At 68.2% G+C, this 55683-nt stretch carries 57 protein-coding genes, 3 pseudogenes and 1 riboswitch (1 of these 61 cut by a window edge); of the genes and pseudogenes, 40 read left to right on the top strand and 20 right to left on the bottom strand.

Going from position 1 to position 55683, the window contains the following annotated elements; all coding sequences use genetic code 11:
* Positions 1-263, bottom strand: the beginning of a protein-coding gene (locus IG75_RS0104000; RefSeq protein ID WP_030519768.1) for an aminotransferase class V-fold PLP-dependent enzyme. 1051 nt of this gene lie to the left of the window's left edge; the window shows 263 of its 1314 coding nt (coding positions 1-263); the start codon lies at positions 261-263; its stop codon lies off the left edge, out of view.
* A 45-nt stretch (positions 264-308) separates the two neighbouring features.
* Positions 309-422, bottom strand: a riboswitch (SAM riboswitch).
* A gap of 288 nt (positions 423-710) precedes the next feature.
* Here IG75_RS0104000 and IG75_RS0103995 point away from each other — a divergent pair.
* Positions 711-1790, top strand: a complete 1080-nt coding sequence (locus IG75_RS0103995) for an LLM class flavin-dependent oxidoreductase (RefSeq protein ID WP_030519767.1) — start codon at positions 711-713, stop codon at positions 1788-1790.
* A 16-nt stretch (positions 1791-1806) separates the two neighbouring features.
* Here IG75_RS0103995 and IG75_RS0103990 read toward each other — a convergent pair whose 3' ends face one another.
* The 5 genes from IG75_RS0103990 to IG75_RS0103970 form a co-directional block, all read right to left on the bottom strand.
* Entirely contained in the window at positions 1807-2838 is a 1032-nt protein-coding gene (locus tag IG75_RS0103990; protein ID WP_030519766.1) for an aldo/keto reductase, read from the bottom strand.
* Positions 2839-2935: 97 nt separating this feature from the next.
* On the bottom strand, positions 2936-3673 hold the full coding sequence (locus tag IG75_RS0103985; RefSeq protein ID WP_030519765.1) for an SDR family oxidoreductase: 738 nt from the start codon (positions 3671-3673) through the stop codon (positions 2936-2938).
* Positions 3674-3950: 277 nt separating this feature from the next.
* Positions 3951-4775 carry an NADPH-dependent oxidoreductase gene (locus IG75_RS0103980; RefSeq protein ID WP_030519764.1) on the bottom strand — a complete coding sequence of 275 codons (825 nt, stop codon included), beginning with the start codon at positions 4773-4775 and terminating at the stop codon, positions 3951-3953.
* 86 nt (positions 4776-4861) lie between these two features.
* On the bottom strand, positions 4862-5500 hold the full coding sequence (locus IG75_RS0103975) for a carboxymuconolactone decarboxylase family protein (protein WP_030519763.1): 639 nt from the start codon (positions 5498-5500) through the stop codon (positions 4862-4864).
* Positions 5501-5518: 18 nt separating this feature from the next.
* Positions 5519-6085 (bottom strand): VOC family protein, encoded by a 567-nt coding sequence (locus IG75_RS0103970; RefSeq protein ID WP_030519762.1) that lies wholly within the window; start codon positions 6083-6085, stop codon positions 5519-5521.
* Between the two features lie 109 nt (positions 6086-6194).
* On the opposite strand from IG75_RS0103970, the gene IG75_RS0103965 reads away from it, so the two are divergent.
* Positions 6195-6827, top strand: coding sequence for a TetR/AcrR family transcriptional regulator (locus IG75_RS0103965; RefSeq protein ID WP_030519761.1), 633 nt, complete (start codon positions 6195-6197; stop codon positions 6825-6827).
* 117 nt (positions 6828-6944) lie between these two features.
* On the opposite strand, the gene IG75_RS38055 is transcribed toward IG75_RS0103965, so the two are convergent.
* Positions 6945-8138, bottom strand: coding sequence for an RNA-guided endonuclease InsQ/TnpB family protein (locus IG75_RS38055; RefSeq protein ID WP_081876614.1), 1194 nt, complete (start codon positions 8136-8138; stop codon positions 6945-6947).
* 36 nt (positions 8139-8174) lie between these two features.
* Here IG75_RS38055 and tnpA point away from each other — a divergent pair.
* The 6 genes and pseudogenes from tnpA to IG75_RS0103930 form a co-directional block, all read left to right on the top strand.
* A pseudogene (tnpA, locus tag IG75_RS38915) lies at positions 8175-8568 on the top strand (IS200/IS605 family transposase); the annotation flags it as partial.
* A 54-nt stretch (positions 8569-8622) separates the two neighbouring features.
* A complete protein-coding gene (locus IG75_RS0103950) occupies positions 8623-9882 on the top strand; it encodes a CaiB/BaiF CoA transferase family protein (RefSeq protein WP_030519759.1) in 1260 nt (419 codons plus the stop codon).
* Positions 9879-10799 (top strand): hydroxymethylglutaryl-CoA lyase, encoded by a 921-nt coding sequence (locus IG75_RS0103945; RefSeq protein ID WP_030519758.1) that lies wholly within the window; start codon positions 9879-9881, stop codon positions 10797-10799. Before IG75_RS0103950 ends, IG75_RS0103945 begins: the two co-directional genes overlap by 4 nt.
* Before the next feature lie 50 nt (positions 10800-10849).
* Entirely contained in the window at positions 10850-11233 is a 384-nt protein-coding gene (locus tag IG75_RS0103940) for a nuclear transport factor 2 family protein (protein WP_030519757.1), read from the top strand.
* A 5-nt stretch (positions 11234-11238) separates the two neighbouring features.
* Positions 11239-12408 (top strand): acyl-CoA dehydrogenase family protein, encoded by a 1170-nt coding sequence (locus IG75_RS0103935; protein WP_373863720.1) that lies wholly within the window; start codon positions 11239-11241, stop codon positions 12406-12408.
* The gene (locus tag IG75_RS0103930) at positions 12399-13769 is read left to right on the top strand and encodes a phosphotransferase family protein (RefSeq protein WP_307686890.1); all 1371 of its coding nucleotides are present in this window, start codon (positions 12399-12401) and stop codon (positions 13767-13769) included. Before IG75_RS0103935 ends, IG75_RS0103930 begins: the two co-directional genes overlap by 10 nt.
* Before the next feature lie 202 nt (positions 13770-13971).
* Here IG75_RS0103930 and IG75_RS0103925 read toward each other — a convergent pair whose 3' ends face one another.
* The 3 genes from IG75_RS0103925 to IG75_RS0103915 form a co-directional block, all read right to left on the bottom strand.
* The gene (locus IG75_RS0103925; protein WP_030519754.1) at positions 13972-15504 is read right to left on the bottom strand and encodes a long-chain-fatty-acid--CoA ligase; all 1533 of its coding nucleotides are present in this window, start codon (positions 15502-15504) and stop codon (positions 13972-13974) included.
* A 51-nt stretch (positions 15505-15555) separates the two neighbouring features.
* Positions 15556-16461, bottom strand: a complete 906-nt coding sequence (locus IG75_RS0103920) for a cyclase family protein (protein WP_030519753.1) — start codon at positions 16459-16461, stop codon at positions 15556-15558.
* A 328-nt stretch (positions 16462-16789) separates the two neighbouring features.
* Positions 16790-17440 (bottom strand): nitroreductase family protein, encoded by a 651-nt coding sequence (locus IG75_RS0103915; protein WP_030519752.1) that lies wholly within the window; start codon positions 17438-17440, stop codon positions 16790-16792.
* A 200-nt stretch (positions 17441-17640) separates the two neighbouring features.
* On the opposite strand from IG75_RS0103915, the gene IG75_RS0103910 reads away from it, so the two are divergent.
* The 5 genes and pseudogenes from IG75_RS0103910 to IG75_RS39675 all read left to right on the top strand — a co-directional run bounded on the left by IG75_RS0103910 (position 17641) and on the right by IG75_RS39675 (position 21391).
* Positions 17641-18132 (top strand): MarR family winged helix-turn-helix transcriptional regulator, encoded by a 492-nt coding sequence (locus IG75_RS0103910; RefSeq protein ID WP_156058617.1) that lies wholly within the window; start codon positions 17641-17643, stop codon positions 18130-18132.
* Positions 18125-19661 (top strand): annotated as a pseudogene (locus IG75_RS40100) (MFS transporter); the annotation flags it as partial. The gene IG75_RS0103910 and the pseudogene IG75_RS40100, both read left to right, overlap by 8 nt.
* A gap of 32 nt (positions 19662-19693) precedes the next feature.
* Positions 19694-20716, top strand: coding sequence for an MSCRAMM family protein (locus IG75_RS40095; protein ID WP_345703656.1), 1023 nt, complete (start codon positions 19694-19696; stop codon positions 20714-20716).
* A 148-nt stretch (positions 20717-20864) separates the two neighbouring features.
* Positions 20865-21242, top strand: a complete 378-nt coding sequence (locus IG75_RS40855; protein ID WP_162183773.1) for a winged helix-turn-helix transcriptional regulator — start codon at positions 20865-20867, stop codon at positions 21240-21242.
* Positions 21227-21391 carry a hypothetical protein gene (locus tag IG75_RS39675; protein WP_168165607.1) on the top strand — a complete coding sequence of 55 codons (165 nt, stop codon included), beginning with the start codon at positions 21227-21229 and terminating at the stop codon, positions 21389-21391. Before IG75_RS40855 ends, IG75_RS39675 begins: the two co-directional genes overlap by 16 nt.
* 532 nt (positions 21392-21923) lie before the next feature.
* Here IG75_RS39675 and IG75_RS36010 read toward each other — a convergent pair.
* Positions 21924-22624, bottom strand: a pseudogene (locus tag IG75_RS36010) (dienelactone hydrolase family protein).
* A 170-nt stretch (positions 22625-22794) separates the two neighbouring features.
* The gene (locus IG75_RS0103885) at positions 22795-23172 is read right to left on the bottom strand and encodes a PepSY domain-containing protein (RefSeq protein WP_063045227.1); all 378 of its coding nucleotides are present in this window, start codon (positions 23170-23172) and stop codon (positions 22795-22797) included.
* A 120-nt stretch (positions 23173-23292) separates the two neighbouring features.
* On the opposite strand from IG75_RS0103885, the gene IG75_RS0103880 reads away from it, so the two are divergent.
* From IG75_RS0103880 to IG75_RS0103870, 3 genes are all read left to right on the top strand, one after another.
* Complete coding sequence (locus IG75_RS0103880) at positions 23293-23970, top strand: response regulator (protein WP_030519747.1); 678 nt, start codon at positions 23293-23295, stop codon at positions 23968-23970.
* Positions 23936-25534, top strand: coding sequence for a sensor histidine kinase (locus tag IG75_RS0103875; RefSeq protein ID WP_245713096.1), 1599 nt, complete (start codon positions 23936-23938; stop codon positions 25532-25534). Before IG75_RS0103880 ends, IG75_RS0103875 begins: the two co-directional genes overlap by 35 nt.
* An 88-nt stretch (positions 25535-25622) precedes the next feature.
* Positions 25623-26756, top strand: coding sequence for an NAD(P)-binding domain-containing protein (locus IG75_RS0103870; RefSeq protein ID WP_030519745.1), 1134 nt, complete (start codon positions 25623-25625; stop codon positions 26754-26756).
* Between the two features lie 43 nt (positions 26757-26799).
* Here the strand turns inward: IG75_RS0103870 and IG75_RS0103865 are convergent, their stop codons facing one another.
* On the bottom strand, positions 26800-27408 hold the full coding sequence (locus IG75_RS0103865) for a TetR/AcrR family transcriptional regulator (RefSeq protein WP_030519744.1): 609 nt from the start codon (positions 27406-27408) through the stop codon (positions 26800-26802).
* A gap of 92 nt (positions 27409-27500) precedes the next feature.
* Between IG75_RS0103865 and IG75_RS0103860 the strand changes: the two genes are divergently transcribed.
* The 17 genes from IG75_RS0103860 (at position 27501) to IG75_RS0103780 (ending at position 42945) form a co-directional block, all read left to right on the top strand.
* Positions 27501-28904: an MFS transporter gene (locus tag IG75_RS0103860; RefSeq protein ID WP_030519743.1), complete on the top strand. Its 1404-nt coding sequence runs from the start codon at positions 27501-27503 to the stop codon at positions 28902-28904.
* A complete protein-coding gene (locus tag IG75_RS0103855; RefSeq protein WP_030519742.1) occupies positions 28901-29593 on the top strand; it encodes an SGNH/GDSL hydrolase family protein in 693 nt (230 codons plus the stop codon). The genes IG75_RS0103860 and IG75_RS0103855 overlap by 4 nt, the downstream gene beginning before the upstream one ends.
* Before the next feature lie 562 nt (positions 29594-30155).
* A complete protein-coding gene (gene lppU, locus IG75_RS0103850) occupies positions 30156-30746 on the top strand; it encodes an LppU family putative lipoprotein (protein WP_030519741.1) in 591 nt (196 codons plus the stop codon).
* 191 nt (positions 30747-30937) lie between these two features.
* Positions 30938-31654, top strand: coding sequence for an MBL fold metallo-hydrolase (locus IG75_RS0103845; RefSeq protein ID WP_030519740.1), 717 nt, complete (start codon positions 30938-30940; stop codon positions 31652-31654).
* A gap of 60 nt (positions 31655-31714) precedes the next feature.
* Entirely contained in the window at positions 31715-32344 is a 630-nt protein-coding gene (locus tag IG75_RS0103840; RefSeq protein WP_030519739.1) for a class I SAM-dependent methyltransferase, read from the top strand.
* Positions 32345-32488: 144 nt separating this feature from the next.
* Positions 32489-33418: an ABC transporter ATP-binding protein gene (locus IG75_RS0103835; RefSeq protein ID WP_030519738.1), complete on the top strand. Its 930-nt coding sequence runs from the start codon at positions 32489-32491 to the stop codon at positions 33416-33418.
* Positions 33415-34266, top strand: coding sequence for an ABC transporter permease (locus IG75_RS0103830; protein WP_030519737.1), 852 nt, complete (start codon positions 33415-33417; stop codon positions 34264-34266). The genes IG75_RS0103835 and IG75_RS0103830 overlap by 4 nt, the downstream gene beginning before the upstream one ends.
* Positions 34256-34498 carry a helix-turn-helix transcriptional regulator gene (locus IG75_RS0103825; RefSeq protein ID WP_030519736.1) on the top strand — a complete coding sequence of 81 codons (243 nt, stop codon included), beginning with the start codon at positions 34256-34258 and terminating at the stop codon, positions 34496-34498. Before IG75_RS0103830 ends, IG75_RS0103825 begins: the two co-directional genes overlap by 11 nt.
* A gap of 172 nt (positions 34499-34670) precedes the next feature.
* On the top strand, positions 34671-35549 hold the full coding sequence (locus tag IG75_RS0103820; protein ID WP_051714377.1) for an oxygenase MpaB family protein: 879 nt from the start codon (positions 34671-34673) through the stop codon (positions 35547-35549).
* Between the two features lie 58 nt (positions 35550-35607).
* On the top strand, positions 35608-36195 hold the full coding sequence (locus IG75_RS0103815) for a TetR/AcrR family transcriptional regulator (RefSeq protein WP_030519734.1): 588 nt from the start codon (positions 35608-35610) through the stop codon (positions 36193-36195).
* A 168-nt stretch (positions 36196-36363) separates the two neighbouring features.
* The gene (locus tag IG75_RS0103810) at positions 36364-37134 is read left to right on the top strand and encodes an SDR family NAD(P)-dependent oxidoreductase (RefSeq protein ID WP_030519733.1); all 771 of its coding nucleotides are present in this window, start codon (positions 36364-36366) and stop codon (positions 37132-37134) included.
* A 30-nt stretch (positions 37135-37164) separates the two neighbouring features.
* Positions 37165-37992, top strand: coding sequence for an enoyl-CoA hydratase/isomerase family protein (locus tag IG75_RS0103805; RefSeq protein WP_030519732.1), 828 nt, complete (start codon positions 37165-37167; stop codon positions 37990-37992).
* Positions 37993-38180: 188 nt separating this feature from the next.
* Positions 38181-39470 (top strand): hypothetical protein, encoded by a 1290-nt coding sequence (locus tag IG75_RS0103800; protein WP_036512130.1) that lies wholly within the window; start codon positions 38181-38183, stop codon positions 39468-39470.
* Positions 39467-40390 carry a hypothetical protein gene (locus IG75_RS0103795; protein WP_030519730.1) on the top strand — a complete coding sequence of 308 codons (924 nt, stop codon included), beginning with the start codon at positions 39467-39469 and terminating at the stop codon, positions 40388-40390. The genes IG75_RS0103800 and IG75_RS0103795 overlap by 4 nt, the downstream gene beginning before the upstream one ends.
* A 229-nt stretch (positions 40391-40619) precedes the next feature.
* Complete coding sequence (locus IG75_RS0103790; RefSeq protein ID WP_030519729.1) at positions 40620-41360, top strand: SDR family oxidoreductase; 741 nt, start codon at positions 40620-40622, stop codon at positions 41358-41360.
* A 99-nt stretch (positions 41361-41459) separates the two neighbouring features.
* Complete coding sequence (locus tag IG75_RS0103785; protein WP_156058610.1) at positions 41460-41693, top strand: hypothetical protein; 234 nt, start codon at positions 41460-41462, stop codon at positions 41691-41693.
* A gap of 466 nt (positions 41694-42159) precedes the next feature.
* On the top strand, positions 42160-42945 hold the full coding sequence (locus tag IG75_RS0103780) for an MHYT domain-containing protein (protein ID WP_245713097.1): 786 nt from the start codon (positions 42160-42162) through the stop codon (positions 42943-42945).
* Positions 42946-43062: 117 nt separating this feature from the next.
* On the opposite strand, the gene IG75_RS39670 is transcribed toward IG75_RS0103780, so the two are convergent.
* From IG75_RS39670 to IG75_RS0103755, 5 genes are all read right to left on the bottom strand, one after another.
* The gene (locus IG75_RS39670; protein ID WP_168165606.1) at positions 43063-43218 is read right to left on the bottom strand and encodes a DUF6131 family protein; all 156 of its coding nucleotides are present in this window, start codon (positions 43216-43218) and stop codon (positions 43063-43065) included.
* A gap of 49 nt (positions 43219-43267) precedes the next feature.
* Complete coding sequence (locus IG75_RS36005; protein ID WP_051714185.1) at positions 43268-43678, bottom strand: hypothetical protein; 411 nt, start codon at positions 43676-43678, stop codon at positions 43268-43270.
* A 131-nt stretch (positions 43679-43809) separates the two neighbouring features.
* Entirely contained in the window at positions 43810-44949 is a 1140-nt protein-coding gene (locus IG75_RS0103765) for a lipase family protein (RefSeq protein WP_030519725.1), read from the bottom strand.
* A 458-nt stretch (positions 44950-45407) separates the two neighbouring features.
* Complete coding sequence (locus IG75_RS0103760; RefSeq protein ID WP_051714184.1) at positions 45408-47771, bottom strand: heavy metal translocating P-type ATPase; 2364 nt, start codon at positions 47769-47771, stop codon at positions 45408-45410.
* Between the two features lie 52 nt (positions 47772-47823).
* Positions 47824-48084, bottom strand: coding sequence for an SHOCT domain-containing protein (locus IG75_RS0103755; RefSeq protein WP_245713098.1), 261 nt, complete (start codon positions 48082-48084; stop codon positions 47824-47826).
* A 351-nt stretch (positions 48085-48435) separates the two neighbouring features.
* Between IG75_RS0103755 and IG75_RS0103745 the strand changes: the two genes are divergently transcribed.
* Both IG75_RS0103745 and IG75_RS0103740 read left to right on the top strand, forming a co-directional pair.
* The gene (locus IG75_RS0103745; protein ID WP_030519722.1) at positions 48436-49686 is read left to right on the top strand and encodes an Nramp family divalent metal transporter; all 1251 of its coding nucleotides are present in this window, start codon (positions 48436-48438) and stop codon (positions 49684-49686) included.
* Between the two features lie 174 nt (positions 49687-49860).
* Complete coding sequence (locus IG75_RS0103740) at positions 49861-50445, top strand: GNAT family N-acetyltransferase (RefSeq protein ID WP_036512638.1); 585 nt, start codon at positions 49861-49863, stop codon at positions 50443-50445.
* A 108-nt stretch (positions 50446-50553) separates the two neighbouring features.
* Here IG75_RS0103740 and IG75_RS0103735 read toward each other — a convergent pair whose 3' ends face one another.
* Entirely contained in the window at positions 50554-50970 is a 417-nt protein-coding gene (locus IG75_RS0103735; RefSeq protein ID WP_030519720.1) for a DUF7144 family membrane protein, read from the bottom strand.
* Between the two features lie 278 nt (positions 50971-51248).
* On the opposite strand from IG75_RS0103735, the gene IG75_RS0103730 reads away from it, so the two are divergent.
* Entirely contained in the window at positions 51249-51926 is a 678-nt protein-coding gene (locus IG75_RS0103730) for a class I SAM-dependent methyltransferase (RefSeq protein WP_245713099.1), read from the top strand.
* Positions 51927-51937: 11 nt separating this feature from the next.
* Here IG75_RS0103730 and IG75_RS38905 read toward each other — a convergent pair whose 3' ends face one another.
* Entirely contained in the window at positions 51938-52204 is a 267-nt protein-coding gene (locus IG75_RS38905) for a hypothetical protein (protein ID WP_063045229.1), read from the bottom strand.
* A 575-nt stretch (positions 52205-52779) separates the two neighbouring features.
* Between IG75_RS38905 and IG75_RS0103725 the strand changes: the two genes are divergently transcribed.
* The 4 genes from IG75_RS0103725 (at position 52780) to IG75_RS0103710 (ending at position 55633) form a co-directional block, all read left to right on the top strand.
* On the top strand, positions 52780-53085 hold the full coding sequence (locus IG75_RS0103725) for a glycine zipper domain-containing protein (protein WP_030519718.1): 306 nt from the start codon (positions 52780-52782) through the stop codon (positions 53083-53085).
* A 270-nt stretch (positions 53086-53355) separates the two neighbouring features.
* On the top strand, positions 53356-53787 hold the full coding sequence (locus IG75_RS0103720; protein WP_030519717.1) for an Hsp20/alpha crystallin family protein: 432 nt from the start codon (positions 53356-53358) through the stop codon (positions 53785-53787).
* A 157-nt stretch (positions 53788-53944) separates the two neighbouring features.
* On the top strand, positions 53945-54832 hold the full coding sequence (locus IG75_RS0103715; RefSeq protein WP_030519716.1) for an ABC transporter ATP-binding protein: 888 nt from the start codon (positions 53945-53947) through the stop codon (positions 54830-54832).
* 6 nt (positions 54833-54838) lie between these two features.
* On the top strand, positions 54839-55633 hold the full coding sequence (locus tag IG75_RS0103710; protein ID WP_030519715.1) for an ABC transporter permease subunit: 795 nt from the start codon (positions 54839-54841) through the stop codon (positions 55631-55633).
* Positions 55634-55683: the final 50 nt, after the last annotated feature.

The following is a 55683-nucleotide window of genomic DNA, read 5'->3' as shown; positions in this document are numbered from 1 at the left end:
CAGGACAGGAACTCGCGGATCGTTTCGCGGGCCGACTCGTAGCAGCCGGTGGAGATACGCGAGGCATACCCGGCACCGCGGTGCACGCTCGCGTAGTAGGGCAGCAGATCGGCCACCCGTGCGGTGACCTGCGCGAGGGCCGGAGCGCTGGCCGCGTAGTCGAAGTTGGCGTAGGTGCAGGTGCCGCCCTGTACGAGCGGAACCCGCAGGTCGTCGCCGGAGACGCGGGCCGGGGCACGGGTGGGGTCGAGTACAGCGGTCATCACGCAATCCCTTCGATCGAGGGACTCCGGGCTTCGATTCGGCGGAGTCCGCGCTTGCCGCGCTCGGTCGAGCAGCGGCCAGGTCGTCACCCGGGGCACCCCACCGCGGAGGAGGGTTGCCGGCCAGCAAGCCGGGGCTTCACGCTGGCACTCGTGACCTGGTGTGAGGTTGGCAGACGGCCACCGGCTTGTCAACTCGACCCCGATCCACATCCGCCGGTCCGGGGCGCCTCTCCGCCCGGAAACCACCTGCGCTTCGCGATCCGCAGATTCGCCGTACTCCCGCTGATCTCGAATCGGAATACTGCTCCGGTCGGTGATTTCGAATCACCGTGATCCGGTCCGTAGCCCGGAAACGGATAGCGGCGCAATGTGTTTGTCCGGGTGATCCCCCGGCCCATCCGGTGCGCGCCTGTCCCGATCCCCCGGCCCGAACGGAGATCCGCGATGCCAGACCGAACAGGAGCCGCCCCGACGGCCGAATACCTCTGGTACATCCCCAACCAGGTGATTCCCGGGCATCGCGGTGACGCCGTCACCGCCGGCCACAACAGCCTGGAGACCCTGACCGCCCAGGCACGCGCGCTCGAGGAATACGGGTGGCAGGGGGCGCTGATCGGCACCGGCTGGGGTCGCCCGGATACGTTCACCGTCGCCACCGCGCTCGCGGCCCGGACCACGACCTTCGAACCGCTCGTCGCCGTCCGGCCCGGCTATTGGCGGCCCGCCCATTTCGCCTCCGCGGCGGCGAGCCTCGACCACCTGACCGGCGGCCGGCTGCGGATCAATATCGTGTCCGGCAAGGACGATCTCGCGGCCTACGGCGAGGCCGAGGAGGACCAGGCCGATCGGTACGCCCGCACCCGGGAGTTCCTCCGGCTGGTCCGCCGGCTGTGGACCGAGGAGAACGTCACCTACCGGGGTGAGCACTACCGGGTGACCGATTCCACCGTCACGCCGCGGATCGCGGTGCGCGAGGGCCGGCCGCATCCGAAGCTCTACTTCGGCGGTGCGTCCGCGGCCGCCGAACGAGTCGCCGCGACCGAGGCCGATGTGCAGCTCTTCTGGGGTGAGCCACTGGCGGGTGTCCGGGAGCGGATCGAACGACTGCGCGCGCTCGGCGACCAACTGGGCCGGGCACTGCCACCAGTGGAATTCGGCCTGCGGATCACCACCTTCGTGCGCGACACCACCGAGCAGGCGTGGGCCGATGCCGAGGCCAAGGTTGCCGAGATGGCGAAAACGCACGACCGGAGCGCACCCCGGCGTGCGGCGGTCGGGCAGCAGCGCCTGCTCGATCTCGCGGCGCGCGGCGAAGTGCTCGACGACAACCTCTACACCACCCCGGGCACCGTCGGCGGCGGCGGCGCGGGCACCACCTGGCTGGTCGGCTCCGCCGACGACGTGGCGAAATCACTGCGCCGATACCAGGATCTCGGCATCACCCACTTCGTGCTGTCCGATACTCCCTACCTGCCCGAGATCCGGCGCCAGGGCGCCCAGCTCCTGCCGCTGCTGCGCGACTGAGCCGGGCGCGCCGGAATCAGAGATTCAACCCGGTTCCGTGGATGCCGTGCTCGTCGATGAGGGCGAGCTCGTCATCGGTGAGTTCGGGAAACTCCAGCGCGGCGAGGTTGTGGTCGAGCTGTGCCGTGCTGCTCGCCCCGATCAGCGCCGAGGTGACCTCGGGCCGCCGCAGCACCCATTGCAACGCGAGCTGGGCCAGTGACTGGCCCCGGGCCGCGGCGATCTTGTTCAGTTCGGCGGTGCGCCGCCGATAGGTTTCGTCGATGGCATCCGGTGACAGGAAGGTGCTGTCGGCCGCCCGGGCACCCTCGGGGACGCGCTCCAGGTACTTGTCGGTCAGCAACCCCTGCGCCAGCGGTGAATAGACGATGGCGCCGAATCCGTCGCGCCGCGCGGTGTCCAGCAGACCGTTCTGTTCGGGACGGCGGTCGTAGATCGAATACCGCGCCTGATGAATGAGCAACGGCACGCCCGCGGCCCGGAGCAGTCCGGCGGCCTCGTGGGCGCGGTCGGGCAGATAGTTGGAGATGCCGATATAGAGCGCCTTGCCCTGCTGTACCGCGCTGACCAGCGCACCTACCGTTTCCTCCAGCGGAGTCCCGGGGTCGGGGCTGTGGTGGTAGAAGATATCGACGTAGTCGGTGCCGAGATCACGCAGACTGTGGTCGAGCGAGGTGAGCAGCGATTTGCGGGAGCCACCCCGCAGATACGGGCTCGGCCCGATCGGATTCCCGGCCTTGGTCGACAGGATGAGTTCGTCCCGGTAGGGCGCGAGATCCTTGGCGAGCACCCGGCCGAAGTTCTGCTGCGCGGCCCGATGCGGCGGACCGTAACGATCGGCATTGTCGAAGTGGGTGATACCCAGGTCGAAGGCGTGCAGGATGATTTCACGCTGGGTCGCGAAGGGGTAGTCGGTACCGAACTTCTGCCACAGTCCGAACGAGAACGCGGGCAGGTCGAGGCCGGAGGTGCCGCTGCGCCGGTACGGGACTCTCTCGTAACGCCGCTCGGCGGCGGTATAGGTCAGGTCGTAGGGGCCATAGCTCATCCGGACAGTTGACCACCCGCGCGGCACCGGGTGCGACGGGTCGGCTCACCCTGATCGAAATCTCCAGTCGAGCCGGCCGACGGCTCGCGGAAGCGGATCAGGCCAGGCCGCCGTTGACGTAGAGAACCTGTCCGTCGACCCAGCGGGCCGGACCCGCCAGGAAAGCCACCGTTTCGGCGATATCGGCCGGTTCGCCGAGGCGTTCCAGGGGTGACAGCTGCGCGAGCCGTTCGATATCGGCATCGTCCTTGCCGTCGAGGAACAGCGGAGTCGCGGTGGGGCCCGGCGCGACCACATTGACCGTCACATCGCGTCCGCGCAACTCCCGCGCCAGGACCAGGGTCATCGCTTCCACCGCCCCCTTGCTGGCCGCATAGGCGGCGTAGCCGGGTTGCTGGAGCCGGATCACCGAACTCGAGAAATTGATCAGCGCGCCGCCGGGGTTCAGTGTGCGGGCGGCGAGTTGCGAGACGACGAAGGTGCCGCGGACATTGGTGCGGTGCATCCGGTCGAATGCGTCGAGATCGAATTCGGCCACCGGTCCGAGCAGCATGATGCCCGCGGTATTGACCACGACGTCGATCCCGCCGAAACGATCGGTGATCTCGGTGAACAGCTGCTGCATCCGGGCGGGGTCGGCCACATCCCCGCCCATCGCGACCGCGGTCCCGCCGCCACCGGTGATGGCGGAGACGACCTCCTCGGCCCGGGCGGCGTTTCCGGCGTAGTGGACCACCACCGTCGTCCCGGCTGCGGCGAGGCGCTCGGCCACGGCCCGGCCGATACCACCGGAGCCGCCGGTAACCAGGGCGATGCGATCGGACGACGCGGGCACGAGGACCTCCTGGGACGACACCGGAGTGCGGCACCGGGGCGGCGGCCCGCACGAGTTCCGCGTCGATCCTCGCACCGGCCGCCGCGATCGACCTCCGACACGCGGGCCGGGCGCCCCGCGTTCACTGTGCTGTCCGATCCGGCCACCCAGGGTGTGCCGGGCCCGCCCACGGACACCGGCACAAGTGCGGGCCGCGACCATCGGGAGCGGCGGACAATTCAGCGGTACGAGCGGAATACCGGCGACCCGGCACGGCATCGCGGTCCGCAGCGGGATATCAGCGCAATGGAAACCCCTGCGCCGCCAGGGATTCGCGCAGCCGGTCACGTCCTTTGAGCGCCGCGGCCGACGCAAGCCGGGCCAGCACCCGGTCGGTCCACGAATGCGCTAGATCCTGTTCGGCGTAGAACTGTGCGATGCGCTGCTCGTAGTCGTCGATATCGGCAAGCCGGGCAGGTGCGTAGGTCTCCTCGTGCAGCACCGCGGCCTGCGGCAGGCGCGGTTTGACCCGGGCGTTCTCCGCCGGATCGGGCCGGCCCACCACCAGGCCGACCACCGCGAACACCCCGGAGGGCAACTCCAGTTCGGCGGCCACCTGCTCCGGGTTGTTGCGGATCGCGCCGATGTAGACGGTGCCCAGTCCCAGCGATTCGGCCGCGATCACCGCGTTCTGTGCGGCCAGCGCCGCATCCAGGAACGCGACATAACTCGATTCCAGGTAGTCGGCGCCGTCCAGTGGCGCGCCGCGCTCGGCGGCCAGACCGCGTAGCCGGGCGAGGTCGGCGGTCCACACCAGCAGCAGCGGCGCCTGCCGGATCTGTTCCTGATCGCCGGCGAGCGCGGCAAGGCGGGCTTTGCGCTGCGGGTCGCGAACCGCGACCGCACTCCACACCTGCAGGTTGGAGGAGGTGGGGGCGGACTGGGCGGCCGAGATCAGCAGCTCCAGCACGCCGTCCGGCAGCGGATCGGGCAGGTAGCGGCGTACCGATCGGTGTTCGTGCAGCACCTGCAGTACCGGATTCCACTCGGCCGGGGCCGCCGGTGCGGGATCACGGTAGCGCTGCGCCACCACCTGGTCCGGAGAGGGTGCGGTCTGGGTCATGCTGCCATCGTCGCCGCCGCGGCGGCCGCGGTCAGCGGTTGGCCGCAGCTCGAGCCGAAAACCCGGCCGCACCCCGATACCGCCGCTCAGGCCCCGGAAAGGTCCGCGGACAGATCCCTGGCCTCGACACCCTCCGGCAGTCGAACCTCCTCGATCGGCTCCGGCCGATCGTCGTACTCGAGCCGCAGGGCCCGGCAGATCGTCGCGTGCATGTCGTACAGCGTGGTGATGTAGGTGAGTTCGAGGATCTCCTGATCGCTCAGCGCACCGCGCAGCACCTCGAACACCTCGTCGGCGACGCGGCCGCCGTCGTAGACCAGCCCGTCGGTGTAGGCCAGCACGGCCCGCTCGAGCGGGGAGAAGACCTCGCTGACCTGCCAGTGCGGAATGGCCGAGATCTTCTCCTCGGGCACCCCCAGCGAACGCATCTGTTTGCAGTGCTGGGAGAAGACGAACTGGCTGCCGCGGGCGAAACCGGCACGGCTCTGACCGAGTTCGCGCAGGGCCGGGTCGAGTGTCGCGTTGCGGTAGACGGCGAAACCCCGTACCGCGTGCCGGAACACCTCGGGTGACTGGGCGAAAACCGTCCACCAGTCGCCGGGGGTGGCATGGACGGTGCCGTGGTCGACGGCCGGATCCTTGTCCGGGCCGAAGAGCCGGTCGTAATAGAACAGGATCCGTTCGTCGGTGACTTCGGCACGGGGTACTTCACGCAACCTGGGCACGGTGGCGCTCCTTTCGGCTCAGTGCGACGCGGGGACGCGGCGGTCGGCGGCGGTCTTCGGTTCGTGTGAGATATCGGCGTCGGTGAAGGTGCGTGTCCAGCAAGCGAATTCGAGCAGTACGCCGTCGGGGTCCTGGAAGTAGAACGAGCGCACGAAGGTGCCCGGGTGCACCTCCCGGGAGACGCCGGCGCGGCTGTCGTCGTGATTGAGCACGCGACTGACCTCGATCCCCTCCGCCCGCAGCCGCTCGTAGTACTCGTCGAACTTCTCCGGCGGTACGGCGAAGGCGACGTGGTTCATCGAACCCACCGCGCTCACGAGTTCACCGGCGTCGGGCAGGCCCTTGGGGGCCGCCACGCCCGGCGCCGCGTCGGGTGCGTCGGCGAGCCAGAAGAAGGCAAGCGTATTGCCGTTCCCGCAGTCGAAGAAGAAGTGCTGCCCCAGATCCCCGGGCAGTTCGATGGTCTTGATCAGCGGCATACCGAGTACACCCGTATAGAAATCGATGGTCCGGCGCATATCGGAGCAGACCAGCGCGAGATGGTTGATCCCGCGTAGTTCGTACCTCGGGTCGGTGTCGTTCATCGCAATCCTTCCTATGGGCGACAATGTCGCGTGAGCGGCCGTTCCGGCGGTCGCCGCAGGAGCGAAACATGACTTGACAGTCATGTCAGCTTCGGGAATAGTCTGTCCCGTGGCGAAGTCATCTGTCAACAGTTCCCCCGCCTCGGTCGACACTCTGACCCCGCGGGGACGCAAGACGCGTGACGCTCTGCTGGACGCGGCCCGCCGCGTCTTCGAGACCGTGGGATTCCTGGATGCGCGGGTAGAACTGATCGCGCAGGAGGCCGGGGTCTCCTACGGCACCTTCTACCGGTACTTCGAATCGAAGGACGATGTCTTCGGGGAACTGAGCAACCGGCTCTTCGAGGATATGCACCGGCGCGAGCCCGCGGCGGCCGATCTCTCCCCCGCCGAGCGGCTGATCGCCTCGAACCGGTCCTACTACCAGGCCTATCGTCGCAACGCGCCGTTGATGGCGATCATCGAACAGGTCGCGACCTTCAACGAGGAGTTCCGCCGGCTCCGGCACGAGCACCGCCGCCAGCTGATCGACCGCACGGCCCGTGCCATCGCCCGCTGGCAGTCCGAAGGACTGGCCCCCACCGGCCTCGACCCCGAACTGGCCGCCCGCGCCATGTCCGCCATGGTGGATCACACCCTGTACCTGTGGCTGATCCAGGGCGAGGACGCCGACGAGGAGGCGCTGCTCGCGACCCTCGATCACATGTGCGTCAGCGCACTCCAGCTCGACCGAGCGCCCTGACCGGCGCAGACGCGTCGTACCGCACGAACCCGGCCTCCTGGTGGGATCTCCCCGTCCGACCCGACACCTCGTTCGCTACGACAGCTCCCACCCCCTGCCGTTTCGAGGAGGCAAGTATCAACTCTTCCCCACGGCTGAAGCCAGGGGATTTCCAGCTCGGACCGCACCACTGACCGCCCCGGAGGGAGGCCCGCAATGTCTTATGTCGTCAGCACTGGCACGGTCGAGTTCTACCGTGGCCGCCAGAATGACAGCGGCGGCGTTCCGGTCGCGGTCTGCGGTGTGCCCACAGTCTTCGCAACTGAAAATCCTTACCTGCAAGGCAAGCCGCTGCTTGGCTCTCGCTCCGCAGCCTGCGCAGGTCATGGTCGTGTACGCGGGCGGAACCTTCACCACCTTCCGCCCCGCCCGCGTGGCACGTTCGATCAGCTCTCGTTTCGCGGCACCGATCGCAGCGTCGGCTGCTTTCCGTGCCATCGTGGAACGGGCGAGGAACTTCGGCTCGAAGTCCTCGACTGCGATGGTCTGATGGCCGGCAACCACACGCCGCGCCCACTGCCGGGCCTCATGCGTGTTCTGCCGAGCGGCTTTCTTGTGCAGCCGTGCGGCCTGGAGTTTCGCCCGCTGGTAGCCCTTCGACGGGGCCTGTCCACGTGGACGCCGCCGCCGGGCCATCTTCCGCTGCGCTGTAGCCAGCTCAGCCGCACACCGACGTCGGTGCCCGAGGTAGGGCAGATCATAGGCGGGATCGGTGGTGGTCGCGGTCGTGCTCACACCCCAGTCGATACCGATCACCCCGACCACTTCCGGCAGCGGTTCACTCTCGCGGCGCACCACGAACGAGCAATACCAATATCCGAGACTGTCCCGATACACCCGCACCGAACTCGGTGCCGACGGCAACTCACGAGACCACACCACCGGGATCGAGACCCTACCCGCCAGACACAACCGCCCCTCTTTGATCGAGAAACCCCGGGTGGTGTATTCCAGCGACGGCAACGCCTTCTTCCGGGTCTTGACCACCGGCCTACCACGGCCTTTCACCCGGAACGAGTGAGCGAGCGCCTGCGCATAGGTGCGCAACATTTGCTGCTGAACCACCTGCGAACCCGACCGCAACCAGGCATTACGGCCGCGTGCTTCAGTGAGCATTTTCGACAACCGAGAGAAGGTCGGTTTACTCCCGGCGCGCTGTTGGTGCACCGCTTCGTTCCACAGGAACCGGCAGCGATGCCACTCATCGATGAGCGTCCGCTCCGCGACCACGCCGGGACGCAGCCGATAGGTATAGCGAACAACTTCCCCCATGACCGGCAAAATACAGCATGGACGTATCCCATTCGAGTGCCAACGTCATCGGCGTCGAACACCACCATCGTCCCCCGCAACAACCACCACGTCGTGTCGTACCCGAAATACCAGCGACCCGTCATCGGCGGACGCATTGAACAACACCCCGAGCAGCACATTCGCGAAGTCTGCGACGAACGAGATCACACGTCATCAAGCCGGAAACCATGCCGACCACATGCACCCACTCGTCCCATACGAGCCGCAGTTCGGGATCCACCGCCTGGTCAAACAGATCAAGGGCCGCTCTTCCCGCACCCTGCGAGCCGAGTCCCCCACCCTCGAGTCTCGCTTACCCACCCGGTGGACCAACTCGTACTTCGTCGCCACTGCCGGCGGCGCGACCTCGGAGGTAGTGAAACGCTATGTCGAAAACCAGAAGAACGCTCAACTCCGAATCCTCCCCACGGCTGAAGCCAGGGGTTTCCTCGGAGCTCTTTCGATGACAACGGATTCGCGACCCGGCGCGGACGCGCCGCCGCGCGGCCCGCTCGAGGGCTATCGCGTCCTGGAACTGGGCACGCTCATCGCGGGGCCCTACTGCGGCCGGCTACTCGGTGACCTCGGCGCGGACGTCATCAAGATCGAAGCGCCGGACCGGCCCGACCCGCTACGCGAATGGGGTCAGGCCGAAGGCGGCCACCAGTACTTCTGGACGGTCCACGCCCGCAACAAGCGGTGCGTCGGTATCGATCTACGGACCGACGCCGGCCGCGAGATCTTCCTCGAACTGGCCCGCACCGCCGATGTGGTGGTGGAGAGTTTCCGGCCGGGAACCTTGGAGCGCTGGGGAATCGGCTACGACGTGCTGACCGCGGTCTCCCCCGGGCTCGTACTCGCCCGGGTCTCGGGCTACGGCCAGACCGGGCCCTATTCCTCCAGGCCGGGCTACGCCTCGGTCGCCGAGGGCGTCAGCGGTCTCCGGTACCTCAACGGCTTCCCTGGCCAGGCCCCACCCCGCATCGCCCTGTCGCTGGGCGACAGCCTCGCCGGGATGTTCGCCTTCCAGGGCGTCCTGGCCGCCCTGCTGGTGCGCGAACGCACCGGCCGCGGGCAGATCGTCGACGCGGCGCTCACCGAGGCATCCCTCGCGATCCAGGAATCCACGGTGCCCGATTACCACAAGACCGGGCATATCCGGCAGCCGTCGGGCACCCGGCTGGACCGGATCGCGCCCTCGAATCTGTACCGCGCCAAAGACGGTCTGTGGGTCATCATCGCGGCCAACCAGGACACCGTGTTCGGGCGGCTGACGGCGGCCATGGGCCGCCCCGAACTCGCGACCGACCCCCGCTATATCGACCACACCGCGCGCGGCCGCAACCAGGACGAACTCGACGAGATCATCGCGGCATGGGCGGTGGAGTTCACCGCGGCCGAACTCATCGATCTGCTGGCCGCGGCCGGTGTCGTGGCCGGACCGGTCAACACGGTCGCCGAGGTGATGGCCGACCCACAGTTCCGCGCCCGCGATCTGTTCGTCGATCACCGCGATCCCTCGGACGAGCCCGCCGACCCCGGATACGACCCGGTACCGGTGAAGGGTGTCGGCGTGGTACCCAAATTGAGCGAGACACCGGGCGGTGTCCGCTGGGGTGGACCCGGTCGCCCGGGTACCCACACCGATGAGGTCCTCGGCGAAATCCTCGGCTACGCCGCGGACCGGCTCGGCGAACTGCGCGCACAAAGAACCATCGCATGACTGCCCCGGCACAGGTCGATATCCGCGAGGTCGGGCCGCGCGACGGACTGCAGATCGAAGCGCCCATCACCACCGAGGCAAAACTCGAACTGATCGCGGCGCTGGCGGCCACGGGTGTCGGCCGGATCGAGGTCACCTCGTTCGTGGCCCCACGCGCCATACCGGCGCTCGCCGACGCCGAACTGGTCGCCGCTCGGCTGCACCGCTGGCCGGATGTGGCGTTCTCGGCTCTGGTCGCCGGACTCGGCGGGGTCCGGCGGGCGCTCGCCGCGGGCGTGACCCGGCTCGAGTACGTGGTCTCGGCTTCCGACGGGCACAGTGTCGCCAATGTCGGCCGGACCAGCGAAGAGTCGATCGCACTGATCGGCCCGATCGCCGAGATGGTCCACGGCGCGGGTGGCGAGCTCGAGGTGATCATCGCGATCGCCTTCGACTGCCCCTTCGACGGACCCACCCCGCCGCACCGGGTCGCCGAGATCGCGGCGCGCGCCCGGGCAGCCGGCGCCGACAGTCTTTCCGTAGCCGACACCGTCGGCACGGCCACCCCGCGCCGGACCGCCGAGGTCGTCGACCTCGTCCACGCCGCGGTCCCCGGTGTGGAGATCGGGCTGCATCTGCACAACACCAGGGGGCAGGGACTGGCCAACGCGTGGTCGGGTTATCTGCACGGCATTCGCCGATTCGACGCCGCGGCGGGTGGTTTCGGCGGCTGCCCCTTCGCGCCGGGCGCCAGCGGCAATATCGCGACCGAGGAACTGGTCTACCTGTTCGAGGACAGCGGTATCGCCACCGGCATCGACCTGCCCGCGACCCTCGCCGCCGCGGCCCTGGCCGCCGATCTGCTCGGCCGGGCCGCCGACAGCAATCTGCTCCGCGCCGGTGGGCGCCTGCACCCCTCGACCGCGCCCGGACGCTGAACACCGCCGGAGGCCATGCCACCGGTCATGCCGAAAGAAGAGGACACCCGATGATCGACCTGGCCGATCGTTTCTTCGCCGCCGTCAGCGCGGGCGATGAAGCGACCCTGACCGAGCTGTACGCTCCCGACGCCCGGATCTGGCACAACGACAAGGGCACCGAGGAAACCGTCACCGAGAATCTGCGGGTCCTGCGCTGGCTTTCGCGCACGCTCGTGGACATGCGTTACGAGGACATCCGCAGGTACCCACTGCCCGCCGGCTTCGCCCAGCAGCACGTCCTGCGCGGCGAACTCCCCGGACACGGTCTGCTCGAGGTGGCCGCATGCCTGTTCGTCGAGGTCCGCGACGGACGCATCGCCCGCATCGACGAATACGTCGACTCGGCGGCGACCCGGCCGCTGCGCGAGTTCACCACCGGCCGGAAGGGATGACGACGATGGACACCCGGCTGACCGAACTCACCGCGCGGATGCGCGGGTTCATCGACGACGAGGTCATCCCCCGGGAACCGGTACTCGCCCGCGACGACGACAGCGCCGGGCAGGCGCTCGCCGGGCTGCGCGCGCGGGCCGAGGAACTCGGTATCTGGGCACTCGGCCACCCCGCCGAGGTGGGCGGGGGCGGTCTGCCGTTCCTCGATTTCGTCTACCTCAACGAGATCATCGGGCGCTCCGAGTTCGGGCAGCTGGCAGTCGGTTCGGTCACGATGCAGGACACGATCATGCTGCATCTGCACGGCACCGCGGAACAGCGCCGGCGCTGGGTCCCGGGACTGGTGTCCGGGGACATCCTGCCGTCGGTCGGGCTCACCGAACCCGAGGTCGCGGGCTCGGACCCGACATTGATCGAGACCCGCGCCGTAGCCGACGGCGACAGCTGGGTGATCAACGGGCACAAATGGTTCACCACCGGAGCGGAACAGGCGGCATTCTGCACCGTGTTCGCCCGCACCGAACCCGACAGCGAGCCCCGGCACGCTCGGATCAGCGCGATCATCGTGCCGATCGATACCCCGGGTTTCGAGATCGTCCGCTCGATCCCGACAATGGGACACGACCCCAGTGATCACTACGAGGTCCGCCTCACCGACGTCCGCGTCCCCTTGGACAGCCTGCTCGGCGAACGCGGGAAGGGCTTCGCGGTGGCCCAGGACCGGCTCGGTGCCGGCCGGATCTTCCACGGTATGCGCTGGCTCGGCCAAGCCCAGCGTGCCTATGAACTGATGTGCGCCCGTGCCAACACCCGCTTCGCGCACGGGTCGCTGCTCGCCGAGAAGGGCGAGATCCACCGCTATATCGCCGAATCCGCCGCCCAGATCCACGCCGCACGACTCATGACCCTCGATGCCGCGCGCGCGATGGACGCCGGAGAGGATTACCGCGTCCGTGTCGGCCTGGTGAAGTTCTGGGGCGCACGCATGTTGCACGATGTCATCGATCGCGCCATCCAGGTCCACGGCGCGCTCGGCCTCACCGCCGATACTCCGCTGGAGCGGATGTACCGGCAGGCACGGTACGCGCGCGTATACGACGGCCCCGACGAGGTGCACCGGATGTCCACCGCGCGGCGCCTGTTGCGCGACCCCGGGGCCGCACCGTGGCTGTGACGACGCCCGCGGCGACGCTCGCCCAGGGAGTACGTGCCGTCCTGGCCGCCGCCACCGGCACCGAGCTCGCCGGTGCCGAGGTGCGCCGGCTCACCGGCGGCGCCAGCCGCGAGATCTACGCGGTGCGCGCCACCGATCACACCGGCCGCGAGACCACCGCGGTGCTGCGCCGGGACCCGCCCGGCCGCGGTGAGATCGACCGGATGCGTGCCGAAGTGGCGTGTCTGCGCGCCGCGGCCACGGCCGGAGTGCCGGTTCCCGAGGTACTCGCCTCCGGGGACACCGCGCCCGGAATCGATGCCCCGTACCTGCTGATGAATACCGTCCCCGGCGAGTCGATCCCGCGCAAGCTGCAGCGTGATCCCGGCTTCGCCGCCGTCCGTGCGCAGCTCGCCGAGGATTTCGGCTACGTCCTGGGGCTGATCCATCGCACACCGGTGACGACGCTCACCGACCTCGACGACCGCGACCCCCTCGACGCCATCGAGCACACCTATCGGGACCTGGCCGACCCCCGGCCCGCGGTGGAAATCGGCCTGCGCTGGCTCCGGGACAACCGGCCACCCGATCGGGCGGCCGGCCTGGTGCACGGCGATTTCCGGCTGGGTAACCTGCTGATCGACACCGACGGCATCCGTGGCGTACTCGACTGGGAGCTCGCCCATCTCGGCAACCCGATCGAGGACCTGGGCTGGCTCTGCGTTCGCGCCTGGCGTTTCGGCGCGACGGCACCGGTGGGCGGGCTCGGCACCAGAGATCAGCTCTTGGACGGCTATCAGCGCGCCACCGGCGACCGGCCGGCGGCGGCCGAACTGCACTGGTGGGAAGTCTTCGGCACACTGAAATGGCTGGTGTTGAGCCGATTCCAGGCCGAACGCCATCTCGGGGGCGCCGAACATTCGCTCGAACTGGCCGCTATCGGGCGCCGGGTCTGCGAATCCGAGTACGACCTGCTCGACGTTCTCGGCCTGCTCGAAGTCGTTCCCGGCGACAGCGCACCGCCGCCCCCGGTGCCGACGGTCCACGATCGCCCGGATCTCACCGAGATCCTGGATCTCGTGGCGGAGACACTCACCGGGGAGATCGGTCCGGCCCTGCCGGAGGACGCCGGCGCGCAACGCTATCTGTTGCGTATCTGTGCGTCCCTGCTGCAGATCGGCGGCCGGGAACTGCGAGCCGGTGCCGGGCCCACGGGCCGGGTGCACGATCTGCTGTGCGCCCTGGATTGTCCGTCCGAGGCGGCCCTGGCCGAACGGCTGCGTGCGGGCGCTCTCGCCGGCGCGGACCCGCGGGTCCGCGCCGCGGTGAACGCCGCAGTCGAGGCGAGGCTGCGGGTGTCGAACCCACGCCGGCTCGGCTGACCCACCCGGCGCGCGCTGCCGGACGAGCCCCGCCCCGGGGACCGTCCGGCAGCGCGCGCCGGATCGGACCCCGCGCACCTCACGACGAAGGACCCGGTTGCGGCTGTACAGCCGCAACCGGGTCCTTCGTCTTTCTGCGCACCGGATCACCCCTGCTGCGGGGCCGGCCGGGTGGTCTGCCCACCCGGCCGGCCCCGTTCCCTCATCTCGCAGGTGAGAACCGCTCGCGCAGCTCTCGTTTGAGGATCTTCCCGGTCACATTCTTCGGAAGCGCGTCCACGAACTCGACGCGCCGCGGCACCTGGAACCCGGCGAGGTGCTCCCGGCAGCCGGCGATGATCTCGGCGGCCGATACGGTCACTCCGGCCCGCGGCACCACGACCGCGCAGACCACCTCGCCCCAGGTCTCATCGGGTACGCCGACGGCGGCGGCCTCGGCGACCGCGGAATGCCGGTACAGGGCCTGCTCCACGGTGAGCGAGGCGACGTTCTCGCCGCCGCTGATGATGAGATCCTTCTTCCGGTCGACGATGTAGACGAAACCTTCGTCGTCCTGCCGGACCAGATCCCCGGTGCGGAACCATCCGTCGGTGAACGCGGTCTCCGTCGCCTGCGGATCGTTCCAGTAACCCACCGTCACCTGATCGGCGCGGACGACCATCTCGCCGATCTCACCGACCGCGACATCGGCGAATTCGTCGTCGACGACCCGGATATCGGCCAGGCGCATCGGTTTACCCGCCGACATCAGCAGCCCCGTGTCGCCGGCCGCCGCCCGGCGATGCGCCGCGGCATCCAGATGCAGCACATTGCCGGCGAGTTCGGTCATCCCCATGCCCTGGTAGAAGTCGCAGCCGAACCGCTGCAACCCCTCCCGCAGCACCGCGGCCGGAATCGCCGCCGACCCGTAACCGACCGCCTGCAACGTGGTCAGCGCGCTGGTCTCCAGCGCGGGGTCCCGGAGCAGGAAGCTGATCAGCGTCGGCGCCAAACCGGTCTGGGTGACCTGCCATTCGTCCACCAACCGGAGGAACGTGGCGTTGTCGTAGGTCCGGAGGAAGCCTACGGTGGCGCCCAGTAGATGGTTGACCAGCGTGACATATCCGCCGACATGGCACAGCGGGAAGCAGAACAGGAACACCGTGTCCTCGGGCAGATCCCACTGCAGTGCCGACGAGGTGACCCCGGCGAGGAGGTTGCGATGACTGAGCATCACGCCCTTCGGGGTGCCGGTCGTCCCGCTGGTGTACACCAGCCAGGCGGTATCGTCGGCCGCCGGGCGTACCGGCGGCTCCACCGCCTCCGCCCCGCCCACGAATTCCTCCCATGCCGTGGCCGATTCGACGGGACCGCCGAGCGATACCACGGTGTGCACGCCGGGGATCTCCTCCCGTATCCGGGCCACCAGCTCGGCGAATTCCGCCGCGACGATCAGTACCCCGGCGCCGGAGTGCCGTAGCAGCGCCGCCACCTGATCCGGATGGGACCGGAAATTCAGGATGGTCAGCGCCATACCTGCCATCGGCACGCCGTAGTAGCAGTCGAAGTACTCCGTGCAGTTGGCGGAGAGGACGGCGACCCGGTCCCCGGGCGCGGCCACACCCAGCAGGGCGTTGGCCAGCCGCCGGCTGCGGTCGCGCAGCTCCCGGTAGCCGATCCGTTCGTCTTCGAACCGCAACGCGATACGGTCCGGATGTTTACGTGCGCCGTATTCGACGATGTCACCGACCAGCACGGGTCCTGCTTCCTTTCCACTGCGGCAGCGCGATCGTGTCCATGCCGGTCCTCATCTGATCGCCAGCGGATTGATCGGCGAGCCGATGCCGCGGGTGAACTGCAGGGGCGGGCCCGCGTAGAAGAAGTCGTAGCGGCCGTCGGCGGCACACGCCTCGGACAGATCCTCGAAGTCGAGCATCTCGGCGAGGGTCAGGCCCATATCCCGGATGAGCACCATATGGAGTTCGAACGCGGAGCCCGGATTCTCGCCGGGCATCACCTCGACGGCCCAGTTGTCCGAGCCGACCACTGCCACATCGCGCTCCCGCAGCCAGGTCGCGCAGTTCAGGCTCAGTCCCGGCTCTCCCGCCATGAACCCGGCGGCATCGCCGTCGGAGAGGAACTTCTTGCGCCAGCCCGTCCGGATCAGCAGGATATCGCCCGCGCCGACCGTGACACCTTGGTCCGCGGCGACCTCGTCGAGTTCCTCGGGGCCGATCGCGGTACCGGCCTCGAGCCAGTCCACGCCGCGGGCCTTGGCGATATCGAGCAGGACACCGCGCCCGGCGATACCACCCGCCTGGGTGTGGATACCGCATTTGCCGGCGCCCTTGACCGAGACGCCGTCTCCGGGGAAGCCGTTGTAGAGCTGGTCGTCGTAGTGCACGTGGGCGAGCGAATCGTATTGCGAGCCTGCCTGCAGCGGCATGAAGACGTAATCGTCGGCCCATTTGAATCCGCCGGGCAGTACCTGCTCCTGACCGTTCTCGGACATGAGCCGGATGGGGTTGATGCGCAGGCCGCCGGGCTGCGGACCGTCACCATCGAGGGGAATCCCCAGAGGGAAGACCTCACCGGTCCGGATCAGGCCGGCCGCGGCGGCAACCCGCTCCGGCGTGATGAGATTCGTGGTCCCGCGCTCGTCGTCGCTCCCCCAGCGACCCCAGTTGCTCACTTCTCGCCCGAGCGCGCGCATATCGGGAACTGCAGGCACCGATGCCTCCTGACTCACTGATAATGACGTGACAGTCATGTCAACTTCCGTGGCAAGTGTGATCGCTGACACGCCACCTGTCAAGAGTCGACTGTCCGCCCAGTTCAGCGCCGGACATCACCGGCTTCCGGCGGTATGCCCGCCTCCCCATTCGCCCCTACGCAGAACGCCCGTCGGGGGGCGATGCGGTCACCTCCCGGCGGGCGTGCAGATATACGTCACCGCAGCCGGATCGAGTCCGGCGAGGCCCCGCCCACGGGCGCGGAGCGCCTACGCGGGCCGGACCCGGGCGAGATCGCGAGCGGCCGGCCTACCAGCCTCCGATGTGCACGATCCGGTCCAGATCCGTGCGCGCGGCCGGCTTGAAATCGGTCCCCTTGGTATAGGCGACCGGGAGGAGCGCCCCCTGGGAGACCGTGTCGTACGGAATTCCCAGGATGTCGGCGGCCTCGCGCTCATAGCTCAGATGCAGGGTGGTCCAGGCCGTACCGAGCCCGCGGGAACGCGCGGCCAGGCAGAAGCTCCACACCGCCGGGAACAGCGATGACCAATGGGAGGCGCTCTGCGCACCCGAGGCCCCGTCCACCCGCCCCTCGATGCACGGCACGAGCAGGGTCGGCACCTCACCCATCTTCTCCGCCAGGTACGTCGCCGAACTCGCGATACGCTGCCGGGCGGCGTCCTCCGACGAGCCGGAATCGGCCTGGTTCCCGGGGAAGTACTTCGACGCCGCGTAGCGTTCGAAGGATTTCCGGTACAGCTCCCCCAGCCCGCGCTTGCGTTCGGCATCGGTGACCACGACCCAGTGCCAGCCCTGCCGGTTCGAACCGCTCGGCGCCTGGACCGCCAGTTCGATACACTCTCGCACGACCTCGAGCGGGACCTCGCGCTCGAGGTCGAGGCGCTTGCGTACCGCCCGGGTAGTGGACAGCAGTTCGTCGGTCGACAGGTCCAGCTCTATCGGCACAATTACCCTTTCGATCGGACCGGATACAGCATCCGGCTCGGGATATTCGGTTCCACCTCGAGGCTAATCGAGTCGACTCCCCCGGGAGCCGCGCCCGACCCGCAGTTCCGTGTCCGATTTGCGATAGTTGATTACTGCAAGCAACTGATCTATTTTTAGTTAGCGTAGTGAACTAATCATTGTTTGGAGCCACCGTGCCAGTCTCAGCGGATACCACACAGAACCTCCTCGGTGAGATGTTCCTCATCGGCCGGGCCCTCCGGAGCACGCTGGCCCAGTCCGACGCGGGCCGGCTCCTCCCCGGTGGGCTCGGCGTCCTATCCACCCTCGAGACGGCGGGCCCCTGCCGGCAGGTGGGCCTCGCGGCCGACCTCCGCATCACCCCGTCGGCAATGAGCCGGCACATCACCGAACTGGCCGCCGCCGGATACATCAGCCGCGAGGCCGATCCCAGCGACGGCCGCGCCAGCCTGGTCCGGCTGACCCCGGACGGCCAGGATCTGCTGCACCGCGTCCGGGCGTTGCACACCCGGCACCTCCAGGAAACCCTCGGCGATTGGACCGAGGACGACGTGGAACAGGCCTATCAGGTGATGCGCCGCCTCCGCAATTCCCTCAACTCCCGGGACCGCTGTGGCACGGCGGACGAGAACCCGCAGGTTTCGAAAGAGAGAGCCGATGTCTGACACCGAGGCGCCAGCCTCTCGCGATCCGCTCGCCATGAGCCATCGCGAAATCCTCGAAGCGATGACCGGTCTGCTGGCGGCGCTGTTCACCGCGCTGCTCAGCACGACCATCGTCGCCAACGCCCTGCCGACCATCATCGGTGATCTACAGGCGTCACAGACCGCCTACGCCTGGGTCATCACCACCGCTCTGCTCACCAACGCGGCCTCGACGCCGATCTGGGGCAAGCTGGCCGACCTGTTCAACAAGAAGACGCTGGTGCAGCTGGGCATCATCATCTTCGTGGTCGGCTCGGTGATCGCCGGTTTCGCCCACAATGTCGGACTACTCCTGGCCGCCCGCGCATTGCAGGGCGTCGGCATGGGTGGGCTGACCGCGCTGGTCGTCGCGATCATCGGCAGCATCATTCCGCCGCGCGAACGCGGGCGGTACTCCGGCTACATGGGTGCGGTCATGGCGGTCTCCATGACCGGCGGACCGATCCTGGGCGGCGTCATCGTGGACAGCCCACTCGGCTGGCGCTGGTGCTTCTTCATCTGCATCCCCCTCGCCGTGATCGCCCTGCTGCTCCTGCAGCGCACGCTGCGGCTGCCGACGACCCGTAAAGAGGGCGTCAAGATCGACTGGCTCGGCGCCACCCTGCTCACCGCGGGCGTCTCGGTCCTGCTGATCTGGGTCTCGTTCGCCGGTAAGGCCGGGTACTACGAGTGGTGGTCCACCGAATCGGCGCTCTACGTCGGTGGCGGCGTCCTGCTGCTGGCGCTGACGGTGTTCGTCGAATCGCGGGTGAAGGATCCGGTCATCCCGCTGAAGATCGTCACCGAACGCACCACCGCGCTGGCCATCCTCGCTTCGGTCGCCGTGGGCGTCGGTATGTTCGGCGCCACCACGTTCCTCGGTCAGTACCTGCAGACCGCCCGCGGCTACTCCCCCACCGCAGCGGGTCTGCTGTCGTCGCCGATGGTGGCCGGGATGCTCGTCGCCTCGGTGATCTCCGGTCAGCTCATCACCCGGTTCGGCAAGTGGAAGAGCTTCGTCGTCACCGGCGCGGCCCTGCTGGTAGTCGGATTCGCCCTGCTCTCCACCGTCGACCATGCCACCAACATCTGGCTGATCGGCTGCTTCATCACCGTGACCGGCGCGGGTGTCGGCATGATGATGCAGAACCTGGTGCTGGCGGTTCAGAACACCGTGAGCGTGCAGAACATCGGCGCCGCGTCCAGCAGCGTCGCCTTCTTCCGCACCTTCGGTGGTGCCATCGGCGTCTCGGTCCTGGGTTCGGTCCTGGCGACCCGGGTGAGCGAACTGTCCACCGCCCGTTTCGCCGAACTCGGCATCCACACCACGTCGTCGGGCAGCGGCAATCTGGACCTGAAGGCGCTGCCCGCCCCGATCGCCGAGATCGTGCGCTTCTCCTACGGTGACGCCACCGGCCGGATCTTCCTGATCGCCGCGGTGACCTGTGTGGTGGCGCTCATCGCCGCGGCGCTGCTGCCGAACCGCCCGCTGCGGCGCACGATCGATATCGAGCCGACGGCCGATCCCGCGGCCGCCACCGATATGGAGCCCAAGGCCGAGGTGCCCGATGATCTGGCCGATCTCGAACGCACCCCCGCGATGGCCGAGCCGGTGGGTCGCCACCACGCCCCGGTGACCGAGGACGCCGACGATCCGCGAACCGAACCGGCGCCCGTACCTGTCGGCGCGCTCACCGCGCAGGCGCCGGCCGGACAGAACGGTCACGGCGTGTACAGCCCGGCCGTCACCGCACAGACCTCGCTGCCGACGGCCCGGTACTCCGGGGCCGGCGAGGAGAGCGGTTCGTTCCACGGGCACATCACCCGCGAGGATGGACGCCCGGTCCCCGGTGCGGCACTCACCCTGATCGACCAGCGCGGACACCAGGTCGCGCGGGCGAGCGGGGCGGGCGACGGCGGCTACACCGTCAACGCCCCCGGGCCGGGTAGTTATGTGCTGATCGTCTCGGCGCCGGGTCACCGGCCCACCGCGGTCAATGTCGCGCATGCCGCGCAGCCACAGCGCATGGACCTGACCCTCTCCGGGCTCGGCGAGTTGTCGGGCACCGTCCGCTCGACCCGCGGCGATGCGCCGCTGGCCGGCGCGACGGTCACGGTGACCGACCAGTACGGCGAGGTCGTCGCATCGGCCGCGTCCGGCGAGGACGGCGCCTACCTCTGCCACGGCGTGGTTCCCGGCACCTACACACTGGTGGCGGTCGCCGAGCACATGCGCCCGAGCGCGACCGCGCTGACCGTGCCCGACAGCGGCCGGCTGCGGCACGATATCGAACTCGCGCCGATGGCCGTGCTGACCGGATCGGCCCGAGCCGACGGTGGCCGGCCGGTGACCGATATCCAGATCACCGTCCTCGACGCCACCGGCGATGTGGCCGCCACCGCGCACACCGACGAGCAGGGCCGCTACATCGTGCCCGATCTCCCCGAGGGCCGGTACACGGTCGTGGCCCGCGGCTATCCGCCGGTCACCGGGCAGATCGATATTTCCGGCGAAGAGGTCGGCTACGACGTCGAACTCGGGTACGGAACCGACGGGCAGGAGTAACCCGCCGCGCAACTCCGAAGGGCTTGTCGCCCCCTCTCCGACAAGCCCTTCGGCCACGACTTGTATTCCGGCCTTGGCGTTTCAGCGAGTTGTAGCGGGCGATTCCCGGCCTGCCCCAGCGCATTCTCACCGTGAGCACCGAAAACCGGTGCGGGACGGGCTGATCAGCCGCCCGGTCTACACGTCCGCGCCACCTCGGGTCGAGCACTCCCTGTCGCCGCGGGGTGAAGGCCTCGCGGTGGTGGCGAACGCCCTGGCCGACCGGGCACGCGCGAACCACTCGGATATCGTGCGCGGCCGGGAAGAATTCGACGCCGGGCGTTCCTCAACGATTCCGCGGTCACCGCGATCTCGGCGCGACCCGTCGCGGCATACCGGTGACCCACTCGTGACGTCGGTCCCGGAAAATTTGATGATTCCTTGTCTGGTGTCGGCCTTGCCCGCAGCGAAAACTGATGATGCTGCGCGAAAGATGATGTCCCTGGTTTCACCCCGACCGAAGGATATGCAATGTCTACCAGAATGACCAAGATTTTCGCCGCAACTGCGATCGCCCTGTCTCTCGGCGCCCTCGGCGCCCCGGCAGCCTCGGCCGCCACCCCGTCGGCCACCCCGATCACCGGTTCTGCCATCATCCTGTGTATCCCCCTCGGAAGCGCCACAGTCTGTATCTGAGCTTCGCACTTCCGGAGCTCATGTGCCGACCGGCCGGTACTCGCACCGTCGGGCATATCCGATGCAGTCCGGCATGTCTGGGTGAATCACCCGGTATCGATCACGAACCACCCGGAAGAGCGCACGTTGCTCGTCGAGGAGCGTGCGCCGGGATGAGCAGGTCGCCGCCCCGGGCGACCTGCTCATCCGTTTCACCGGGCTGTCTCGCCCACCGTTGCGCCGGGGCGAAGGCTTTCGGATAATTCCGGCCCATCGACCGGCGACGAGCCCGGACGGCCACGCGAGATCTCAGAACATCATCATCATGATCATCATCATCATGAAGGTCATGAAGAAGTTGTTGGACATATCGAACCTGCTTCCGTCGAACCGAACCGCCCGGACACGACGCCGGACGCAGCAGCGGCAACTATGCCGTTGTTGAACGGTACGATATTCAACGGCTTCAATTTCCGGCCGATGACTTCCCGTTGCCGGGAACACGAAACCGGCTGCGCCGCATCGGTTCCGTTGTCGACCGCGGCAGCGGAAGTCAGTGCGGCGAGGGACTTGTCAGGTGTGCGTCGAAAAAGGCGAAAACACGTCGCCAGGCGTCCTCGGTGGCCTCCTCGTCGTAACCGAGACCCGCGACCCGCAGTACGGGCTCGTGGGCAGCCGGTTGGCGAACGCGTGGGTGACCCCGGAATAGGTCTTGACGTCGTGGGGGACGCCGTAATCGTCGAGTACCCGTTCCAGCCGGCGCGCCCGGCCGATATTGATCGGATCCAACCGGCCGTAGCTGGCGACGATCGGGCAGCTGCCCCGCAACATCTCCGCGTAGTTGCCGCGGCTGGTCGGATAGAAGGGAGCGGCGGCGTCGAAACCGCGAGGCGCGGTGAGCAAGGCGAAACCACCACCCATACAGAAACCGGCCACCGCGACCCGGCCGGTGCACGAGGAATCGTCGCGTATCCGCCGCAGCGCGGCGACGATATCGCGCACCGCCCTACCCTCACCGGTGAACAGCAGATCGCGGAATACGCCGGGCACACAACGCGGCCCGCGGGAAAACAGATCCGGCGCGATCACCAGATAGCCGTGATCGGCCAGCATGCGGACATTGCGACGCAGGTCGGCGGTCAGGCCCACCGCGTCGTGCAGCAGCACCACCGCGGGCCACGGTCCCGGGCCCTCGGGTGTCTCCCACACGGCCTCGATATCGCCGTCGGGCGCGGGCACCTCGATCATCGTCATCGGCGGTCACCTTCTGTTCGATCCGGAACTCTCGCGGACAACAGCGACAGCGAGTCCAGTGTCGCATCGCCGCGCCGCCTGCTCGCGCACCTCGTCTACGCGGCGGGGCCGGCTGCCGCCCTGGAGCGACAGCCGGCCCGTACCCGGCGCCCGGACACGCACGGGGAGGATCAATCGTGTTCGGCCGCACCGATGATCTCACCGGTGTTCGCGTCCACCGTCACCTCGTACTCGACGCCCGCCGAGGTCACGACCTCCACTTCCCACACCGGTCCGCGGTGCTCGGTCTCGAACTCGGCCGCGACCGCCCTGCTGTCCGGCACCGCGGCCACGGCGGCGTCCATGGCCTGGATGCGATCTATTCCGGGATCGGCGACGAGAGACCACTCCGCGATCGGGCGATCGAGGGCCACGGTGCCGTGCGGTGGGGTGTGTCCGAGGGCAACAGTGGCGACGCCGACGGCGGCACCGGCGACCACGGCCACGACCGCGGCACCGATCAGAATCCAGCGCAGACCGGCGACCGCCTGACGAATAACGCTTGCCATGGTGAAACCTCCTGAGTGGGTGTACGTCCCGAATACGCTCATCACTGTGGCAAGCCGATACTGAAGGTGACCTGAAGTCACCTGAAGAACATTTCAGGAAGCGTCTGACACTCTGGGTGGATGCGTCTGCTGATCGTGGAGGATGAGAAACGGCTCGCCCTCGCACTGGCGAAAGGGTTGTCGGCCGAGGGTTTCGCGGTCGACGTCGTGCACGACGGGGCCGAGGGGCTGCACCGCGCCACCACCACCGAGTACGACCTGATCATCCTGGACATCATGCTGCCCGGTATGAACGGCTACCGGGTGTGCGCGACCCTGCGCGCCGCGGGTCACGAAACACCGGTGCTGATGCTCACCGCCAAGGACGGCGAGTACGACGAGGCCGAGGGCCTGGACACCGGTGCCGACGACTACCTCAGCAAACCGTTCTCCTATGTGGTGCTCGTAGCCCGGATCCGGGCCCTGCTGCGCCGCCGCACCCGCGGCGGTGTGCGCCTCCTGCGCGTCGGCGATCTGGTGGTCGACCCCGCCACCCACGGCTGCCGGCGTGGAGACCGCGAGATCGTCCTGACCGCCAAAGAATTCGCGGTATTGGAACACCTGGCCGTGCGCGCCGGAGAGGTCGTGTCCAAAGCCGATATCCTGCACCATGTCTGGGATTTCGCCTACGATGGCGACCCGAATATCGTCGAGGTCTACATCAGCACCTTGCGCCGCAAAATCGATACGCCCTTCGGCTGCCGGACCATCCTGACGGTGCGTGGTGCGGGATACCGGATGGCGGCCGAGCGTGGGTGAGCGGGCGCGCCGCCGCGGCGCCTGGTGGAATTCGGTCCGGGCGCGGACCACGGCCGCGGCCACCGTGGTGGTCGCGATAGCCCTGACCGCCACCGGGCTCATCCTGCTCGCGGCCCTGCGCGGCAACCTGGTCGAGAGCGCGGATCTGCAGGCCGCGAACACCGCGCGCGATATCGCCGGGCAGCTGGAGGCGGGAACGCCACTCACACAACTTCGGCTACCGGAGCCCGACGACGAACCGGTGCAGATCGTTTCGGCGGACGGGCGGGTACTTGCCGCCGACGAAGAACTGCGGGGCCGGGGTCCGATGGCCGACTTCGGGGCGGATACAGCGGCGGACGCAGAATCCGGAGACGATGAGGACGAGGATTCCGCGGACGACGAATCCGACGAGGACGACGAGGACGATTCCGAGGCAGCGGACGAGGACGACTCGCCCGGATCCGGGGATACCGCGTCCGGCTTGGGCACCGGCAGCACGGCCGGCTCCGGCGAGACGAAAAGTACGCGGGCCGTCGGTGCTTCCGCGGCCATTGAACCGGTGTTCGGGCAGACCGAAGTGGCCGTCGGTGATTCCGGGCCCGCGAGCTATCGCGTCGCCGCGCTCGATAGCACCGCCCCCGATGGGCAACCGGTCACCGTCTACGCGGGCGCGTCGCTGGATACTGCCGACAGCGCGGTCGCCGACCTGCGGCGGGCGATGCTGATCGGGCTGCCGGTGCTGCTCTCCGTGGTCGCCGCGGTGACCTGGCTGGTCACCCGGTGGGCGTTGCGGCCGGTGGAGTCCATCCGGTCCGAACTCGCCGAGATCATGCACGGCGACCTGTCGCGCCGGGTTCCCGAACCCGCCGCCCGCGACGAGATCGCCCGATTGGCGGTCACCACCAATGACACGCTCGCGGCGCTGGAGCAGTCCGCGGAACGTCAGCGCCGGTTCATCGCCGATGCCGCGCACGAACTGCGCAGTCCGATCGCCAGTCTGCGCACCCAGCTCGAAGTCGCGCAGGCGCATCCGGGGCTGCTCGAACTCGACGGCGTGCTCGGCGACACCGTGCGGCTGGAACACCTCGCGGCCGATCTGCTGCTGCTGGCCCGGCTCGACGCGGGCGAACAGCCCCGGGCCGACCGGATCGAGCTCACGGCGCTGGTCCGGGAGGAACTGGCCCACCGGGTCGGCGATCGTCTACCGGTCGGCGCGGGTCTCGGCGTGGACGAGCTCGCCGTCACCGGTAGCCGGACCCAACTGGCCCGTGTCCTGGGCAATCTCGTGGACAACGCGCAACGGCATGCCGCGACGACGGTGCGGGTGACGCTGGAGCGTCGGAATGACCGGGCCGTGCTCGCGGTGGCCGACGACGGACCGGGGGTGCCCGAGGCCGATCGGGAGCGGATATTCCAACGTTTCGTGCGCCTCGACGACGCCCGCAGCCGAGACGAAGGAGGTGCGGGCCTGGGCCTGGCGATCGTGCGCGATGTGGTCGGACGGCACGAGGGGACCATCCGGGTCGAGCCCGCGGACTCCGGTGGCGCGCGATTCGTGGTGGAACTCCCGGTAGCCCGCTGAGGGCCCGGGTGCCCGCAGCGGCGGGCACAGGCCGCCGGGTGCGTGGCCGGCGGTTCCCGGTGTCACGTGCGCACTAGCATCGGCGACCATGGCGCAGCAGGCAGTGCATCCGGCCGAACCGGATTTCCCGATACTGGTGATCGGGGCCGGGCAGTCCGGTCTGTCGGCCGGATACCACCTGCGGCGGCACGGGCTGGTGCCGGGGCGGGATTTCCTCATTGTCGACCATGCGCCCGGCCCCGGCGGCGCCTGGCAGTTCCGGTGGGCGTCGCTGACCCTCAGCACCGTGAACCGGATACACGACCTGCCCGGTATGTCCTTCGCCGAGAACGCCGGTCCGGGTGCCGCCGGGGCCGAGGTTCCGGCGGCGACCGCGGTCCCGCGCTACTACCAGCGCTACGAGGAGCATTTCGAGCTCCGGGTACGCAGGCCGGTGAGTGTGCGGGTGGTGTGCGATCGATCGGGAGACGACGGCCTCCTGCACGTCGAGACCGACCGGGCGGGCACGCTTCGGGTGCGCGGCCTCATCAACGGCACCGGGACCTGGGAGCACCCTTTCGTACCGCACTATCGCGGCGCGGAGACCTTCGCCGGGCGGCAGCTGCACACCCGCGATTACCGCGATCCTGCGGAGTTCGCGGGACAGCACGTGGTGGTCGTCGGTGGCGGGATCTCCGCGGTCCAGTTGCTCGACGAGATCTCCCGGGTCACCGGCACCACCTGGGTGACGCGTTCGGAACCCGCCTTCCGGGAGGCGCCGTTCGACGTGGACGCCGGCCGCCGGGCGGTGGCGATCGTGGAGGATCGGGTGCGCCGGGGGCTTCCGCCCGGCTCGGTGGTCTCGGTGACCGGTCTCCCGCTGGACGACCGGCTTCGCGCCGCCCGGGACCGCGGCGTCCTGCGGCGGCTGCCGATGTTCGACCATATCGAGCCCGAGGGCGTGCGCTGGGCCGACGGTAGCTTCCAGGCCGCGCAGGTCATTCTGTGGGCCACGGGTTTTCGCAGCGCGCTGGACCATCTGGCCCCACTGCGACTCCGTGGCCCGGGCGGCGGAATCACCATGAACGGCGTGCTCGCCACCCGGGTCGCGGTGGATCCGCGAATCCACCTGATCGGATACGGGCCGTCGGCCAGCACGATCGGCGCGAACCGGGCCGGACGGGCCGCCGCGGCCGAACTCACCGGCTATCTGGGCCTCGAACGGGGCGCTCTCCGCGAGTAAGGGACTTCCACCACAACGCCACGACCGGTCCCTTCCCGAGGGGTCAGTGCAGGAGATCCTCCACGATCCGGCGCGCGATCGAAACTCGCTCGTCGTCGCCGAGCTGGCGGGCGACGTTGGCGGCGCCGACGATCGCGTCGATCTCGAAGGCCAGCGCCGCCGCGTTCCGCCCGGTCAGCTCACCCAATTCCTGAGCCTTGCGGATTTCCTCGGTCAGGAAGGTCATCCAGTCCTCGTGGTCCGCGGCGACGGCGTCGCGGACCGGCCCCGGCCGGCTGTCGAATTCGGCCAGCACCGCGGCCCGGAAGCAGCCGCCGGGGAACACCGGATCAGTGATGTATCCGAGCCAGCGTTCGACCAGCATGCGCACTCTGGGTAGACCGCGCGGTACGCGGAGGGCGGGTGTGATGATCTGTTCGACGAAGACGTCGCGACCGGCCCGGATCGCAGCCAGCTGGAGCGCCTCTTTCGTTTTGAACAGGGTGGCGATACCGCTCTTGCTGATGCCCAGATCGGCCGCCAGTCTGCCCAGGCTGACGCCGGCGAGCCCTTCGACCGACGCCACATCGGCGGCGCGCCGGGCGATGGCCGCCCGGGATCGGGCCCCTTTGACCAGCCGTTGATCCGTGATCGCCTCCGTCATACCTCCCATTCTGACACCGCCCTCTTGTCAATACGAACGATCGGTCGTATTTTCTTTACGAACGTTCGTACGTTTTGTTTCCCTCGGCTTCCAGGATTCCCATGACCGAATCGTCCGTGCGGGCCCCCGGCCCGCAGTCCACCCCCGCACGCGGCCCCGGCGCACTTCTCGTCGCCAGTGGCGCGGCCTTCCTCGCCTTCCTCGACCTGTCGGTCGTCAATATCGCCTTCCCCTCCCTCGCCCGCGACCATCCGGCCACCTCGCCGACCACCCTCACCTGGGTGGTCAGCGGTTACGCGGTCGCGTTCGCCGCACTGCTCACCCCGGGCGGCCGGATCGCCGACGCGGCCGGACGACGCACCGTCTTCCTCACCGCCCTGGTGGGTTTCGCGCTCACCTCCCTGTTGTGCGGGCTGGCCCCGAACGCCGGGCTGCTCATCGCCGCACGGGTGGCCCAGGGGGCGACGGCCGCACTGATGGTGCCCTCGGCCCTCGGCGCGCTGCTCGCCGTCACCCCGCGCGCACGGATCGGCGGCGCCATCGCGGCCTGGTCGGCGGCCGGGGGTTTCGCCGCGGTCGTGGGACCCGCGCTCGGCGGCGCGCTGGTCGAACTGTTCGGCTGGCGCTCCATTTTCGTGATCAATGTGCCGATCGCGCTCGCCCTGGCCGGCCTGGCCTTCCGCATCCTGGAACCCGACACCGAGCAGAGGCGTGGCGCCCTGCCGGACCCGGTGGGCACGATCATGCTCGCCGCAGGTCTGGGCGGGCTCGTCGCGGGACTCACCGAGGGGCAGCGCTGGGGCTGGACCGCGCCCGGCACGCTCGGGACGCTCGGTTTGGGCGCCCTGCTCACGCTCGCCGCTCTACGCCGATCGCTCCGGCACCCGAATCCCTCTCTCGCCGTGGATCTCTGGCGGAACCGATCGTTCGCTCTGGCCAATGCCGCCTCGTTCACATTCGGCGCCGCCATGTTCGCATGGCTGCTGGCCGGGCCGATGTTCCTCGACGCGATGTGGGGATACTCCGTCCTGGGTTCGGCCGCGGCGCTGAGTGTGGGCGCGGTGTCCTCGATGGTGACCGCGACGCTCACCGGCCGCGTCACCGCGCCCGGCCCCCGCCGCTGGACCGGAGTCCTCGGGGTACTGATGTTCCTCGCGACGCTGGCCTGGATGAGCACCGAGATGTTCGGCCCCACCCCGGCGCTGTGGTCGGCATGGATACCGGCCGGAATACTCGGCGGCGGCGGAGTCGGAATCGTGGTGACCGTACTGGGCGCCACCGCGGCGAACGCGTTACCGCCGCATCGCTTCGCGGCCGGTACCGGGATGAATCTGACGGCGCGCCAGCTCGGCGGCGCACTCGGTATCGCGGTACTGGCGGCGGTGCTCGCCGCCCACCCCGGTGACCCGCTCGCCGGGTTCCACACCCTGTTCCTGCTGTGCGCGGGCTTCGCCGCCGTATCGGCCTGCCTGATCGCCGTTCCGTCCCGACAGGAGTCGATATGACAGACCACCGCGGCCGTACCGAATCCGACGACCCGCTGCTGATCTCCCCCGGCAGTGCCCGCGCCCACTTGCGCGACGCGCCCTGGCGGCGCTACGCCGTACTCGGCGACTCCATCGCCCAGGGGGTGGGTGATGCGTCTGCGGGCTACCGCGACATCGGCTGGGCCGACCGCGTCGCGGAGATCCTCACCTCGGTACACCCCGAGGCGGCATACCTCAACACCGGGCGGATCGGCGCCACCTCGGATCAGCTGCTCGCCGAACAGCTGGCGCCGGTACTGGAGTTCCGTCCCGACCTCGTGCACGTGTCGTGCGGCGGCAACGATCTGTTCCATCCCGGCGGGGATACCGATCGGCTGCGCGCGAATCTCGACACCGCTTTCTCCGCGCTGGCCGCTACCGGCGCCCAGCTGTGCGCCTTCACCGTGGCCGATGTCTGGGAGACCGAACGGATGGCGCCGATGCGGCCGATGCGGCCGCGGATGGCCGAACTCAACGCGATCGTCCGTGAGGTGGCCGGCCGGTACGAGGCGGTGCTGGTCGACTTCTGGGATCATCCGCTGCGATTGCGCCCGGATCTCATGAGCGCGGACCTCATCCACTTCACGACCAGCGGGCACGCGGTCGTCGCGACGGAGATGATCCGCGCCCTGGCAGCGCGGATCTCGGCGGCCGCCGGACCGATCTGACGATCGGCGATCCCTTCTCCGGCCACGGACAGGCGAGTCTGCCCGAGGGATCCACTTTGTCGGCGCGAGCGGTTAAGATCTGCGCCGGGCACCAGCGAGGAGGAGTAGGTACCGACGTGGGAAGCTACGGCCGTAGGTCACGGGCGCGGCGGGGATCCGGGGCACGGGTAACCGTCCCCGCGATCACCGCGGGTCGGGGGGTCGACCGGTAAGCTCACGCGAGCATTCGCTTGTGGCCGGTCCATCGGGACAACGGCGTACCGCCACAGTCGATCTCGTCGCCGCCGCGTTCGGCCACGCCGGCCGGACATCACCCGCACCGCCGTCTTCCGGCGGTGCGTCACCGAAGCAATCGGCCCCCCGTGTGACCGTTCATCGGCCGCCGGGGGCGGGTCGCGATGTCCGGGCAACCCTGCACGGCCGGTTCTCCCGGCGGCGGTCACCGGGGAACGGAGCCTACCCGGCTCCGTTCCCCGCAGACACCACATTCCCGTGTACCCGTTCCGAATCATCTGCTGCCCGAACACTGTTCACCCTCACGTATTTCCATGAAGGAGTTCGCATGTCCAGACGTTCGCCCGTGTTCCGGATCCCCGGTGTACTGGCCGGCCTCGTTGTACTCGGCTGCGCGGTGCTGACCCTGTCGGCGTGTACCGGCGGCACCGACTCGGCGCAGAGTTCGTCGGCGAGCGCGGTATCCACCGTGCCCGGACAGAACGGAACCGACGAGGGTGGGGATGTCGATTTCGACGCCGCCATCGGTGACTGTGTCACGCTGTCGGGGACGATGATGGACGCGGAGATCGACCACGCCGTGTGCGGTTCGGAGAATTCGAATTACAAGGTGGTCGCCAAGGCCCCCACCCAGGACGGCTGCGCATCCGACGTCGACCAGACCTACTACGTGACCCTGGCCGGCCAGGAACAGGGCGCGCTGTGCCTGGACATCGACTGGGTCGAAGGTCAGTGCATGACGGTTCCGTCGGGTAGCGACAGCCCCACGCACAGCCCGTGCACGCCGGGCAAGCCCGATACCGTGCACGTGTTGAAGATCCTGACCGGTACCACCGACGAATCCGGGTGCCCCGCGGAGGCCACCAGCTACTACACCTATGACGAGCGTCAGCTCGTCACCTGCGTCGCCGAGGTGTAGCGGCACCGCGTCCGGCTACCGGCATGCGTGGCCTCACCTCGGGGTGTGAGGCCACGCGCGCCCTGCCCGGTTCCGGACCGGAAAGCACGGCCCTGTTCGGCGCCGACCAGCGGAGATACACTGGGATCCGCTGCTCGAATACGCGTTCTGTCCGAGACTCGGCGGGGGATGGCGCTACCAGGACTGCTGTGATGGATATCCGAACAGACGAGATCGCCGACGGTGTCTACCGCTTCTCCACCTTCGTTCCCGAGGTGGGCCCCTCCGGTTTCACGTTCAATCAGTTCTTCGTCGACGCCGCGGAACCGCTGCTGTTCCACACCGGTATGCGGGCGCTGTTCCCTTCGGTGTCGGCGGCGATCGCGCGGATACGGCCCGTGGCGGACCTCCGCTGGATCACTTTCGGTCACGTGGAGGCCGACGAGAGCGGGGCGATGAATCTGTTCCTGGACGCGGCGCCGTACGCGCAGGTGGCCCACGGCGCAGTGGGATGCCAGGTCTCGCTGGACGATCTGGCCGATCGGCGGCCGCGGCGTCTGGCCGACGGCGAGATCATCGATCTGGGTGACCGCCGGATCCAGCATTTCGACACACCGCACGCCCCGCACAACTGGGAGGCGCGGGTGCTCTACGAAGAATCCACCGGCGTGTTGTTCTGCGGCGATCTGATGACCCAGCTCGGCGACGGACCCGCCCTCACCGGCACCGATCTGGTAGGACCGGCCGAGGTGGCCGAGGACGTTTTCCACGCCACATCACTGGGTCCGGCCGTACCCGCGACACTGCACCGGCTGGCCGGATTGCGGCCGACCACACTGGCCGTGATGCACGGCTCCAGCTTCACCGGTGACGGGTCCACCGCCTTGCGCGACCTCGCGACGGTCTACGAGAACCGGCTGGCGCGCTGACGGCACGTAGGGTTCGATCCGGTGCCACCGCCCCGGGTGACCCGACGCGAGAGGAACCGGATGAGCCCGAACACCCCGCCGGACCGCATACCGAGCCGCTGGGAGGAACTCACCGCGGCCGACCCGGCGCATTCCGAATGGTATGTGCAGCGGTTCCGGACGCTGGCGGCGGAAGGCCACGACATATTCGGCGAGGCGCGGCTGGTCGACGCCATGCTGGGCCGGCGCGGCCGGGTACTCGATGCGGGTTGCGGACCCGGCCGCCTGGGTGGCCATCTGCACAATGCCGGTCACACGGTGGTCGGCGTCGATATCGACCCGGTGCTGATCGCCGCCGCCGAGGCCGACTATCCCGGACCCGCCTGGCTGGTCGGCGATCTCGCCGAACTGGATCTGCCGGCCCGGGGCGTGACCGCCGGTTTCGATGTGATCGTCTGCGCGGGCAATGTGATGACATTCCTGGCCCCGCCGACCCGCCCGGCGGTGCTGTCCGGTTTCGCCCGGCATCTGGCACCGCAGGGCCGGGTGGTGACCGGTTTCGGCGCCGGCCGCGGCTACGACTTCGCGGAGTTCCGCGCCGACGCCACCGAGCAGGGTCTCCGCGCCGATCTGTTGCTGTCGACCTGGGATCTGCGGCCGTTCACCGACTCCTCGGAGTTCCTGGTCGCGGTGTTCTCCCGCGCGGACTGAGCACCGCGCCGGTCGCGGCCCGGCGGCCCCCGGCACGCCGGGCATTCACTCGGCAGCACCGAGTCACTCGAACATGAAGCATTGCCGCTCTCATATGTAGTAGATATACTACGAATGATCGAAGGTCGATGATCGGGAGGACTCATGACTTCGAGCGACGGCGTGGTACTGAACGTCGAGAAACTACGAATGCGCTACGACACCACCGACGTATTGCACGAGGTGACCTTCCGGGCACACCGCGGTGAGGTTCTGGTCATGCTGGGACCGAACGGCGCCGGCAAGACCACCACCATCGAAATACTGGAGGGCTTCCGCAAGCGGTCGGCCGGACACGTCGCCGTACTGGGCGCCGACCCCGAACACGGGGACGAACTATGGCGCGCCCGTATCGGCGTCGTCCTGCAATCATGGCGGGACCACGCCAAATGGCGGGTCCGCGAACTGCTCGACCACCTGGGCGCGTTCTACCGCCCCTACTCCACCGACCGGGTCCGCAAACCCTGGGACACCGGCGAACTCGTCGAACTGGTCGGGCTCACCGACCACGCCGACGCCGAGATCGCCACCCTCTCCGGCGGACAACGGCGCCGGCTGGACGTGGCGATCGGCATCGCCGGGCGGCCGGAACTGCTGTTCATGGACGAACCCACCGCCGGATTCGATCCCGCGGCCCGTCGCGATTTCCACGATCTGGTCCATCGCCTGTCCGACCTGGAGGACACCACGGTCCTGCTCACCACCCATGATCTCGACGAGGCCGAGAAGATCGCCGATCGGATCCTGATCCTGGCGGGTGGACGCATCATCGCCGACGGGTCGGCCGACGAGCTGTCCCGGTCGATCGCCGGTGCGGCCGAGGTCCGCTGGACCGTGGACGAACAACGTTTCGTCCACACCACCACCGAATCGACGAAATTCGTGCACGGACTGTTCACACAGCACGGCGACCGTATCGGCGACCTGGAAGTGCGCCGCGCCTCGCTGGAGGACACCTACATGGCCCTGGTGCAACGCTACGAATCCGGGGAACCGGCGAGCGCGGTCCACTCTCTCGCGGAGGTCACCCGATGAATCCCGTCGCCAACGCGGTCCGTGCCGGATTCACCCGCGGCTGGATCGAATTCCGTCAGATGTACACCCACGCCCCCGATCTGATCGGTCAGTTCCTCACCCCGGCAATCGCATTGGGCGCGCTCTATCTGCTCCGCGATCGCGACTACGGAAACACCGGCCTCTCCGTCGCCGAACTCGCGCTCCCCGGCCTGCTCGGCAGCATCATCGCCTTCAACGGTCTCTACGCGCTCACCAATGTGCTCGTGCTGGACCGTGAGGACGGCACTCTACTCCGGGCCCGGACCGTACCCCACGGCATGATCGGCTACTTCATCGGCAAGGTGACCGCGTCCGCCGTATCCGTCCTGGTGCAGGTACTCGTCGTCCTGGCGGCCGGCATGGTGATCATCGGCGGCTCATCGCTGGACAGCACCGCCGCATGGGCGACCTTCGGCTGGGTCGTGCTGCTCGGTCTGCTCGCGGCGCTACCGGTCGGCGCGGTCCTGGGCGGGGTGCTCGACGGCGCCCGGGCCTCCTTCCTGCTCACCATGCCACTGATGGGGCTCATCGCCATATCCGGGATCTTCTACCCGCTCACCGCCCTGCCGGGCTGGTTACAGGGTGTGGGACAGGCCTTCCCGATGTACTGGGCCGGGCTCGGTATGCGCTCGGCGCTGCTACCACCCGAGGCGGCCGAGGTCGAGATCGGCGGCTCCTGGCGCCATCTGGAGACCGCCGCCGTCCTGGGCGGCTGGGCGATCGTGGGGCTGCTGGTGGCGCCGGTAGTGTTGCGGCGCATGGCACGGCACGAGTCCGGATCGAGTATGGCGGCGCGTCGGGAGAAGGCGATGCAGCGTGCCTTCTGAGGCCATCTACAACCGCATCGCGATGCTGCGCGCCGAACGTGGTATCTCGCGACGCGAGCTCGCCGAGGCGCTCGGGGTCCACTACCAGACCGTCGGCTACCTCGAACGCGGCGAATACAGTCCCAGCCTGCATCTGGCGCTGCGGATCGCGGCGTACTTCGAGGTGGCCGTGGAGGTCGTGTTCTCCACCGAGCCCTTCCCCCGGCTGGGTTCGGGAGCCGAAACCGCGTAGCCGCTCCGGCCCGCACGGTATCGAGGGCGATCCGCCCCTTGTGCCGTGCGGGCCGGGGTTCTACGGTGGGTGGCACAGAGTCACGGATCTGTGCCAATGATCCGTGACCGAAGTGCCACGGAGGTGCCCGGTGACCACCGAATCCGACGCGGGAATCCGCGAGGGCCTGCCGATGCCGGTCCACGAGACCGCCGAACCGCGGCTCCGGCTCGGGCCCGATTCGCTGGTCTGGAAGTTCCACGGCGATGTCCGCAACCTACTCGGCTTCCAGCGGCTCGCGGGTACCGAGAACTGCATCGAGCAACTCGCGCAGGGCGTCGAGGACCATTCGGTGATCTTCAGCGATTTCCTCGGCCGCGCCCGGCGCAGCGCCCCGCCCATCATGCAGACCGTCTACAGCGAGGACCCACACGACTGGGGCCGGCGGGTGCGGGACTTCCACGGGTCCATCAAGGGCACCATCAGCGACGGTTCGCGCTATCACGCGCTCAACCCGGAGCTGTTCTACTGGGCCCACGCCACGTTCGTCGACCAGGTCCTCTACATCACGGATACGTTCATCCGGCGGCTGTCCCACGAGGAGAAGGTCCAGATCTTCGAGGAAGGCAAGGTCTGGTATCAGCTTTACGGGGTGAGTGCCCGTAATCAACCGCAGACCTACGAGGAATTCCAGGCGTATTGGGAGTCGATGCTGGGCCGGTTCGTCCGCACCCGCACCATCTGGTACGCGACCGGTTACCTCCGCAAGGGGATTCCCGGCCCCGGATGGCTCCCCCGGCCGCTGTGGCGGATCGTCGCCGCACCGATCGATGCCGTCCTGCGGACGGTCTTGATCGGAACCCTACCCCAGGAGATGCGCGAGGTCTGCGCACTGCCCTGGAACGAACGGGCGGAGCGACGGTTCCAGCGTTTCGCGGCTGTCGTGCGGGCCGCGAATCCACTGTTCAACCGGCTCCCGGTACGGGTGCTGTACACGCCCTGGGCGGCGCGGGCGTGGGAACGCGCCGGAGTCGACCCGCGCCGGATCCACAACGGAAAGCCAGCACGATGAAGCCGGGACCCGGGCACGGTACGCACCGGCCGGCCGCCTGTTCTTCCGGCAGGGTCCGATGACCCCCGACACGGCTACCGAGAGCCGGACCGATCCACAGGTCCAGCGGATCCTGTCCGCCGCCCGATCGGAGTTCGAACAGTACGGCGTCCGGCGCGCCACCATGGACGATATCGCCCTCCGCGCCGGGATCAGCCGCCGGACGCTCTACCGGCGATTCCCCACCAAGGACGCACTGTTCGAACTCCTCGTCCTGCGTGAGACCGACGAACTGCTCGAACAATTGGCCAAGGCGGCCGCGGGCCGCGAACCCGGCGAAGCAGTGGCCGAATGCTTCACCCTCTTCTTCGAACTCCTGGAACGGTCACCGCTGGCCCGGCGCATCCTGACCAGCGAACCGGAACTGCTGCTGGGGCCCGCCGGACGGCCGCGGGGTCTGTCCCTCGCGGAGGCGGGTGACCGGGTCGCGGGGACACTGCGCCGGAGCGGTGTGACGATGCCGGAGGCGGACCTCCGGGCCGTCTCCGAACTACTGGTCCGGCTCACGTTGTCGCTGCTGCTGAATCCCGAAGGGCAGCTGGACATCTCGGATCCGGCTGCGGTACGCGAGTACTCCCGCCGCTATCTCGCGCGGCTCGTGTGGTGAACCGGGCACGGCACCGCGGGGCCAGGTGGGAAGCCGCTCGTCGCGCGGTCGCACCGACCGGGACCGCTCGTTCGGCACCGATCCGAGTACTGATACAAATGCCTGCGGCCGTAGCGAACCCTATGGCCGCCGAGCGGGTCGCGGCCCGCCGATCGAAAGGTTGATCCAGTGGACAGCAACTCCTTTCAGAAGTTGTTCGACCTGAGCGGGCGGACCGCGATCGTCACCGGCGGCACCCGGGGCATCGGGCTCGCCATCGCCGAGGGATTCGCTTGCGCGGGCGCACGACTCGTGGTGGCAAGCCGTAAACCGGATGCGTGCGAGCAGGCCGCCGCCCGGCTGCGGGAACTCGGCGCGGACGCGATCGGCGTACCGACCCACCTGGGTGATGTCGAAGCCCTACACGCGCTGGTGCAGACCGCTGCCGACACCTTCGGCGGGATCGATATCGTCGTCAACAACGCGGCCAACGCCCTCGCCCAGCCGTTGGCGACCATGGAACCCGCGGCGGTCGAGAAATCCTTCGGCGTCAATGTGCAGGGACCGCTGTTCCTGGTCCAGGCGGCCCTGCCGTATCTGCGGGCCAGCGAACACGCGGCGGTATTGAATCTCGGCTCGGTCGCGGCCCTGCAGTTCGCGCCCGCGCTGTCGATGTACGCGGCGGGCAAGGCCGCGCTGCTGTCGTTCACCCGCTCCATGGCCGCCGAATTCGCCGCCGACGGCATCCGGGTGAACGCCATGGCCCCCGGCGCCGTCGACACCGATATGGTCCGCAAGAATCCGCCGGAATTCGTCGCGGCCATGGCCGGAGCCACACTGCTGGGCCGGATCGCCGAACCCGACGAGATGGTCGGCACCGCGCTCCTGCTGTGTTCGGACGCCGGCAGTTTCGTTACCGGTCAGACCTTCCTGGTCGACGGCGGTACCGTCGCCCGCTGAACCCGAGCCGAAGGAGTTCCCGTGTCCGCGCTGTCCACCGAATACCTGCCCTCCGGGGTTGTGGTGCTGACGATCGACCGCCCGCACCGGCGCAATGCGCTCGATAATCAGACGGTCGCCGAACTGCACACCGTGCTCGACGAGATCAACGGCAATCCGGAGGTCCGGGCACTCGTCATCACCGGCGCCGCCGGCGCGTTCTGCGCCGGCGCCGACCTGAAGGCGCAGCCGGAGGACTTCACCGCCACCGGGGCCACCCCGGCCGCGGCGCTGCTGGGCGCGGTCCACTCCCCGGTCGCCCGGATCTACGCCGCGCAGGAGCTGATGGCCTCGGCGTTCGAGAAGATCCACCGGCTGCGCCAGCCGGTGATCGCCGCCGTCGACGGGGCGGCGGTCGGCGGCGGGTTCGCGCTGGCGCTGGCCTGCGATATCCGCTACGCGGCCCGCGGCGCCGGCTTCGGCGCGGTGTTCATCCGGCACGGAATCTCGGCGTGCGATATGGGTACCAGCTACCATCTGCCGCGACTCGTCGGCGCCGCGCGCTCGGCCGAACTGCTGCTCACCGGACGTGTTTTCGACGCCGAGGAGGCCGCGCGGATCGGGCTGGTACTCGAGGTCGTCGAGTCCGGCGAGCTGCTCGCACGCGCCGTCGCCAAAGCGGAGGAGATCGCCCGCAATTCCCCGCTCGCGGTGTGGATGACGAAAGAGACGATGTGGCAGACCGTGGACGCCCCGAGTCTGCGTCATGCGCTCGACCTGGAGAACCGCACCCAGGTGATGTGCAGCGCCACCGGCGAACTCGACGCTTCCTTCGCGGCCTTCCGCACCGGAACCCACACCACCGCGGGCCCGCTCTGATCACGTCCCCACCGGGTCTCGGACGTCGCGCGAAAGATGAACGACGGGTCACATCCGGCTGCCACATCACGCAGAATCCCCTCGTACTGTGGATATTTTCGATATCACCGAGCCCACGCCACACAGAACTGGCGTGTCACATCAGCCGGTGTGTTAGAAAGTCCGCGAGCGGCGGCAAGGAGACGGTTGTGACTGGTCCATATCGACTGATCATCTGGGGCCCCGGCGACATGGGCGGGCGGGCCCTGCGCACCGCCCTCGAATCACCCGATTTCGAGGTCGTCGGAGTCAAGGTGTTCAGTCCGCACAAGAACGGCAAGGACATCGGTGAACTGGCCGGCCTGGCGCCGGTGGGGGTCGCCGCGACGACCTCGGCCGCCGAGATCTTGGCCCTCGACGCCGACTGTGTCGTCCACACGCCGACCACTCCGGCGCTGATCCAGGGCGCCGACGACGATGTCGTCGCGCTGCTCGAATCGGGCAAGAACGTGGTGTCGGCGGCCTCCTATCACAATCCGTCCATGCCGACCTGGTTGTCCGCCTCGCGGTCCCCGCTCTCAGTGCTGCGGACAGTGGCGGATATGAAGGTCACCGGTAACGCGTTCGGTCCCCGGTTGCGCCACGCGCTTCAGGCTTTACGGTGGGGTATGCGCGCCGTGGACTCGTCTCTCGCGCGCCCGATCCGCCCCGCGCTGGAGCTGCTGGCCGCCCCTGTCGTCGACCGGGCGATCCCGCGGCGGAAACCGGGCAGCCGACTCCAACGGGCCTGCCTCGCCGGTGGGGTCTCGCTGCACGGCACCGGATTGCATCCGGGCCTCATGGTCGAACAACTGTTGCTCCGCCTGGCCGGAACGCTCGACGAGGTACACGAGGTGCGCTTCCTGGAGGTCGGCGACCTGTCCGCCGCGCCCGACGGTATGTGGGGCGGACTGGAAAGTCTCGGATTCGGAATGCCGTTGGCGGCAGTGGACTCCGACCACGCGATCGGACTGATGCAGCATTTCTACTTCGATGCCGTGCTGGGCAATGTCGCGCACGCGTTGTACGGGGTCGGGTCGGATGCGGTCCGAGTCGTTCGCCACCTCTACCCGGTTCCGGCGCGCGTCCGGGTGCGGGCCGGCGGCACCGTCATCGAACCCGGCACCGTGGGCGCGATCCATATGACCTACCGGGGATACATCGGTGACGATCTCTTCATGACCAACGAGGAGTGCTGGCACGTCGGGGCCGGCAATGCCCATCTGGGACAGGATCATCCGAGCAGCGCGGCCGGCGGCCATGTGATCACCCTCGACGGCAACCCGGGTGTCGTCGAGATGCGTAACGAAATGGACGACGAGGCCTATAGCGGAGATTGGTCCGCTGTTACCGATATCTCGGTCGCCGCAATGCTGGGCGTGGTTCCCGAGTTGTGTGCCGCACCTCCCGGTGTGGTCATGCCGGACCTACGTCCTCACTACCTTCTGGAGTCGTCATGAGTTCACCCACGCTCGCGGTCGCGGTGCTCGGCGCCGGCCCCTTCGCCGACCGGATCGCCGACCGGATCCGCGCGCGAGCACACCTCGAGGTATCCGCGCGGATCGAAACCCTGCAGTCCCCGCCCGAGGGCACGGCGTGCGTCGTCTACGTGCCGACGTTCGCCGAGATCGCCGCGGACACACCGGGCAGCGTGCTACCGGAGCTCCTGAGCGACGGCTACGACGTGATATCCACGGCGCCGCTGGACGGCCACCTCCCGCCGGCCGAACTGCTGGATGCCTGCCGCACCGGGCAATCCACCTTCCACGCCACCGGGGCCTTCCAGGCCACGATTCCGGCCCGGCTCATCCGATCACTGACGGAGGTGACCCGGGGGATCCGGCGGGTGGAACTGGTCGAGGAGCTCGATTTTCCCGAGGCCGGGGTGTACCCGTGGGGGGATCGGCACGATATCGGTATCGGGGCCACCGGGTCCGAGGCCGCGGTCGCCGGCGCCGCCGCGGTCGACGGCTACTACACGGCGGGGCTGCGTGTCCTCGATGACGCGGTGTTCCACAGCGCCGCCGGTGCGGCCGAGACGCCGAGCAGCACCGTGGAGGTGATCACCGACGGTTCCGGTGCCGTCCAGAAGGTGATCGTCGACCGGGGGCTGGGGCCCGGGCTGAGTTATCGCTCCATCTGGGCCACCACCAGCGAGGATCGGGCGCCGCTGCGCTATCAGCTGGTCACCACGACCGATACGGCGCGGGGCACCGCCAACGTCCGCTTCCGCTTCACCGAAGGGCTTCATCCGGCAGACCATCTGACCTGCGTCAACGTCATCGAGGCGCTGCGTCCGGTGCACGAGCACGGTCCCGGGATCGCCCATCGAGATCTGTCGATCACGCGCCTGATGCCGGACGCGCGACTCACCACCTGATCCCGGCGAGCCGCGCAGGTCTCGAAATCATCTATTCCGGTGGCCGGGCCGCGGTCGCCGGAATCACTGATGCGATGCTGGAACAGCAGCACAGTGATCACCTGGTTCGCACGGCCGGTCACGACGCCGGCCGCGGACGGCCGCAGTGGAGCACCTCTCGACATTTCAGTGCACATCGAACTCTCTGAACCCCGCCCTGCCCGGCGGCAGGCGGTGAAAGGTGAGCACCATGAAGCTGACAGTCATCGGCGGCACCGGTCGGATCGGCTCGCAGGTCGTCCGGAAGCTACGGGCGGCCGGTCACGACGCCGTACCCGCCGCGCCGTCCACCGGCGTGGACCTTGTCAGCGGCGAGGGCCTCGATCAGGCGGTGGCGGGCGCCGACGTGGTGGTCGGGCTGGCCAACTCCCCGACCTTCGACGACGCCGCACTGGATTTCTTCCGCACCGCGATGGACAACCTGCTCGGCGCCGGGGACCGTGCCGGGGTGAAGCACCAGGTGGTGCTGTCGATCGTCGGCGTGGACCAGGTACCGCAACTGGACTACTACCGGGCCAAGACGCTGCAGGAGGAGTTGCTCAGGAAAGGCCCCACACCATATTCGATCGTGCGCGCCACCCAGTTCTTCGAGTTCATGGACGCGGTGATGTCCTGGTCCGCCGATGACACCGTCGTCCGGCTGCCCGCCACCCGGCTGCAGCCGATGGCCGCCGCGGATGTCGTCGACGCGGTGGTGGGCGTCGCGCTGGGCACGCCCCTGCAGGGTATCCGCAATGTCGCGGGACCCGATGTGTTCCCGCTCGACGAAATCGGCCGGATGACCCTGCTCGCCCGGCACGACGACCGGATCGTCGTCACCGACGACACCGCCGGTATGTTCGCCGCGATCACCGGCGACGAACTCCTCGCCGGACCGGACGCGCACCTGGCTCCCACGCACTACCGGGACTGGCTCGACGCCCACCGCTGACCTCGACAGCAACTCCGACCGGCAGCTTCCCCGCTTCCTGAAGCGGCCTTCAGGCCGCTTCAGCGTGGCTTCAGGACCTCCCTGCCACAGTGGCCGCCGATGACCGACAACGGCGAAAGGGGAGAAAAGATCATGAACCCGACAGTGCGCATCGACGGATATCCCTACCGAGTGGTGGGAAAGACTCGTCTGACGACGGCCTCGCGGGCGTGCTATGGCAAGTACCGGTTCGTCCTACGGCGGTTGACGGACGGATCGCTGTGGACGGTGTTCGACTCCCGGGTCACGTCCGCGTCGGAACTGATGAAATGTGAGGGCGCGCCGCAGCGGTGACGACTGCGCCGAGACCCTCGGAGACGGATCCGGTCGCCGTGTCCGGCGGCCGGGTTCGCCGTCGGCGGCTCCGGCCGAAACGTTTCACCGATTTCGGAACCGACGCCGAGAAGTTATGTTCCAGTTATAGATCAGTTATCATCCATCGAGAAAGGCGTAGTCAGGCGAGCCCGAAATCCGAACCACACCCATTCCAAAAAAGGTGTTTCGCTCGGATACGCAACGGGCATCTTCCAACAGTGTGGCGACATCGGGCTTTCCGAGGCCCGGCGCCTACTTCGCCGCGAATCCGCCCCGCAAATGTATCCGCAAGATAGACAATGCAATATTGCGGAATCAAGACGCCGCATAACGCGAATGTGATTGATACCACAGCATTTCAAGCAAATGGTCAGCACACCATTCAGGCAGGCGTCGTACTGTTTAGCCCTACACAGAAACTCCGGGCTTCCCGGCGGAACGTTGGATGGACATGCTTCACCTCGAACACTTCGCGTTCGGCTGGCTGACGCCCGCCCTCGCGTATTTCCTCTCGGCCACCGGATGCGCCATCGGATTGCAGTGCACCAGGCAGGCCCGCCACGGACGGCGCCGGTTGCTCTGGCTGGTGCTCGCCGCGATCACCATCGGCGGGACCGGAATCTGGGTCATGCATTTCGTTGCGATGCTGGGCTTTTCCATAGATGGCGCACAGATACGGTTCGATGTCCCGCTCACCCTGCTGAGCGCGGGGACCTCGATCGGCGTGGTCGCCATCGGCCTGTATCTGGTGACCACACCGGGCTCGGGCCTTCCGGCGCTGCTGACCGGCGGTGCCGTCACCGGCCTCGGCATCTCGGCCATGCACTACACCGGCATGGCCGCGATGCGCACGGACGCACATATCGAATACGATCCCGCCCGCATAGCGCTGTCTCTGGTCATCGCCACGGTCGCGGCCACCGTGACGCTGTGGTTCAGCATGCGCTCGTGGGGAATCCCGTCCACCCTGGGCGCGGCGCTGATCATGGCCGCGGCGGTGGCGACGATGCACTACACCGGCATGTCCGCGATGCACGCGCACGAGGTCCCCGATGCCGCGGCGCCCGAAGGTGCCGAGCCACTGGAGATTCTGGGCCCCCTGCTCGGCGCCATCAGCGTGGTCACCGTCGTGCTGCTCATCGGCGTGAGCATGGCGCTGACCAATCCCCACGGACCCGACGCCCAGGCCGCGACGAACCCCCCGCCACCCGAGCGGCGGCCGGCACGCTGAACGAACCGATCCCGCAAGGCTTCGGTCTCGGCACCGAGAAAGGCCGCGGCGGTGCGGGCGATCCCGTGGATCGCCCGCACCGCCGCGGCCGCTGGATGGAGTCGCCGGTGGACGGGGTCAGTAATAGTGCCGCCGGCCACCGACCGGCCGGCCCACCGAGCCGGCGATGGCCAGTACCGCGCCGACTACGAGCAGAACGAGGCCGATGGTGGTGAGCACGCCGATACCGAGCAGGTAACCGGCGATGAGCAGAACAAGTCCGAGAACGATCATGACACTGACTTTCTGTTTCGATATTCGATATCCGGGCGAGGGACAGGGATTACTTGGCGGTCGCGGCGCTCTTGTCCGGCTTGCGCAGCAGTTTGCTCATCGACCAGGCCGGAGCCGGCGGAGCGGCGGGCGCGGGCTTCTTCGCCGGTTCGTTGGTCTTGGCGAGATCCCGCTGGGCGGCGGCGATCTCCTTACGCGACTGCCGCAGTTCACGGCGGGTCTCCAGACCCCGGCGGGTGGATCGCCACGCACCGGCGGAGACGAGACCCACTCCTAGCCCACCGACGACACCGACGATGATGCCGATGAGGAACAGTTCACCGGTGGTACCGGCGAAATGGTAATCGAAGACCGAGAAGTCGCTGGTCAGCCGATTGACATCACTGGTATTGGCCGCGACGCCGGCGACACCGGCGGCAACCGCCGCGACGGCGATCACGAGCCCGAGAACAATGATCATGGCAATCCCAAGGGTCGAGGAACACTATGCTCCCGCTATTCCCGGCGACGACGATGTCAAACGGGGGGAAGGCCATGTCCGCCAGTCCGATTGACCGGCGGGGTGGATCCGCGGGCGCGGACGGCCGGAACTCAGGCGAACAGGTCGCGGACGAACGGCACCGAGTCGGGCAACGAATCGTTCACGGCGCCATCGTGATCGGTGGGGTACACCTTCAGCGTCACCGGCTGCCGGTTCACCCCGAGCACCGCCGCGAACCGCAGCGTCTCCGGGGTGATCACATCGGTGTCGAGCAGACCCTGCCCGAGGAAGAGCGGCTTGTCGTAGCCGGATTCCGGCAGGCCGAGATAGCGGGTGAGCAGCCCGCGCAGATCCGGAATATCGGCCAACGGCCGGGTGAAGAGGTCTCCGATCACCACACCATGGGCCACCAGCTCGTCACCGAACGGGGACAAGCATTCGGTGCGCGCGCGTTCCAGCCAGTACCGGCCGGAATCGGTGAGCAAGGATTCGATGTCCAGCTCGGGATAGGTGGTGCGCAGTCCGTTGAGCAGGTACAGCGCGTACGCCGTGGTGTGTGCGCCCAATTTCACCGGCGGTACGCCCGGTCCCATGAGAGCGAGGATGTTCTCGATATAGGCGGGGACGCCGGTGGCCACCGCGCCGCGGTAGTCCAGTTCCGGGCCGCCGAATTCGGTGGCGTACCGGGCGGTGGTGACCGCGGCTCCCCCACCCTGCGACTGCCCGACCACGACCCATTTGTTCGACAGTGCGGCATAGTGCCCCGACGCGGCCCGGACCGCGTCGACGACATTGTGCGCCTCCACCACCCCGTTCAGGTACGGATGCTCGCCGGGAGTACCCAGCCCGGCGTAGTCGGCGGCGACGATGGCATAACCCTGCTCGAGCCATCTACCCAGGTACGCCCAGTCCCGTGCCACGGCGCCCGGGCCGGCCACACTGTAGGCGCAGGAATCACCGAGCCCGACCGTACCGTGCGCCCAGGCGATGACCGGCCAACCGCCGGCCGGGGGCGCGCCGGCGGGGAAGTACACGGCGGCACTGGCCACGGTCGGCGCTCCGCCGACCGTGGTCGTCGTATAGAGCATGCGCTCCGAACCCACCGAGCCGGGCAGCACGGCCGGAGCGGCCAGCGGTTCGACGGATTCGACGACGCCGGTGCCCGGTGCCGCTACCGCGTGCCCGCCGGGCAGCCCGGCGATCGCCGCCGCCAGCAGCGCGGTGACCGCGGCCGTACCGAATTTCCGCATGATCTTCCTTTCGCCGGATCACCCACCGGTGCCGTGCCGCCTCGGGCGGAACCCGGCCAGTCTTTCACCTGGACGGGCGACCAAGCATGTCGGCATGCCGTCCGGCCCGCGACAACCGGAAGGACGGGCGAGGCAGGTCCGGCCATCCGGCCCGGGCGAGGACCGAGAGATCATCGGTGGCGGGATCACGAGTTCGAGGCGGCCGGGCCGTTCAGTTCACGGGCCGCGGTGCGCAGAATCTACCGGCCGGGCTCGGCGGGCCGGCGCGAGGGCGCTGCCGGGTCGGGCGGGTGCTCGGCACGCGTGGGCGGACGTCACAGTGGCCTCGAGGTCATCCGATTCGCAGTGGACGACCACCAATGCGCCGGGGTCGCGAGTGTTCTGCCTCGTAGTGAGTGGTCGCCGACCCGACGGGAGATGGCGAAATACCCGTCCTACGACCTTTTTCACGACGATGGTCATTGCTGTAACGACGGTGTGGCGGGGTGGGATGATGCGTCGTCGTCGGCGAGGGTGAAGTAGTTCTCTTCTTCCTGCAGAAAATGCAGTCGCAGCAGGGTGTGCAGGCCGTAGAGGCAGGCGAGTAGGTCGTCGATCTGGTCGGTGGCGATATGACCGGTGGCCCGGGCCAGTCGGAGATGGGTACCGATACGGGTGGCCAAGCGCTGGATCTCGGCATGCGTCCGGCTCATGGTGGCGGTGGCTTCGCTGCTCCCCAGCGGTCCGGCCAACGCCGGATACAGCTGGGTTTCTTCGGCCGTTTCGTGTGGTAGCAGGCGATCGACGAGGAACCGGTGCGCGTCTTCCACTGCGGACAGCGCCCTCCGGTCGGGGTGGCGGGCAAGCCGGTCGGCGGCGGTGCGGAGCAGACCGATGGTGTCGCGCAGTTCGTCGTGTTCACCCGCGAAGCGGTACAGCAGCCGTCCGGTTTCGGCAGGCAGTTGTACGCGGGCAGCGGGGCTGCCGCGTAGCGCGCGCAAGGCATTGACGATGACCGCGACGTCTATGGCTTCTTGCAGCAGTGCACCCGCGGCCGGTGGCAGCAGGCCCAGCGCCGCGATGATCATCGCTATCAGAGACAAGCTCATACCGGCCACTGCGCTCTGGATCGCGATGTGGCGCGACCAGCGCGCGGTGTCCATCGCGTCGGCGAGACGGTCCAGGCGATCGGTGGCCAGCACGATGTCGGCGGCTTCGGACGAGGCGGTCGAGCCGCGCGCGCCCATGGCGACCCCGACCGTGGCAGCGGCGAGCGCCGGTGCGTCGTTGACTCCGTCGCCCACCATCACCGTGACCGCGGCGTCACGTTCCCGCTGCACCGCGTGAACTTTGTCGGCGGGACTCTGTCCGGCGTACAACTCGTCGAGGCCCAGGACGGTGGCGACCTCGCGGGCGGGTTCGGGCCGGTCGCCGGTGAGCATGACCAGCCGGTCGAGCCCGGCTCGGCGCAGGCGACGCACCGTACGCGGGGCGTGGCGGCGGAGCGGGTCACGCAGCATTATCGCGGCGGTGAGCCGGTCGTCGACGACGATCCACGAGATAGCCGCCGAGTCCAGCGCCGCCCTGTTCAGCGCCGCCCGCGCCCAGTGGTCGCCGATCGCTGTATCCGGTAGCTTCCCGACCTCGACGCGATGCCCGTCCACGACACCCCGCACTCCTCGTCCGGGTTGCTCGGTCACATCCGAGGGCAGCGAGAGCACCAGATCGCGAGTCAAGGCTTCGGTGACGATCGCTTCGGCCAGCACATGCGGCGACAGTTGGTCGAGCGAGGCCGCCAGCCGAAGCGCGTCGGCCGGGTCGTCGCCGGGCGCGGCGATCACATCGGTCACCGCCGGTCGACCGGCGGTGAGTGTGCCGGTCTTGTCCATCACCAAAGTCGTCGCGTGGCCGAGATTTTCCAGCGCCCCGCCGCTGCGGATGATGACTCCCTGCCGGGAAGCGCGTGAAAGCCCCGACACGATTGCCACCGGCGCGGCCAACAGCAAGGGACACGGTGTCGCCACCACCAGGACCGCCACCGCACGCACCAGCGAGCCACTGAACACCCACGCACCCGCGGCAATCAGTAGGGTCAATGGCAGGAACCAGGTCGCATACCGGTCGGCCAGACGCACTATCGGCGCGTTCTCGGCACCGGCCTGCTCTGCCAGTCGCACGATGCCGGCGTAGGTGCTGTCCTGCGCGGTCGAGGTGGCGCGGATTTCGAAGGTCGCACCGGCATCGACGACCCCGGAGCGCACCGGCTCCCCGATATCGCGTTCTACCTGCAGCGGCTCACCGGTGAGAACCGACTCGTCCAAGACCGCGGGTGGTCCGATGATCCGCCCGTCGACCGGGACCACCTCGCCGGCCGCGACCACCACGATGTCACCGACGGCTATGTCGTCGATCGCGACCGTGGTCACCTCACTGCCGCAGCGGCGCCGCGCGGATCTCGGGACATGCTCGAGCAGCGCTCGCAGATCATGGGTTGCCCGCCGCTGCGCGGCGGCGTCCAGCGTGCGACCGGTCGCCAGCATGACAGCGATCAACGCACCGGCCAGATACTCCCCGACCACCAGGGTGCCGACCAGGGACAGTACCGCGATCACATCGACCCCCGCACGTCCCTTCGAGATGGTGGCCACCATCCACCACACGGCGGGCACCAACGCCACCACGGTCGCCGCGATCCAGCAGCCGTCGGCAACACCCGGCGAGCCGACTGCCCAGGCGATCAGGCCACCGGCCAGCGCCGAAGCCACCGACACCAGCAGTCCGGGCTCGATCCACCGCCGGCCCCCGTGGGCCCACCCGCCGATCACCGAACGCTCAGTCACCATCGGCGGCACCTTTCCCGGGCGGGCCGGCTCGGAACGCCTCGACTCCCGCTGTTCAGACATCGGGGTGTGAATCGAGCACTTTCATACGCCGCACGTACTCGTCGTCGGTGATCTCGCCCCGGGCGTACCGCTCGGCGAGCACCTGTCGCGGACTCGCCCACACCCTCGGTGGCGGTGTCGCCGACGAGGCCATATACCGCACCAGCAGAACAGTTCCCGAGACAACCAGCGCCCAGAACAGGACCGTGCCGGCGACCATCAGCCCGATCCCCCACCCGCTCATCCCGGTGCCGTACCACATCACCACGACCATCCCCCACCGTCACCGAGCCATCGGCACACGACCGGGTTCCGCGTTCTCATGACAACCTCCTCCGCCGCCGCACCGGATCGCTGCCTCTCACCCTGGCGGCCCGAACCGGAATCACGGCAGAGGACGAGGGCCTCGGCAGCGGGTACAACGTCACCGGGATCGACCCGGCCGTCAGGAGAACTGTTCGGTTTCGCCCGCACCGGCGGTGCCGGGGGGAACCGAATGACCGCCGACCGCCACGAGCGCCGACCAGGGCGACGCGGTCATGGATCGGATACGCGCGGCTGGCAACATCACTCCGATGCGGCCGCGCGAACCCACCGACTCCGGCCGACCGTACTATCGGGGTTCATGGGCACGGCCGGTTTCGTGTCTCGACGAGCAACGCTGGTGCGAATTCGCTCGGCGGCGGTGCTGCTCGGCCCCGCTTTCGTGGCGGCGATCGCGTATGTCGATCCCGGTAATGTCGCTGCCAACATCAGTGCGGGCGCGCGGTTCGGGTACCTGCTCGTGTGGGTCATCATCGTGGCCGACGCCGTGGCGGGTCTGGTGCAGTACCTGTCCGCGAAACTCGGGTTGGCCACCGGCCGGACGCTGCCGGAGCTGGTGCGTGGCCATACAAGCCGCCCGGCGCGGCTGGCGTACTGGGTCCAGGCGGAAACCGTCGCCATGGCGACCGATATCGCCGAAGTGGTGGGCGGCGCCATCGCGTTGCACATCTTGTTCGGCCTTCCGCCTGTCGTGGGCGGTGCCGTCACCGGCATCGCGTCGATGATATTGCTGGCGATACAGAACCGGTTCGGGCAACAACCCTTCGAACGGGCCGCGATAGGCCTGCTCACCATTATCGCCCTGGGCTTTCTCGCCGGTGCGGTCCTGGCACGCCCATCGATTTCCGGCGCGATGGGCGGCGCTGTGCCCCGTTTCGACGGGACCGAGAGCATGGTGCTCGCCGCCGCCATAATCGGCGCCACCGTGATGCCCCACGCGGTGTATCTGCACTCCGGGCTGGTCCGGGATCGGCACGGCCATCCGAGGACTCGTTCGGAACTCGCTCGGCTGCTACGGGCGACCCGCAGCGACGTCGGGATGGCCATGCTGCTGGCCGGTACGGTCAATCTGGCGATGCTGCTGGTGGCCGCCGGTACCCTGCACGGCCGCACCGAAGCCACCTCGTTGGACGCGGCATTCGCCGGAATCGGCGACGCGCTGGGGCCGGCGGCCGGAGCGCTGCTCGCGACCGGCCTCCTCGCCTCGGGCGTGGCATCGACCTCGGTCGGCGCCTACGCCGGCGCCATGATCATGCAAGGTCTTCTCCACCGGCACGTAGCGCTGGTCGTGCGTCGGCTGATCACACTGATCCCCGCATTCGCAGTCCTGGCCGCCGGAGTCGACCCGACCCGGGCACTCATCATCTCCCAAGTGATCCTGTCCTTCGGCATACCGTTCGCGCTGGTCCCGCTGGTTCGCTTCACCAGCGATCGAACCCTGATGGGTCACGACGCCAACCATCGGTTCACCACGGTGGCGGCCTGGTCGGTGGCCGCCCTCGTGACAGCGCTCAACGTGGTGTTGCTTTCACTCGCGGCGACCAGGATCTGATCCCGGCGTCCGGGCGTAGGTGAGCTCTCGCGATCAGCCGCGGCACGGATGATCGACGGTCGTGATCCGTCGCCGGCCGGGAAGTCCGATGAGTGTGCCGGTGGATGACGGGCGCTGCACCCGGCGCGGCCGGCCGATAGGGCAGGTCGGCGGACCGGCCGACATAATCCAATGATGTCCCAGCACCCGGACTTTTCCGTCAAACCAGTCCTCACCGGCCGAAATGTTCTGCTCCGGCCGTTTGTCGATGCGGACCTCGACGCCATCCGTGCGGCGCTGCGCGACCCGGAGGTCCGCCGGCTCACGGGTAGTGTCCACGACGAGACGCAAGAGTTCGCGCCCGAGGATCCGGCCGAGGTCGCGAAGTTGCGCGACTGGTACGCGAGCCGGACCGCCCAGCGGGACCGACTCGACCTCGCGGTCGTCGACAGTATCGACGACCGATGCGTGGGAGAAGCGGTGCTGAACCAGTGGGACCCCGCCAACCGCAGCTGCAACTTCCGCATTCTGCTCGGCCCCGCCGGACGCGGACGCGGGCTGGGCACCGAGGCCACGCGCCTGATCGTCGGCTACGGCTTCGAGCAGCTCGGCCTGCACCGGATCGCACTGGAGGTCTACGCCTTCAATCGCCGCGCCCATCGTGTCTACGAGAAGGTGGGCTTCCGAGCCGAAGGAGTCCTCCGCCAATCACTGCGCTTCGGGGACGAGTGGATCGACGCCACCGTGATGTCCATGCTCGCGCACGAATGGGCCGGATAACCACCGGCGGCCGGACCTCCGGCACACCGATGTGGAAGCGGGGGCCGCCGGCGCATGATCCGGCCGCGACCTCGGACGAGGCGCGAAGGGCAGCCGTGAGTCCTGGTCCTACATCTGTTCCGGCCGCCAGGTGGATACCGCCCAGATGACCACCAGGTCGATCGCGATGACCACGATCGACCACCACGGGTAGTACGGGATCCACAGGAAGTTCGCGATGATCGACAGCCCGGCCAGTACCACCGCCGTGATCCGCGCCCACAACGCGCCGGACATCAGGGCGAGAGCAGCGATCACCAGCAGTATCCCCAGCACGATGTGGATCCAGCCCCAGGTGGTGGTGTCGAACTGGAGAATATAGTTCGGTCCGGTCACGAACAGCTCATCGCCCGCGACCGCCGAGATTCCCGCCAGAATCGACAGCACACCCACCGCGAGCAACAGCACCGCGGCCGCGATCGAGGTCACCGCCGCCACGCCCTGCTTCACCGGAGAGCCTCCAGGTTCTGTCCTGTATGTCGTCATATTCCGCCTCCCGAGAAGTGATCGGATCTCACCCAAGTCCACTCGGCCACTGCACACCTCACCCGTTGCGTATGAATCCGGCCCACCCCATCCGCGTGCTGGTGTACCGGGACCGCCGGTCCAGGTGCCGTTAAAATGATAGATAGATTCGCATATCTACGTATCTACAGTCCGCTGATACACAGCGAGCGGTGTCCACTCCCCCGGCCCGATGGATACTCCGGAGATCGGCCGGTATTCGCGTGCGCGCGGACGGGCCCCGGCGTACGGTCGAAGCTGTGAGCAGCGGCGCCGTACCGGCGACAGCGGTGAAGGGCTCGGGCCTGTGGGCACGGGTGTTCGCGGCGCTGTACGATCCCCTGCTCTGGCTGGGTGAGAGGTCGGGTATGGCCGATCGCCGGCGGGATCTACTCGGCCGCGCCCGGGGGCGGACCGTCGAACTCGGTAGCGGTACCGGCCTCAATTTGCGGTACTACCCCCACGACCTCGACGAGCTGATCCTGACCGAACCGGAAGCCGCGATGCGTACCCGGTTGACGCGGCGGCTGAGCCGTCGGCGAGACGGGGCGCGCGTTGCCGACGCCTCGGCGGAACGGCTGCCGTTCGCGGATGGCACCGTGGACACTGTCGTCTCGACGCTCGTGTTGTGCACTGTGGCGGACCCGGACGCGGCGCTACGGGAGATCGAACGCGTATTGCATCCCCGCGGCCAGCTGCTGTTCATCGAACACGTGCGCTCCGAATCGCCGCGACTCGCCCGTTGGCAGGACCGCCTCGCCGGCCCGTGGCGCCGGTTCGCCGAGGGCTGCCACTGCAATCGTGCGACTCTCGAGCTGATCCGAACACGCGGGCTGGACCTCGGCGATGTGCAGGAAACGTCGTGGCGGCACATGCCCCCGATCGTCCGGCCGCTGATCATGGGCGTGGCCACCAAAGCGGCACCCGGCCAGGACTGACGCCCACTCGTCTATCGCATGGCCTGCTGTTCGTACAGACGAGCCTCATGGCGCAGCACAGCCGCGCGCGCTCGTCCGGGCCCGGTTTCCCGGGCATCCGGTCGCTCACCGGACTCCCGGCAAGCTCGCTTCGCCCATTCGTAGGCATAGAGCGCCCGGCGTAGCCATTGCGAGGGGCTGTCCGCGACGGAACCGTTCGGGTGCGGATCATCCATCACGAGCGCCTCCATCGCGGCAGCAAATCCGTCGGGATCCACTGCGATCTGTCGATCATCCATCGCTTTCCCCTCTCATCGTGAGCTCACCAGCCGACCGGCAACAGGCACAGAGGCGACGGTCGGCGCCTACCACACCAGCTTCCGAGGTACGCATCGCCGGGGCATCGGTTGGTCGACCCGGGGTGTACCTGTTTCCGGCACCGCTCCGAGCTCTACGTCCGAACCCACCCGCTCGATACCCGTCACGGTGTGCCGAGGGTGCCGACACCCGACGAATGTGATCTTCCGTCGGCGTGAACGGGTACCCGATGCCGAGTCGATGCGATATCCCGGCCGGCCGAGCAGCACAGGAGCCCGACCTCCGATCCGGCCGGAGCACAGCACCGATATGACCGGCGGAGGCGATCCGGCGACCCGGATACCCCGTGCGACCGGTGCGCCCCCGGATCGGACCGATCACGAATCCGACTGCCGCGCATTATTACTGCTCACATTCTTGGTTCGAACCCCGCGCCGACCTGCCTATGATTCTGGCGGCCGGAGTGCCTCCGGCCCATGTACCACACCCTCGCCTGTTCCGAGGGTCGGAGAGGTGAGCTGAAATGATGGGAAAAAGACTGGTCAAGGCAACAGGAATGGTGGCGTTCGGCGCACTGCCCATGGCCGCGACCATAGTTCTCGCGGGTCCGTCCGCCGCTGAAGCCGCGACCGACCGAGCCATGCCCGTGGCCGGCATTCCCTTGCAGAAAAGCGAGGATATCGCGACCAACCCGCACGCGCTGATTCCCGATCCGGTGTTGAACGGCTCGTCCGCGGGAGGCTCGGTCGGTTCCGCGGTCGGGTCGGCCACCGGATCCGCAGCCGGCTCACTTCTCGGCTCCGTGATCGGCGCCCTGGTCGGCTGTCTTCGTCCGGACTTGATCCCGCAAGTTCTACCCTGACCCTAATCCGGTAGACCGGGCGGCAGATGGAACGATCGACCGCCCTGCATCGGTGGGACAGGATCGCGCTGCCTCCGGTGAGCAGCCCGTCGTCGCCGCGCGCTCGGGCAACCACACACGCCGGAATCCGACGGGGAGCTTCCGATATATTCGGTCCCTTGTGCCGGCGACATGGGCCTCTGGAGTAGATGACTGCCGCCCCTACCGCGACGGCCCGCCGAAGCGTGGAATCGACACTGTCAACCGACAGCCCAACGATCAGGAGGAACAATGAGTCTTCTCCCTGCGCACCGTCAGCAGCATTCGTTACTACCCGACTTCGCCGAGGTCTGGAACTCGCTGGCCCCGGCCACCGGCTTGGCCGCGATGTTCGGCACTCATCTGCTGCGGGTAGAGGATTCTGTCGACGACGGCCGATATCTGCTCAGGGCCGAGATACCCGGAGTGGATCCGGACAAGGACGTCGATATTTCCGTGCGTGACGGGCAGTTGACCATCAGGGCCGAACGCTCGGAGAAGCACGAAGAGCGAGGCCGCTCGGAATTCAGCTACGGCTCGTTCGTCCGGACCATCGCGCTACCGCGTGGCGCCGACGAAGACGGCATCGAAGCCAGCTATGCCAAAGGAATTCTGACTGTCTCGGTCCCCGTCACCGAGCCGACGGCAGAGGCGAAGAAGGTAGAGGTGAAACGAGCCGAATGATCCGGCGCCGTACCGCCGCGTGAACGCCGGACGTGCTGGATCCGGCGGTGCGCGCCAACACCGAGAGACCGGACCCTTCCGCAACCGGCAATCGGGGGTTCGCTTCGGCCGGACGGCCTCGGTGGAGACGATCGGGACACGATGCGGAGGCGCGGTGATGATCGAGCTCACAGGACTCGGCAAGTCCTACCGGAGCACGGTGGCGCTCGACGAGGTGACACTGCGGGTCACTGCCGGAGTGATCTTCGGATATGTCGGACCGAACGGCGCGGGAAAGACTACTACGATCCGGATCCTCGCCGGTCTGATGCGCCCGACGCGTGGTTCGGCTCGCATCTGCGGCGCGGACACGGTGCGCGAGAGAAAGCGAGCGCAACGCAACCTCGGATATCTGCCCGGACAGTTCGTCGCCTACCCGGATCTGACCGCCGAGCAATACCTCGGCTATCTCGCGCATCTGCATGGCGGCGTCGACCCGAAAGTGCGTCGTGGCATAGCCGACCGCCTCGATCTGGACGTCACGACCCGCATCGGTGCAATGTCCCACGGCAACCGGCAGAAGGTCGGCATCGTGGCGGCATTCATGACCGAGCCGCCGGTAGTGCTCCTCGACGAACCCACGAGCGGCCTCGATCCGCTGGTACAGCGGGAATTTCTCGCCATGGCGCGGGAGGTACGCGACAGCGGGCGCACGGTTTTCCTCTCCTCGCACGTGTTATCGGAGGTGGAAGCGGTCGCCGATACCGTCGGGATGCTACGAAAAGGCCGTCTCATCGAGGTTCGATCCGTGGCCGAGTTCACCGGACGGACAGTACGCCACCTCGACCTGACATTCGCCGGCCCGGCGCCGGCCCCGACCGTGTTGAGAGACCTCCCCGGAGTACGGCACGTGTACCGGGGCCCGGATCGACACCGAGTGGAGGTCGAGATGGATGGTTCCACGGCCGAATTGGTGAAAGCGATCGCGCCTTACGACGTCATCGATCTCGTCAGCCGTGAACCGGACCTCGAAGAGGTCTTCCTCGGCTACTACGGACAGGACTGAAACGTCATGCTCCGCAATGTTTATCTGAAGTGCTTGCGCGATCAGCGACGCGGCCTAGCGGGGTGGAGCATCGGCATAGTCGCGCTGGTACTTCTGGAGAGCGCACTGTGGCCATCGCTCTCGAATACGGCAGGCATGCAGGACTTCGTGAAGAACTATCCCGAACCATTACGTGAGCTGTTCGGCCTGGACGAATTCGGCACCGGCACCGGGTTTCTCAATATCGAGCTGTTCAGCATGTTACTGCCGACCCTGTTCCTCGTATTCGCGATCGGCCGAGGTGCCAGGGCGATAGCCGGCGAAGAAGAAGCCGGAACCCTGGAGGTTCTGCTGATGACCAGGGTGACGCCGATACGACTGGTACTCGAGCAGGCCGCCGTGCTCGCCACCGCGGCTTCGGCGCTGGGAACGGTGCTGTTCGTCGCGGTCACCGTGTTCTCCGCGGTATTCGGTCTCGGCGTCGCGGTCGGTGCGGCGCTGACCGGTGCCGTGGCCATGGTGCTCATCGCGGTCGAGTTCGGCTGGCTCGCCTTGGCGATAGGCGCCGCGACCGGCCGCCGCGTTCTGGCCATAGCGCTCACCTCGGCATTCGCGGTAGCAGCGTACGTTTTGTACGTGGCGAGCAAACTCGTCGATGCTGTGCGGCCCTGGGGCGCGCTGTCACCTTTTCACCAGGCCATCGACGGTGGACCCTTGGGCGCCGGGCTTCCTGCCGCATACGGCTGGCTACTGTCGGCGGGAGCCGTGGCACTGGTGGCCGGGCTCCCGGTCTTCCATCGTCGTGACATCGCCGGAGTATGAGCATGCTCGCCCGGGCACATGCCGCCTTCCGCGCATCCGGGTGGGATATC

The organism is Nocardia rhamnosiphila NBRC 108938 (assembly GCF_000720425.1).
Taxonomy (GTDB): domain Bacteria; phylum Actinomycetota; class Actinomycetes; order Mycobacteriales; family Mycobacteriaceae; genus Nocardia; species Nocardia rhamnosiphila.
Note: the sequence above shows the minus strand (reverse complement) of the source record. Positions and strands in the feature narration are given on the sequence as shown.

What these genes read in the sequence shown, in the direction of transcription:
- IG75_RS36005 (WP_051714185.1), bottom strand. Translation starts at nt 43,678, where the DNA reads ATGATCATTGTTCTCGGGCTCGTGATCGCCGTCGCGGCGGTTGCCGCC.
- IG75_RS0103970 (WP_030519762.1), bottom strand. Translation starts at nt 6,085, where the DNA reads ATGAACGACACCGACCCGAGGTACGAACTACGCGGGATCAACCATCTC.
- IG75_RS0103760 (WP_051714184.1), bottom strand. Translation starts at nt 47,771, where the DNA reads ATGGTGACTGAGCGTTCGGTGATCGGCGGGTGGGCCCACGGGGGCCGG.
- IG75_RS0103710 (WP_030519715.1), top strand. Translation starts at nt 54,839, where the DNA reads ATGCTCCGCAATGTTTATCTGAAGTGCTTGCGCGATCAGCGACGCGGC.
- IG75_RS0103790 (WP_030519729.1), top strand. Translation starts at nt 40,620, where the DNA reads ATGAAGCTGACAGTCATCGGCGGCACCGGTCGGATCGGCTCGCAGGTC.
- IG75_RS0103950 (WP_030519759.1), top strand. Translation starts at nt 8,623, where the DNA reads ATGACAACGGATTCGCGACCCGGCGCGGACGCGCCGCCGCGCGGCCCG.
- IG75_RS0103720 (WP_030519717.1), top strand. Translation starts at nt 53,356, where the DNA reads ATGAGTCTTCTCCCTGCGCACCGTCAGCAGCATTCGTTACTACCCGAC.
- IG75_RS0103765 (WP_030519725.1), bottom strand. Translation starts at nt 44,949, where the DNA reads ATGCGGAAATTCGGTACGGCCGCGGTCACCGCGCTGCTGGCGGCGGCG.
- IG75_RS0103740 (WP_036512638.1), top strand. Translation starts at nt 49,861, where the DNA reads ATGTCCCAGCACCCGGACTTTTCCGTCAAACCAGTCCTCACCGGCCGA.
- IG75_RS0103940 (WP_030519757.1), top strand. Translation starts at nt 10,850, where the DNA reads ATGATCGACCTGGCCGATCGTTTCTTCGCCGCCGTCAGCGCGGGCGAT.
- IG75_RS0103725 (WP_030519718.1), top strand. Translation starts at nt 52,780, where the DNA reads ATGGTGGCGTTCGGCGCACTGCCCATGGCCGCGACCATAGTTCTCGCG.
- IG75_RS0103860 (WP_030519743.1), top strand. Translation starts at nt 27,501, where the DNA reads ATGACCGAATCGTCCGTGCGGGCCCCCGGCCCGCAGTCCACCCCCGCA.
- lppU (WP_030519741.1), top strand. Translation starts at nt 30,156, where the DNA reads ATGTCCAGACGTTCGCCCGTGTTCCGGATCCCCGGTGTACTGGCCGGC.
- IG75_RS0103840 (WP_030519739.1), top strand. Translation starts at nt 31,715, where the DNA reads ATGAGCCCGAACACCCCGCCGGACCGCATACCGAGCCGCTGGGAGGAA.
- IG75_RS0103785 (WP_156058610.1), top strand. Translation starts at nt 41,460, where the DNA reads ATGACCGACAACGGCGAAAGGGGAGAAAAGATCATGAACCCGACAGTG.
- IG75_RS0103995 (WP_030519767.1), top strand. Translation starts at nt 711, where the DNA reads ATGCCAGACCGAACAGGAGCCGCCCCGACGGCCGAATACCTCTGGTAC.
- IG75_RS0103920 (WP_030519753.1), bottom strand. Translation starts at nt 16,461, where the DNA reads ATGCGCGCGCTCGGGCGAGAAGTGAGCAACTGGGGTCGCTGGGGGAGC.
- IG75_RS0103945 (WP_030519758.1), top strand. Translation starts at nt 9,879, where the DNA reads ATGACTGCCCCGGCACAGGTCGATATCCGCGAGGTCGGGCCGCGCGAC.
- IG75_RS0103885 (WP_063045227.1), bottom strand. Translation starts at nt 23,172, where the DNA reads ATGGCAAGCGTTATTCGTCAGGCGGTCGCCGGTCTGCGCTGGATTCTG.
- IG75_RS0103865 (WP_030519744.1), bottom strand. Translation starts at nt 27,408, where the DNA reads ATGGGAGGTATGACGGAGGCGATCACGGATCAACGGCTGGTCAAAGGG.
- IG75_RS38055 (WP_081876614.1), bottom strand. Translation starts at nt 8,138, where the DNA reads ATGGGGGAAGTTGTTCGCTATACCTATCGGCTGCGTCCCGGCGTGGTC.
- IG75_RS39675 (WP_168165607.1), top strand. Translation starts at nt 21,227, where the DNA reads ATGTCTACCAGAATGACCAAGATTTTCGCCGCAACTGCGATCGCCCTG.
- IG75_RS40095 (WP_345703656.1), top strand. Translation starts at nt 19,694, where the DNA reads ATGGAGCCCAAGGCCGAGGTGCCCGATGATCTGGCCGATCTCGAACGC.
- IG75_RS0103845 (WP_030519740.1), top strand. Translation starts at nt 30,938, where the DNA reads ATGGATATCCGAACAGACGAGATCGCCGACGGTGTCTACCGCTTCTCC.
- IG75_RS0103980 (WP_030519764.1), bottom strand. Translation starts at nt 4,775, where the DNA reads ATGACCCAGACCGCACCCTCTCCGGACCAGGTGGTGGCGCAGCGCTAC.
- IG75_RS0103880 (WP_030519747.1), top strand. Translation starts at nt 23,293, where the DNA reads ATGCGTCTGCTGATCGTGGAGGATGAGAAACGGCTCGCCCTCGCACTG.
- IG75_RS0103830 (WP_030519737.1), top strand. Translation starts at nt 33,415, where the DNA reads ATGAATCCCGTCGCCAACGCGGTCCGTGCCGGATTCACCCGCGGCTGG.
- IG75_RS0103755 (WP_245713098.1), bottom strand. Translation starts at nt 48,084, where the DNA reads ATGGTCGTGGTGATGTGGTACGGCACCGGGATGAGCGGGTGGGGGATC.
- IG75_RS39670 (WP_168165606.1), bottom strand. Translation starts at nt 43,218, where the DNA reads ATGATCGTTCTCGGACTTGTTCTGCTCATCGCCGGTTACCTGCTCGGT.
- IG75_RS0103870 (WP_030519745.1), top strand. Translation starts at nt 25,623, where the DNA reads ATGGCGCAGCAGGCAGTGCATCCGGCCGAACCGGATTTCCCGATACTG.
- IG75_RS0103780 (WP_245713097.1), top strand. Translation starts at nt 42,160, where the DNA reads ATGGACATGCTTCACCTCGAACACTTCGCGTTCGGCTGGCTGACGCCC.
- IG75_RS0103735 (WP_030519720.1), bottom strand. Translation starts at nt 50,970, where the DNA reads ATGACGACATACAGGACAGAACCTGGAGGCTCTCCGGTGAAGCAGGGC.
- IG75_RS0103855 (WP_030519742.1), top strand. Translation starts at nt 28,901, where the DNA reads ATGACAGACCACCGCGGCCGTACCGAATCCGACGACCCGCTGCTGATC.
- IG75_RS0103795 (WP_030519730.1), top strand. Translation starts at nt 39,467, where the DNA reads ATGAGTTCACCCACGCTCGCGGTCGCGGTGCTCGGCGCCGGCCCCTTC.
- IG75_RS0103935 (WP_373863720.1), top strand. Translation starts at nt 11,239, where the DNA reads ATGGACACCCGGCTGACCGAACTCACCGCGCGGATGCGCGGGTTCATC.
- IG75_RS38905 (WP_063045229.1), bottom strand. Translation starts at nt 52,204, where the DNA reads ATGGATGATCGACAGATCGCAGTGGATCCCGACGGATTTGCTGCCGCG.
- IG75_RS0103820 (WP_051714377.1), top strand. Translation starts at nt 34,671, where the DNA reads ATGCCGGTCCACGAGACCGCCGAACCGCGGCTCCGGCTCGGGCCCGAT.
- IG75_RS0103835 (WP_030519738.1), top strand. Translation starts at nt 32,489, where the DNA reads ATGACTTCGAGCGACGGCGTGGTACTGAACGTCGAGAAACTACGAATG.
- IG75_RS0103815 (WP_030519734.1), top strand. Translation starts at nt 35,608, where the DNA reads ATGACCCCCGACACGGCTACCGAGAGCCGGACCGATCCACAGGTCCAG.
- IG75_RS0103745 (WP_030519722.1), top strand. Translation starts at nt 48,436, where the DNA reads ATGGGCACGGCCGGTTTCGTGTCTCGACGAGCAACGCTGGTGCGAATT.
- IG75_RS0103990 (WP_030519766.1), bottom strand. Translation starts at nt 2,838, where the DNA reads ATGAGCTATGGCCCCTACGACCTGACCTATACCGCCGCCGAGCGGCGT.
- IG75_RS0103715 (WP_030519716.1), top strand. Translation starts at nt 53,945, where the DNA reads ATGATCGAGCTCACAGGACTCGGCAAGTCCTACCGGAGCACGGTGGCG.